Source organism: bacterium (genome assembly GCA_024226335.1).
Classification (GTDB): Bacteria; Myxococcota_A; UBA9160; order SZUA-336; family SZUA-336; genus JAAELY01.
Genome location: JAAELY010000249.1, coordinates 1 through 57671 on the forward strand (window position 1 = coordinate 1; position 57671 = coordinate 57671).

The 57671-nt window shown below is 61.5% G+C and carries 43 protein-coding genes (1 of these 43 running past the window's edge); 17 read left to right on the forward strand and 26 right to left on the reverse strand.

The features are described 5' to 3' along the window. Positions 1-194: 194 nt before the first annotated feature. The 3 genes from GY725_12560 to GY725_12570 are packed head-to-tail and all read left to right on the forward strand — an operon-like array spanning position 195 to position 5244. Positions 195-2057: a thiamine pyrophosphate-binding protein gene (locus GY725_12560; protein ID MCP4005017.1), complete on the forward strand. Its 1863-nt coding sequence runs from the start codon at positions 195-197 to the stop codon at positions 2055-2057. A 27-nt stretch (positions 2058-2084) separates the two neighbouring features. Further along, entirely contained in the window at positions 2085-3521 is a 1437-nt protein-coding gene (locus GY725_12565) for an NAD-dependent succinate-semialdehyde dehydrogenase (GenBank protein MCP4005018.1), read from the forward strand. A gap of 1 nt (position 3522) precedes the next feature. Next, entirely contained in the window at positions 3523-5244 is a 1722-nt protein-coding gene (locus tag GY725_12570) for a dihydroxy-acid dehydratase (GenBank protein ID MCP4005019.1), read from the forward strand. An 86-nt stretch (positions 5245-5330) separates the two neighbouring features. On the opposite strand, the gene GY725_12575 is transcribed toward GY725_12570, so the two are convergent. Together GY725_12575 and GY725_12580 are read right to left on the reverse strand one after the other, a co-directional pair. Next, complete coding sequence (locus GY725_12575; GenBank protein MCP4005020.1) at positions 5331-5642, reverse strand: hypothetical protein; 312 nt, start codon at positions 5640-5642, stop codon at positions 5331-5333. Positions 5643-5746: 104 nt separating this feature from the next. Further along, positions 5747-7390, reverse strand: coding sequence for a glycosyltransferase (locus GY725_12580; protein MCP4005021.1), 1644 nt, complete (start codon positions 7388-7390; stop codon positions 5747-5749). A gap of 232 nt (positions 7391-7622) precedes the next feature. On the opposite strand from GY725_12580, the gene GY725_12585 reads away from it, so the two are divergent. Together GY725_12585 and GY725_12590 are read left to right on the forward strand one after the other, a co-directional pair. Next, positions 7623-9110 carry a glutamate--cysteine ligase gene (locus tag GY725_12585; protein MCP4005022.1) on the forward strand — a complete coding sequence of 496 codons (1488 nt, stop codon included), beginning with the start codon at positions 7623-7625 and terminating at the stop codon, positions 9108-9110. Beyond that, positions 9092-10111, forward strand: coding sequence for a hypothetical protein (locus GY725_12590; GenBank protein ID MCP4005023.1), 1020 nt, complete (start codon positions 9092-9094; stop codon positions 10109-10111). Before GY725_12585 ends, GY725_12590 begins: the two co-directional genes overlap by 19 nt. Before the next feature lies 1 nt (position 10112). Here the strand turns inward: GY725_12590 and cpaF are convergent, their stop codons facing one another. Beyond that, positions 10113-11804 carry a Flp pilus assembly complex ATPase component gene (gene cpaF, locus GY725_12595; GenBank protein MCP4005024.1) on the reverse strand — a complete coding sequence of 564 codons (1692 nt, stop codon included), beginning with the start codon at positions 11802-11804 and terminating at the stop codon, positions 10113-10115. A 172-nt stretch (positions 11805-11976) separates the two neighbouring features. Here cpaF and GY725_12600 point away from each other — a divergent pair, with 172 nt between their 5' ends. Further along, on the forward strand, positions 11977-12936 hold the full coding sequence (locus GY725_12600; protein MCP4005025.1) for an enoyl-[acyl-carrier-protein] reductase FabK: 960 nt from the start codon (positions 11977-11979) through the stop codon (positions 12934-12936). 23 nt (positions 12937-12959) lie between these two features. Here the strand turns inward: GY725_12600 and GY725_12605 are convergent, their stop codons facing one another. Next, positions 12960-13568: a TetR/AcrR family transcriptional regulator gene (locus tag GY725_12605; GenBank protein ID MCP4005026.1), complete on the reverse strand. Its 609-nt coding sequence runs from the start codon at positions 13566-13568 to the stop codon at positions 12960-12962. 235 nt (positions 13569-13803) lie between these two features. Here GY725_12605 and GY725_12610 point away from each other — a divergent pair, with 235 nt between their 5' ends. Next, the gene (locus GY725_12610; GenBank protein MCP4005027.1) at positions 13804-14478 is read left to right on the forward strand and encodes a sterol desaturase family protein; all 675 of its coding nucleotides are present in this window, start codon (positions 13804-13806) and stop codon (positions 14476-14478) included. A 33-nt stretch (positions 14479-14511) separates the two neighbouring features. On the opposite strand, the gene GY725_12615 is transcribed toward GY725_12610, so the two are convergent. The 3 genes from GY725_12615 to norR are packed head-to-tail and all read right to left on the reverse strand — an operon-like array spanning position 14512 to position 17264. Next, complete coding sequence (locus tag GY725_12615; GenBank protein MCP4005028.1) at positions 14512-15270, reverse strand: enoyl-CoA hydratase/isomerase family protein; 759 nt, start codon at positions 15268-15270, stop codon at positions 14512-14514. A 14-nt stretch (positions 15271-15284) separates the two neighbouring features. Continuing rightward, the gene (locus tag GY725_12620) at positions 15285-15617 is read right to left on the reverse strand and encodes a hypothetical protein (protein ID MCP4005029.1); all 333 of its coding nucleotides are present in this window, start codon (positions 15615-15617) and stop codon (positions 15285-15287) included. 12 nt (positions 15618-15629) lie between these two features. Further along, a complete protein-coding gene (gene norR, locus GY725_12625) occupies positions 15630-17264 on the reverse strand; it encodes a nitric oxide reductase transcriptional regulator NorR (protein ID MCP4005030.1) in 1635 nt (544 codons plus the stop codon). 160 nt (positions 17265-17424) lie between these two features. Here norR and GY725_12630 point away from each other — a divergent pair, with 160 nt between their 5' ends. Genes GY725_12630 through GY725_12640 form a run of 3 tightly spaced genes read left to right on the forward strand, consistent with a single transcriptional unit; the run spans position 17425 to position 24799 of the window. Then, positions 17425-19776 (forward strand): nitric-oxide reductase large subunit, encoded by a 2352-nt coding sequence (locus GY725_12630; GenBank protein ID MCP4005031.1) that lies wholly within the window; start codon positions 17425-17427, stop codon positions 19774-19776. Positions 19777-19810: 34 nt separating this feature from the next. Then, positions 19811-23272 carry an aminotransferase class V-fold PLP-dependent enzyme gene (locus tag GY725_12635; protein ID MCP4005032.1) on the forward strand — a complete coding sequence of 1154 codons (3462 nt, stop codon included), beginning with the start codon at positions 19811-19813 and terminating at the stop codon, positions 23270-23272. 9 nt (positions 23273-23281) lie between these two features. Next, complete coding sequence (locus GY725_12640; GenBank protein MCP4005033.1) at positions 23282-24799, forward strand: arylsulfatase; 1518 nt, start codon at positions 23282-23284, stop codon at positions 24797-24799. Between the two features lie 27 nt (positions 24800-24826). Here the strand turns inward: GY725_12640 and GY725_12645 are convergent, their stop codons facing one another. The 9 genes from GY725_12645 to GY725_12685 form a co-directional block, all read right to left on the reverse strand. Then, positions 24827-25327, reverse strand: a complete 501-nt coding sequence (locus tag GY725_12645; GenBank protein MCP4005034.1) for a CBS domain-containing protein — start codon at positions 25325-25327, stop codon at positions 24827-24829. A gap of 66 nt (positions 25328-25393) precedes the next feature. Continuing rightward, the gene (locus GY725_12650) at positions 25394-26407 is read right to left on the reverse strand and encodes a hypothetical protein (protein MCP4005035.1); all 1014 of its coding nucleotides are present in this window, start codon (positions 26405-26407) and stop codon (positions 25394-25396) included. After that, positions 26404-28092 carry a hypothetical protein gene (locus GY725_12655; GenBank protein MCP4005036.1) on the reverse strand — a complete coding sequence of 563 codons (1689 nt, stop codon included), beginning with the start codon at positions 28090-28092 and terminating at the stop codon, positions 26404-26406. The genes GY725_12650 and GY725_12655 overlap by 4 nt, the downstream gene beginning before the upstream one ends. Positions 28093-28105: 13 nt before the next feature. After that, complete coding sequence (locus GY725_12660) at positions 28106-29155, reverse strand: 6-bladed beta-propeller (GenBank protein MCP4005037.1); 1050 nt, start codon at positions 29153-29155, stop codon at positions 28106-28108. A gap of 2 nt (positions 29156-29157) precedes the next feature. Beyond that, the gene (locus GY725_12665) at positions 29158-31152 is read right to left on the reverse strand and encodes a hypothetical protein (protein MCP4005038.1); all 1995 of its coding nucleotides are present in this window, start codon (positions 31150-31152) and stop codon (positions 29158-29160) included. After that, entirely contained in the window at positions 31149-31961 is an 813-nt protein-coding gene (locus GY725_12670; protein MCP4005039.1) for a hypothetical protein, read from the reverse strand. Before GY725_12670 ends, GY725_12665 begins: the two co-directional genes overlap by 4 nt. 4 nt (positions 31962-31965) lie before the next feature. Next, complete coding sequence (locus tag GY725_12675; GenBank protein ID MCP4005040.1) at positions 31966-33063, reverse strand: hypothetical protein; 1098 nt, start codon at positions 33061-33063, stop codon at positions 31966-31968. After that, positions 33060-33902 carry a hypothetical protein gene (locus GY725_12680; protein ID MCP4005041.1) on the reverse strand — a complete coding sequence of 281 codons (843 nt, stop codon included), beginning with the start codon at positions 33900-33902 and terminating at the stop codon, positions 33060-33062. Before GY725_12680 ends, GY725_12675 begins: the two co-directional genes overlap by 4 nt. A gap of 300 nt (positions 33903-34202) precedes the next feature. Then, on the reverse strand, positions 34203-35042 hold the full coding sequence (locus GY725_12685) for a hypothetical protein (GenBank protein MCP4005042.1): 840 nt from the start codon (positions 35040-35042) through the stop codon (positions 34203-34205). A gap of 563 nt (positions 35043-35605) precedes the next feature. Between GY725_12685 and GY725_12690 the strand changes: the two genes are divergently transcribed. Then, on the forward strand, positions 35606-37096 hold the full coding sequence (locus GY725_12690) for a hypothetical protein (protein ID MCP4005043.1): 1491 nt from the start codon (positions 35606-35608) through the stop codon (positions 37094-37096). A 959-nt stretch (positions 37097-38055) separates the two neighbouring features. On the opposite strand, the gene GY725_12695 is transcribed toward GY725_12690, so the two are convergent. The 10 genes from GY725_12695 to GY725_12740 all read right to left on the reverse strand — a co-directional run bounded on the left by GY725_12695 (position 38056) and on the right by GY725_12740 (position 51056). Next, positions 38056-41199: an efflux RND transporter permease subunit gene (locus GY725_12695; GenBank protein MCP4005044.1), complete on the reverse strand. Its 3144-nt coding sequence runs from the start codon at positions 41197-41199 to the stop codon at positions 38056-38058. Beyond that, the gene (locus tag GY725_12700) at positions 41196-42293 is read right to left on the reverse strand and encodes an efflux RND transporter periplasmic adaptor subunit (GenBank protein ID MCP4005045.1); all 1098 of its coding nucleotides are present in this window, start codon (positions 42291-42293) and stop codon (positions 41196-41198) included. The genes GY725_12695 and GY725_12700 overlap by 4 nt, the downstream gene beginning before the upstream one ends. Before the next feature lie 154 nt (positions 42294-42447). After that, positions 42448-43431 carry a ferritin-like domain-containing protein gene (locus tag GY725_12705; protein ID MCP4005046.1) on the reverse strand — a complete coding sequence of 328 codons (984 nt, stop codon included), beginning with the start codon at positions 43429-43431 and terminating at the stop codon, positions 42448-42450. Between the two features lie 146 nt (positions 43432-43577). Further along, positions 43578-45413 (reverse strand): DUF4445 domain-containing protein, encoded by a 1836-nt coding sequence (locus GY725_12710; protein MCP4005047.1) that lies wholly within the window; start codon positions 45411-45413, stop codon positions 43578-43580. Then, positions 45410-46120: a hypothetical protein gene (locus tag GY725_12715; GenBank protein MCP4005048.1), complete on the reverse strand. Its 711-nt coding sequence runs from the start codon at positions 46118-46120 to the stop codon at positions 45410-45412. Before GY725_12715 ends, GY725_12710 begins: the two co-directional genes overlap by 4 nt. A gap of 65 nt (positions 46121-46185) precedes the next feature. Then, positions 46186-47436 (reverse strand): hypothetical protein, encoded by a 1251-nt coding sequence (locus GY725_12720; protein ID MCP4005049.1) that lies wholly within the window; start codon positions 47434-47436, stop codon positions 46186-46188. Next, complete coding sequence (locus GY725_12725) at positions 47433-48086, reverse strand: methionine synthase (GenBank protein MCP4005050.1); 654 nt, start codon at positions 48084-48086, stop codon at positions 47433-47435. Before GY725_12725 ends, GY725_12720 begins: the two co-directional genes overlap by 4 nt. Before the next feature lie 145 nt (positions 48087-48231). Further along, on the reverse strand, positions 48232-49371 hold the full coding sequence (locus GY725_12730; GenBank protein ID MCP4005051.1) for a hypothetical protein: 1140 nt from the start codon (positions 49369-49371) through the stop codon (positions 48232-48234). A gap of 62 nt (positions 49372-49433) precedes the next feature. After that, a complete protein-coding gene (locus GY725_12735; GenBank protein ID MCP4005052.1) occupies positions 49434-50303 on the reverse strand; it encodes a methionine synthase in 870 nt (289 codons plus the stop codon). A 6-nt stretch (positions 50304-50309) separates the two neighbouring features. Continuing rightward, positions 50310-51056 (reverse strand): cobalamin-binding protein, encoded by a 747-nt coding sequence (locus GY725_12740; GenBank protein MCP4005053.1) that lies wholly within the window; start codon positions 51054-51056, stop codon positions 50310-50312. A 41-nt stretch (positions 51057-51097) separates the two neighbouring features. Here GY725_12740 and GY725_12745 point away from each other — a divergent pair, with 41 nt between their 5' ends. The 6 genes from GY725_12745 to GY725_12770 all read left to right on the forward strand — a co-directional run. Next, complete coding sequence (locus GY725_12745; GenBank protein MCP4005054.1) at positions 51098-52213, forward strand: NAD(P)/FAD-dependent oxidoreductase; 1116 nt, start codon at positions 51098-51100, stop codon at positions 52211-52213. Positions 52214-52271: 58 nt separating this feature from the next. Beyond that, complete coding sequence (hisD, locus tag GY725_12750; protein ID MCP4005055.1) at positions 52272-53576, forward strand: histidinol dehydrogenase; 1305 nt, start codon at positions 52272-52274, stop codon at positions 53574-53576. A 28-nt stretch (positions 53577-53604) separates the two neighbouring features. Beyond that, positions 53605-53934 carry an SDR family NAD(P)-dependent oxidoreductase gene (locus GY725_12755; protein ID MCP4005056.1) on the forward strand — a complete coding sequence of 110 codons (330 nt, stop codon included), beginning with the start codon at positions 53605-53607 and terminating at the stop codon, positions 53932-53934. A 52-nt stretch (positions 53935-53986) separates the two neighbouring features. Continuing rightward, a complete protein-coding gene (locus tag GY725_12760; GenBank protein ID MCP4005057.1) occupies positions 53987-55219 on the forward strand; it encodes a pyridoxal-phosphate dependent enzyme in 1233 nt (410 codons plus the stop codon). Between the two features lie 56 nt (positions 55220-55275). Then, entirely contained in the window at positions 55276-57012 is a 1737-nt protein-coding gene (locus GY725_12765; GenBank protein ID MCP4005058.1) for an MBL fold metallo-hydrolase, read from the forward strand. Between the two features lie 103 nt (positions 57013-57115). Then, on the forward strand, positions 57116-57671 hold the 5' portion of the coding sequence (locus GY725_12770; GenBank protein ID MCP4005059.1) for a metal-dependent hydrolase. Its footprint extends 287 nt past the window's final position; only the first 556 of its 843 coding nucleotides appear in the window; the start codon lies at positions 57116-57118; the stop codon falls past the right edge of the window.

The window sequence follows — 57671 nt, forward strand, 5'->3', positions numbered from 1 at the left end:
ACGCAGGCCTTGGAGCAGGACATTCGTACCTATCTCGACAGGCACAACGCAGCGCCAAAGCCGTTCATCTGGACCAAGAGCGCCGAGCAGATCCTCGACAGCATCCGTCGCTTCTGTTCCCGAGTCCTCCAGGTCCACGCCCGGAAGCATTAGAGATGGAACTTCTGAAACAGGACACTAGAGTTCGCGTGATCATGGAAGCACGAGCCCGTTCCATTCGAACTCACGGTAGCTTCGAAGCAGCCCTGGCGGCCTCGGCGCTGCCCGACCGCGCGGATGTGTCCGTCGTCGAAGCGCTGTTCCTGGGTCTGTTGCGCCAGGGGGTCACGAAATACCTCGGGATCCTCGGCCACGGCAATACCGCCTTTGCAGAGGTGCTGCGCGTATACCAGGAGCAGGGCGTCGTGCGCCTGTTCCAGTTCCGCAACGAGGTCGCGATGGCTCACGCCGCCACGGCGCTGCGCTGGCATTACGGCGAGACGCCGGCGCTGCTCACCTCCATCGGGCCCGGCGCGTTGCAAGCGCTGGCCGGTTCGCTCACCGCCGCCTCCAACGGCGTCGGCGTCTGGCACATCTACGGTGACGAGACGACGCACGGGGAGGGCTACAACATGCAGCAGATCCCCAAGCGCGAACAGCATCTGTTTGGCCGTCTCACGGGAGTGATGGGGGAGTCCTTCAGCCTCTACGATGGCGGGTCGATTCGCGAGTGCCTGCGGCGCGGTGCTGCGCGCGTCGGCCACCCCTTCCGTCCCGGTCCCTTCTACGTGCAGCTTCCCTTGAACGTGCAGCCCCAGCGAATTCCCGATTTCAATCTGGCGGCATTGCCCGTATGCCCCGAGCCCGATCGCATCGCTCCCAGTGATCGCGAAACCTACGGGGCCGCGCTGGAACTGATCCGCCGACACCGGCGTATCGTGGTGAAACTGGGCGGCGGCGCGCGGGCATTTCCCCGGGCGATCGACTCGCTACTGGAGGCGACCGGTGCGGTCGCCGCCCTGTCCCCGGGTGCGCTCGGGGTCTTGCCAGATGCCCATCCGCGCAATATGCACGTCGGGGGTAGCAAGGGATCGCTCAGCGGAAATCATGCGATGGCCGGTGCCGATCTCGTGATCGTCGTCGGCTCCCGCGCGGTGTGCCAGGCAGATTGTTCCGGGACCGGCTTCGAAAACGCTCAGGCCGTGATCAACATCAATGGCGATCGCGACGATGCCAACCACTACAACCAGACCGTGGCTCTGGTGGGATCCATCGACGCCGTCATCGAAGGGCTATTGCGGGCCTTGGCCGAGGCCGGGGGGCGCGAGGCACCGGATGTGACACCCTGGCTCGAGGAGTGTTTCGAACAGAAGACACGCTGGCTCGAACTCCGCAAACAACGCTGCACCGCGCCTCCGATTCACGACGAAGTCTGGGGCAGAGCGGTTCTGACGCAGCCCGCGGCCATTGCACAAGTGGACGCTTTCGCGCGTCGGGTTTCGGCGGTCAAGTACTTCGACGCCGGTGACGTTCAGGCAAACGGCTTCCAGATTGTTGCGGACGATCGACCCGACGAAACGTTCACCGACACGGGTGCTTCGTACATGGGCTTCGCAGCCAGCGCATTGCTCGCCTCGGCGATGGCCGATCGCGCCCGTTACAGCATTGCGATCGTGGGAGACGGTTCCTTCATGATGAATCCCCAGATTCTGATCGACGCGGTCGAGCACGGTCTTCGGGCGGCCATCGTCCTACTGGACAATCGGCGCATGGCAGCCATTTCCGGCCTGCAGATCGATCAATACGGCCGCGACTTCGCTACCTGCGACAGCGTGGAGGTCGACTATGCAGCGATGGCCGCATCCGTGACCGGGGTAAAAGGGTTATTCGCAGGCTACGACGCACAAGGACTTGGCGCCGCGCTCGAAACGGCCCACGATCATATGGGTCTCTCGCTGATTCACGTTCCCGTCTACTGGGGCGACGATCCGCGTGGCGGTATGGGAGTGTACGGGCGCTGGAACGTGGGAGACTGGTGCGAAGACGTGCAACGGCGCTATCACTCACAGACGCTGTAGCGCCGCGGGAGAGAGCGAGGCAACGAGATGGATCGAGAACAGGGACTCTTCATCGCAGGCAAGTTCTGCGCTGCAGCCGAAGGCGCCAGCCTGCCAGTGCTGGATCCCGCCACGGAAGAGGAGATTGGATCGGTCGCGGTTGCGACCCCTGCCGATCTCGACGCGGCCCTGGCCGCTGCCGAGCAGGGTTTTGATATCTGGTGCCGGGTGCCTGCGCTCGAGCGCAGCGCCTGTCTGCGCCGTATTGCCGCGGGTATTCGCGACGATGTCGATCAGATCGCCCGCCAGATCACGCTCGAAGTGGGCAAACCCCTGGCGGAGGCGCGAGCCGAGGTCAACGCGGCAGCTGACCAGTTTGACTGGAACGCGGAAGAGGCGCGGCGCATCTACGGACAGGTGATTGGCGGTCGGGATGCCTCCGCTCGCTACGAGGTGCGCTGGGCACCGCTGGGCGTAGTGGCGGCTTTCACTGCCTGGAACTTCCCAATACTGTTGGCGGCCCGAAAACTCTCCGCAGCCCTGGCCGCCGGATGTAGTGTGGTCCTCAAGCCATCGGAAGAGGCGCCGGGAGGCGGCTACGCGATTGCGCGCATTGCGCACGCCGCCGGTCTACCGGCGGGCGTACTCAATGTGGTGACGGGGCAGCCCGCAGATATCTCGTCGCATCTTCTCTCGTCGTCGCAGGTGCGCAAGCTCACCTTCACGGGTTCGGTTCCGGTCGGCAAGCTGTTGATGCAACAGGCCGCCCAGGATCTCGCGAAAGTTTCCCTCGAGCTAGGCGGGCACGGACCGGTGTTGGTTCTGGAGGACGCCGATCCCGAAGCGGCCGCGCAGGCCTGCGCGCGAGCCAAGTACCGAAACGCCGGCCAGGTCTGTGTGAGTCCCAGCCGCATATTCGTGCATCGCTCCATCGCGGTTCCTTTCCGAAACGCCTTTGTGACCGTGGCCGATTCTCTGCGCGTGGGAAGCGGACTCGATCCCGAAGTGGAGATGGGACCGTTGGCCAATCCGCGACGCCTGGAGATGGCGCGCGTTCTGGTGGAAGACGCGCTCGCCAAGGGAGCGAAGCTTCTGGCCGGCGGAGGGCGACCCGCCAATCAGCCGCGGGGCTACTTCTTCTCCCCCACGGTACTCGCGGAAGTTCCGTCACAGGCGCGAATTCTGCACGAAGAGCCCTTCATTCCGGTGGCGCCGATCCTCGAGTTCGAGGATTTCGACGACGTACTGGAGCGCGCCAACTCGCTGCCCTTCGGCCTGGCGGCCTATGTCTTTACGAACGATCTGCGCGCCGCCGAGAGGGCTGCGGACGGACTCGAAGTCGGCATGGTGGGAATCAACGATTTCGCGCTGGCGGCCGCCGAAGCTCCCTTCGGTGGCATCAAGCAGAGCGGGATGGGTCGCGAGAGTGGTGCTCTGGGCATCCGCGAATTCCTCGAATCGAAAACCATCAAGACGGTCTTCTGAGGTGGGGAAGAAGATCGGGCTGGCGCAGAGCCTTACCAGCTACGGCGATGCCGACTTCGCACTCTACCTGCGTCGTTCGTTTGCGCGTTCGATGGGCTACTCGAGCCAGATGCTCGAGCGTCCGGTGATCGGCATTGCGGATACGGCGAGTGACCTCAACAGCTGCCACCGTCACTTTCCCGAACTCATCGAAGCGACTCGACGCGGCGTGCTGGCCGCCGGTGGTCTGCCGCTGAGGTTCCCGACGATCTCTCTGGGAGAGATCTTCCTGAGTCCCACGAGCATGTTGTTCCGCAATCAGATGGCGATGGACTGCGAGGAGATGATTCGCGCACAACCGATGGATGCCGTGGTGCTACTCGGGGGCTGTGACAAGACTGTTCCCGCGCAGTTGATGGGCGCGCTTTCCGCAGACCGTCCGGCAGTTCAGGTAGTGGCGGGTCCGATGCTCAGTTCGCTGTATCGCGGTGAACGCATCGGTGCGTGCACCGATTGCCGGCGTTTCTGGAGCCGCTATCGCGCCGGTGAGATCGATCAGAAGGAGATCGAACGCGTCGAGGAAGGACTGGTGACGACGGCCGGAACCTGTGCGGTGATGGGTACCGCGAGCAGCATGGCCATCATCGCCGAGACGCTGGGCATGATGCTGCCCGGTACGGCTGCGATTCCCGCCGTGCACGCGGACCGATTGCGTGCCGCCGAGGCTTCGGGCGCTCTCGCGGTTGAACTGACCCGAGTCGGACGTACACCCCGGCAGATCATCACGGCCGAGGCCATCGAGAACGCGTTACGCGTATTGCTGGCCATCGGAGGTTCCACCAACGCCGTATTGCACCTGACTGCGATCGCGGGCCGGGCGGGAATCGATCTGGATCTGCGGGATCTGAATGCACTTTCGGACACGACGCCCGTTCTCGTCGATCTGAAACCCAGTGGCCAGCACTACATGGAAGGCTTCTTCGCGGCCGGTGGCGTCGGTGCGCTCTTGCGCGAACTTCGCCCGCTGCTCAACCTGGACTGCCTGACCCTTACCGGTGAGACCCTGGGCGAGCGCCTGCCCGATCGCGAGGCCTATGTCGACCACAAGATCATCCGCCCGCTTTCGGATCCCGTTCAGGAGCGCGGCGGCCTGGTCGCACTCTTCGGTTCGCTGGCACCGCGTGGTGCGCTGATGAAGCGCTCTGCTGCCGACCCGAAACTCCTCGAACACGAAGGCCGGGCCGTTGTCTTCAACTCGCTCGAAGATCTTTCCGAGCGCATCGATCTTCCCGACCTCGATGTCGAAGCGAATGACATCCTGGTGCTACAAAACGCCGGTCCCACCAGTCCCGATGCCATGCCCGAGGCCGGTTATCTGCCGATTCCCGCCAAACTCGCGCGTGCAGGGGTGCGCGATATGCTGCGCATCTCGGACGCGCGTATGAGCGGGACTGCGTACGGAAGTGTCGTGCTGCATGTGACGCCCGATGCGGCCAGCGGCGGTCCGCTGGGTGCCGTGCGAACTGGAGACCGCATCCGCGTGAGCGTGGCGGAGCGAAAGCTCGAGCTACTGGTTCCCGTGGAAGAACTGGCCCGCCGACCGCGAGCGAGTTTCGAGACGCCATCCCGAGGCTACGCCCGTCTGCATCGCGAACAGGTGCTACAGGCGGATCGAGGCTGCGACCTCGATTTCCTGCGTCACACTCCGGTGCACGGACCGAAGCTCAGGGAAGATGCGGACTGAACGGTCTGGGGAATTCCTCAGCCGGTCCACCGCACGCGGTGCCCCGAGCACGGGGCGCACCGCGTGCGGTGTAGTCCGGTCCGCGTTCAGGATCCGCGGACGATCGTGCAGAACTTGCCGATAACACCGAGGAGGTTCTCGGTGCGGTGATCGACGGATGCGATCTTGGTGATTCCGCCGTTCTTGGCCGCGGCCTGGATGCTGGCATCCCCGCGCGCGACCAACCCCAGAATCGACTCGGCGCAGGCCGTGCCTTCCTTCTTGCCCACGCTGGAGCCCGCATCGATCGGGCCCTTGACGTCTGTGAACAAGACACCGACGGCCGGGCTAGCGACCGCCATACAACCGGTCAGAAACATCAGTGCTGCGAATACTGTGAACGTGGCTCGTAGTTTCATCTCTCCCCCTGGAATTGGCTTTGTGCATGCGCGATAGCACGCGGGGATACAAGCAACGATAGTTGCTCGGCTTTTGCAACCCCCTCCCCACTCCAGGTGCGCAGCTACACTTCAGGGAGCCGAGCGGAAAATTCCGATCTCCCTGAATTTCGGACCGCCATATTGGCGCGAGCGCGGAGTGCGGCCGATTCCGCGGGCTTGAAGATCTTTCCGAAGGCGCGCGCGGCCCCGCACAGACTCGCGGGGTCGTCCGCTCCTCTGCGCAACGCCTCGGCGAACCACTCGGAGGCCAGCGGCCAGGAGCCCGACTCGGAGTAGGCGAAACCCAGACGAAGTGGAACTCCGAAACCGTCTCCTTCTCGCCAGGCGCGCACCCACCAGTCGGATCCGTTGAAGGGCATGAAACCGGCCTCGAAGCGGGAGGCATTGGGTTCGATGGCACCGAATCCTAGAGCGTGCAGCCAGTCGCCCATCGCGAGCCACAGTTCTGGCCCCGTGCCTCTCGCAAGCGCACGCTCAACGCGCGCTGCTTCATCGTGGGCTTCATCGCCTCGCTCCAGCGCGACTCGCAAGGTTCGACGGGCTAGTTCATCCTGCCCCACTCCCCAGAGAATATCGGCCAGCTGGCACAGGACCCGCGGCTCGGAAGGCAACTGCCCGGCCGCTTCACTGAGTTGCTGGAGCGCCGGTGCTGCTTCTCCGCAAAGTGCGGAAACGAGGCCGCGCAACCAGCGCGTTTCGTTAGTTCCGGCGCCCGCCGCTAGCGCGGTGTCGAGCCAGCTTGCCGCAAGAGCCAGGTGATTCCGCTCAGCCTGGGGCCAGCGTTGCGCAAAGTGAAACGCGGCCGCACCCGCGTGCGCGCAACGCCGCGGTACGTCGCGCGTCAGCTTTCGACCGATCAACGGGGCTGCGAGTTCGAGCAGCTTCTCGGCTCGTATTGCTCTCGTATGGGCCCGCAATATCTCCTGCCGCCCGTTCAAGGCGATGCGCTCACAGGCTTCGGGGTGGTCGAGTGCGTGGCGGACAGTGGGGAGTAGCGTTTCAGGAGTAAACGTGATCAGGTGTTCGCCGTCTTGAAACAACTGAGGCAAGCCATTCGCGGTGGCTTCGGTCAACAGTGGACGCCCAGAAGCCATCGCTTCGAAGACGCGGAAGTTCAATCCGTCAAAGAAGTACTCGTTTACCACGAGCTGGCAGCGTGCGTAGTGCTGCGCCGTTTCCGGCAGGGAGAGCCGATGTTCGATCTGCCCGGGTTCGGTGCCATCGCCAGCGATCGAGATATTCCAATGGCGATCGAGCAACTCCAGCATCGCCTGACGCCGCGGACGCTGGTCTATGACGCCGACGAAGCCCAGATCGAAATCATGCGGTCGCTTGAGTTCCGGAAACTCACTCTCGCGCACGCCGTAAGGCAGCCAGTGAGCGTGGATGCCCTCTTCGTTCAGGCGCCCGACGGAATTGAAGAAGTCGACGCATACCAGATCGAAGAGTTTGAGCCAGTGGCGCAACCAGAAGTGATTGAAGGCCGAGTCGTAGACGACTGCGACCAGTGGCCACGGGCACGCTGAAAGACCGTCGGGAAGCGGTCGCGGTCCAAACAGTTCGACGATCACCAGATCGGGTTCGAAACCCGCGGCGGCGACCGCTTCATTCAAGTGCCCCACACCGGGCGCAGCTTCGTACGTCTGGACTCCCAGCGCCCGGATCTCGGGGCCGACCATCGGGGAGTTCACGAGCAATGCCTTCACGGATCTTCACCTGATGGATTCGTCTGGATGCTAGGTTCTGGCCGGCGCAGGCTCCAGAAGAACCGGTCCGTCCGGTTCCGGATGTGCCGACCTCTGCCCTGCCAGTGACATCACCGCCACGCGTCGGGCAGTCCCCAAACGGTCGCGGATGCTCGCGCGTCCGGGCTGGAGGTGCCATCATAGGGGTGTTCATTCCGTCACCTGCCACAGGCAAACCGAGATCGACACCAGTATGGGTCTGCCGATTCAGCGCGAGAACTTCGAAGACGCAGACTACGCTGCTTTTTCCCAGCGGCTGTCCGAGAGCCTGGCTGTGCTCGAAGAACTTCTCGGACAGACCGGCTTTGGAGAAGGTGCGCATTCGCTCGGGGCGGAATTGGAGGTGTCGATCATCGACGCCGCGGCGCGCGCATTGCCATTGGAACGGCGCGAGTTTCCGTCGAGCCTCGACGAGCACATCAGTCTCGAATTGGATCGCTTCAATCTGGAGTACAACCTGGCACCGGTCGGTCTGACGGGTGCGCCTTTTTCTGCTCTGGGGAACCAGTTGGCGCTGGCCAGTCAGATCCTGGATCAGACCGCGGGGGAGCGGGGCGGGCGTGTGGCCGCCATCGGTATCCTTCCCACGCTTCAGCTAGCGGATCTGAAAGCGCACGCGATGACCGATCTGCCGCGCTATCGGGCCCTGGCCGCGGCATTGCGGCGCCTGCGCGCCGGACCGTTTCGAATCGATATCGATGGTCCCGAGCCGCTGACACACGAATGTGAATCCGTCGTACTCGAAGGGGCGGGAACATCGTTTCAGATTCATCTCCGCGTTCCCCCCGACAAGTTCGCCGACTTCTACAACGCAGCTCAGCTCAGCACGCCCATCGCGCTGGCAGTCTCGGCGAACTCGCCCATTTTTCTGGAACGGCGGCTCTGGCATGAGACGCGGATCGCGCTGTTCAAGCAGTCGATCGACAGTCGGCCCCGGGGCAACTCGGAGTGGACCTCCCCCGCTCGGGTTTCGTTCGGCCACGGCTGGTTGCGACGCGGTGCACAGGAACTCTTCGAAGAGGCGGTTGCGTTGTTTCCGCCGCTCTTGCCAGTCATGAGTGACGAGGATCCCCGAGAGGCATTGAAGCGCGGACAGCTGCCCGAACTCGAGGAACTCCGCCTCCACCAGGGAACTGTCTGGCGCTGGAATCGCGCGATTTTCGATCCCGGCAGCGGGGGTCATCTGCGCATCGAGTTGCGCGCGCTTCCCTCCGGGCCCACACCGCTCGACATGGCGGCCAATGCCGCATTCCTGGTCGGACTCATCTTCGGGTTGGCATCCGAGATCGATCACCTGACCACCCGGCTACCCTTTGCGCTGGCGGAGTACAGCTTCTATCGCGCAGCGCAGGATGGCCTCGATGCCGCGTTGCTCTGGCCATCGGAGGAGCCACCGGGACCGCGTGAAGTTCCGGCCGTGCAACTCGCGCAAGAGCTGCTCCCCGTCGCCGAAGCGGGCCTGGCGAAGGCGGGGATCGACAGCAGCGAAGCTTCCAAGATGCTGTCGATCATCGAAGCCCGGTTGCGCGCAAGACTCACTCCCGCCAGCTGGCAGCTCGATATTCTTTCGCAACTCGAAAAGCGCGTACCTCGGACCCAGGCCCTTGCACAGCTTCTCGAGATCTACCTGGCCAACGCACAGACGGGTTCGCCGATTCACGAGTGGGATTCAACGCCTTGATCCACCTGGAACTCGACGAGAAACGGCGTCGTGAGCTACCGGCTTCGCCCACCGCCTGGCTCGACACTTTGCCCGGCTCCGTTCACCTGTCGATTCCCGGTCGGGATCGAACACGCTCGCGCGCCTGGGTCACCCTTTTGCACGGCAACGAACCTTCGGGAACCCGTGGACTTCACGCCTGGCTCCTCTCTGGCTCGACCCCCGCCGTGGATTTGCACGCGTTTGTCGTTTCGATCGAAGCCGCGCGGCGCGACGGTCCATTCGGTCATCGCATGCTCCCGGGAGAACCCGATCTCAATCGTTGTTTTGGCAACCCGACAAAGAACGTGCTCGCGCTTGCGCTGCTTCGGGAGCTTCGCAGCCTCCGTCCCGAAGCCGTGGTGGATATCCACAATACCTCCGGACCCAGCCCCGCGTACGGGATCACGACCCGGACCGAGTCGCAGAACTTCGCACTGACGGCGCGATTCTCCGAACGTTTGATTCTCACCGATATTCGCCTGGACTCTTTGATGGAGGCCATCGAAGACGAATTTCCAATCGTGACCATCGAATGCGGCGGCGCAAACGATCCCGCTGCTCACCAGGTTGCGCTTGCGGGCCTGGAAGCCTTTGCGAGCGAACCGCATATCCTCGAGATCGGAAGTCGCACTTCCCCACAACTCCTGAAACACCCCGTCCGCGTGGAAATCCAGGAAGACGCGAGTCTGGCTTTTGGCGAGCACGCGCGGCCCGATACCGATCTCACTCTCAAGAGCGACATGGCTCGACACAATTTCGACCCGGTCGCTCCCGGCGAAGTACTGGGTTGGCTCGGGAATCGCGGACTCGCTGTTCTACGCGCCCAATCGACCGACGAGCGCGATCTGGTGCACGATCTGTTCAAGGCGCACTCCGACTGTCTGACAGTTGCCGTGCCGCTCGATCTCCTGATGGTCACCACCGATGAAGATGCGGCGAAGAGCGATTGCCTCTTCTACGCCGTTCCGCCCGGCGACTGAGCTAGTCCCAACTGTCGGGGGCGAGTTGCTCCAGCGGAATCGAGTGCGGAAGATCGTTGAAGCGAATCAGGCCCTGACTGACCAGTTCGAGAGCGTGGTCTCGCATGGGCTGTAGACCGGCTTTCGTCGCAGCTGTGCGGATCTCGTCCAGCGGAAGATGGTGAGAGATGGCGACGCGTAGATCGCGCGAAGTGGGCAGGTACTCGGCGACCGCGATGCGCCCCATGGAGCCGCGTTGGCGGCAGTGCTGGCAACCCGTGCCGTGCTCCAGGCGAAGATCGGCGGGCGCAGTCGTCGGAAATACCGTCGACAAGAGATCGGGATCCGCGGATTCTTGCTCCCTGCAGTTTGGGCAGATGCGCTTTACCAGGCGCTGGGAGAAGACGGCTAGGAGTTCGGCGGCGATCGAATTCGGATGCATTCCGAGATCGTACAGTCGCTGAACCGCATCCACGCTGTCACTCGCGTGAAGCGTCGAGAGAACGAGGTGTCCGGTCTGCGACGCCCGCAGGGCTTCCAGAGCGGTTTCTGTATCGCGAATCTCACCGACGAAGATCACATCGGGATCATGGCGAACGAAAGAGCGAACGGAGTCGGCAAAGCCGTAGCCGATTCCGGCGTTCACCTGGGTTTGGTGAACGTTTTCGATTCTGTATTCGATCGGATCCTCTACGGTCAGCACCTTGCGGCTGATCTGGTGTGCCAGGTGCTGGAGGCCGGCGTAGAGAGTCGTACTCTTGCCACAACCCGTCGGGCCCACGACGAGCACCAGGCCCGAGGGGTTCTGCAGGGTTCGTCGATAGATCGCTTCCAGCTCGGTCGACCAGCCCAGAGATCGGATCGAGAATAGCTCCCGATCCTGAGGCAGCAGACGGATGGCAACTCCTTCGCCGTCGAGCGAGGGCAGGATCTGCACACGCAAGTCGAAGCTCTGTCCTCCGATCTGCGTCGCCGTGCGTCCACCCTGCGGTAGGCGGCGTTCGGTGATGTCGAGCCGGGCCCGCACTTTCAAGACGTTGACGATGGCGAGAGCGTCGCTGGGGGTCAGTGCGTAGTGGTCCACGTCGTGAAGATCGCCGTCGATCCGGAGACGCAATCGCACGCGGTCTCCGTGGCGTTCCAGGTGGATGTCACTCGCCCGGCTGCCAGCGGCGTCGAGTAAAAGGGCGTCCAGGATCGCCGCATGTCGTGCCTCGAGCAGTACATCCTCGCCCAGGAGGTCGACGTCTTGATCGCGGGTGTCGGGACACGGAAGCCCTGAGAGCTGTCCGAGTTCGACCGCCCAGCGCAGGCGCCGGAAGTCCACTGGCGTAACCAGACAGAGTTCGACCCGTTCGACATCGAAGGAATCGATCAGGTCGAGAACTCGCGGTTCCGGATCCGGACTTGCGACCAGGAGTACGTCCGCAACGCGCGCAATGGGCAGGACCCGTTTCCGTTCTTGAAAGCGCGAAGGGACGGATCGTGCGACCGCGGCGTCGAGTTTTTCAAAGAGTTCGTCCGCATCGTAGAGGTGCAGACCGTAAACCTGTGCAACCAGGCGGTAGAGTTCGGGCGGATCGAGTTGACCATCACTGGCCAACACCTCGCCGATGCTGCATTTCCGCCTTGTCGCTTCGTCCTCTGCAGCAGCGAGTTCGCTTTCCTTCCACGCGTGTTCCGCGAGAAGTCGTTCACGCAATTGGTCGATCATCGTGCTCCCTCTACTCTTCCCCTTCCTCTCCTATCGGTTGAATCGCGTCTGCGCAGTAGGCCAATCCTGTCTCGAATCGTCCAAACTCGCTCGACCTGACGGCCGCAAGCTCCGTCCCCAGTTTTGCTTTGAACTGTCTTATCCTGGCAGCGAACCCCGAGAAGGAGCCCCCATGACCGGAATTCGCACACCTCTGACCGAACTTCTGGGTATCGAACACCCCGTCTGCCTGGGGCCGATGGGATTGATCTCCACGCCGCCGATGGTGGCAGCTGTTTCTGAAGCGGGTGGCATCGGCATCATGGGTACGGCCATGCTCGATTCCGAGAAATTGCGCGAAGCGATCCGCCAGACTCGCGCGCTCACCGACAAGCCCTTCGGCATCAGCCTCATGGCGGCCATGCCCACCTCGGCAGATCTTGCGAAGGTGGCGATCGAGGAGCGATTGCCTTTCGTGACGACGAGTGCGGGCTCGCCCAAGCGCCTGGCACCGGTTCTTCGCGACGCCGGAATCGAGAACTACCACGTGGTTCCGAACGTGGCGATGGCTCTCAAGGCCAAGGCCGCTGGTTGTTCGGGGATCATCGCCGAAGGTAGTGAGGGCGCTTCTTTCAAGAGTCCCGACGAGATCTCCACGCTGGTCCTGATTCCGCAGGTCGCTGACGCGACGGGTCTGCCGGTGATCGGCGCAGGAGGGATCGGGGATGGTCGTGGTCTGGCCGCTGCGCTCTGCCTCGGAGCGATTGGAGTCCAGATGGGCACGCGTTTCATCGCCACCGAGGAATCGCCCATCCACGAAAACTACAAACAGACACTCCTGCAACTGGCCGAGACCGATACTCTGATGGTCGGACGCAAGAGCGGTCCCTTGCGCGTGGCCCGCAACGCGTGCTCAAACGAGATGGCGGAGTTCGAGAAGACCACCGACGACGTCGCGCAGTTGAGGTCGACGATCGGCTACCACCGATTCCCCGAAGCCGCTCTCAAGGGAGAAGTGGACAAGGGACTGGTCGTGGCCGGTCAGGTCGTGGGCATGATCAAGGACATTCCCCCGGTGAAGCAGCTGATTTCGCGCATCGTCGCAGAAGCTGCCGAATCACTCGGGCGCAGCAGCGGGTTCGTCCGCGACTGACCGACGGCCGGGCCTGTGCAGCGTCAGTTTTCGTCGCGGAGTTCGCGGTTCAGCAGGCGTTTGAGAATATCGACGTCCCGCGCCAGTGAATCTGCGCTGTCGCCCGATAGGAGCAGAAGACTCGCCAGTCCGGAGAGCGTTGCCAGCGCGTAGCGCGCCATGAGTACGTGGTGCCTTCGCGAAACCGCTGCGTCGTGAAAGATCTCGAGCCAGGTTTCGTTCCACTCCTTTGCCAGGATGGCGGACCAGGTCGGCGTTTCCTTGTCTTCTTCCCGGGCGCGAAAGTGCAACAGGATCTCGTGGGTGGTCCGGTAGTCGGCACTGCAAAAGTGCTCCCACGCACGGTCGACGAAGAGCGACACTCGCTTGTCCAGGGAACCCTTTCGCGGGACGCTTTCGACCCGGCTCACGAAGCGATTGAAAGAGTCTTCGAGAACGGCGGTGAGCATGCCGTCTTTGCCCCCGAAGTGGTGCTGGACCGCGCCCCAGGTGACCCCGGCCCGACGGGCGATCTCGGCCGCGGTCGTACGTGTGAACCCGACCTCGACCACACTCTGGCTCACCGCTCCGAGGATCGCCGCGCGGGTCTCTGCGCTGCGCTCGGCGTGCGAGCGGGGCCTGGATTCCGGCATGGGAAGCTTGATTCGGCGCGTTGAGCCGGTCATCCGGCGAAATTACGCGATATTTGCATTGTGCACAATAGGTAAAATGGATTATGCTGGGCTTCGTCGAGGCGGTCGCGGGAAGGAGAGGCGGAAGCCAGATCCTCCAAGAGAGGCTTTCTCCCGTGTATTCGCTGCCTCGATGAGCGGACTCGCCGTAGCGCCGTCGCCTCTCCCGGCGCGCGAGCGGCCGTAGGAGATCGACATGGAACTCTTCATCATCCTGGTCGTCGGTTACACCGCTTCCTATGTCACGTTCGGCACGCTCAAACGCGTGTTCAAGACCGAGGCGATGAAGAGCTATGTCATCAGCGCCGATCCCGAACGAGGCGTCGACTCGGCCACTCTGCACCGCTCGGTAAAACTGAACTCGATGGTTTCGTCGGGCTTCATGATCGGGTGCTGTCTCGTCTTCTCCAGCTTCCTCATCTACACCTCCGAGGTAGCGCTCTGGCGCATACCGTTGGAGATCGCCGTCGTGATCGTCATCTACGACTTCATCTACTACGCAGTACACCGCTATCCGTTTCACGAGTGGAAGATGCTGCGCGAGGTTCACGCGGTTCACCACCAGACCCGACATCCGCGCGGAGTCGATAGCCTGCTCCTGCATCCGGCCGAGACTTGCATCGGCCTGGGCGCATTCCTGATCTCCGTTGCTCTCATCGGAGGGGTTCACTACCTCAGTTTTGCGGTGCTCTTCATCGGCTACACCACGCTCAACGTGATCAACCACGCCGGTTTGAATTTCCAGCGCTTTCCCCTTCGGATCATGGGATGGCTGGCCGTCAAGCACGACAAGCACCACCGCCGGGATTTCGCCGGGAACTACGCTTTCCTCACCACTATTCCCGACACACTCTTCGGCACGGCAGAGTAGGCGCGCAAGCCGCGTACAGACCGGTGGGTTGGACTAGCGGGGCGCCTTAAGCAGAGAGTCCGAGGCGTCGACGGACTTATCGCTCACCCATGAATCGAGCATGGGATCCGATTGCTCGGCATTGAGTATCTCGATCTCGGCCAGCGCTTTCGCCCGGAACTGCTGCTTGATGCGCGCGTAACCGTCGGCGGGCATGCTCGCCAGGTCTCGGGCGATCTCGATTCCGCGATCGAGTACTGCCTCGGGCGCCTGTAGTTCGTCCAGAAAACCGCGTGCCACGGCTTCATCCGGGCCGTAGTTCTTGGCGTAGAGCGTCGTGTAGCGCACGTCTGGCGGCGAGAGTTCGGCTTGAACGACCACTGCCGGCACCGCCGGAAACGGGATGCCAACCCGCGCTTCGGTAAGACCGAACTGATGGTTGCCCGTCGGTCCGATCCGATAGTCGGCAGTCAGGGCCAGGACAAAGGCGCCCGCGATCGCGTGGCCGTTCACGGCTGCGACGACGGGGAGCGGGCAGCCGTAGAGCGAACCGATCAAGCGGTTCAGGATCTCCAGGAATTCCCTCTGCTCTTCGGGCGAGTAGTTGGGGACGAGTCGAAGGTCGAGGCCGCCGGAGAAGAAGTTCCCGGTTCCCGTGATCACCAGAGCCTTCGGGTTCTTCTTCAGGACCTGGTCATAGGCCTTCGCGAAATTCCGCGCGAACCCGAGTGAGAATGCGTTGGCCGGCGGACGGTTCATGCGGACGATGTCGATGCCGTCTCGCTGCTCGAGAGAGAGATCCTCGAGTTTCACTTCTGATTCCCCTGCTAGATGGTCTGATAAATGTAGAAGAGCCGGGCGCTGGCCAGCACGAGCAGAACGAGTTTGATGAGGGCGCTGGCTCGGTCGGCCCGCTGAATCCCGTCCGCATCCGAACTTCCCAGCAATTTCCGTACGAAGAACGGGGTGAGGACCCATGCGATCGGATAGGCCACGATCACCTGATAGCCCATCTGTCGCACCGGATCGTACGCATCCTCATTCCCGGGATTGTTGATGATCCAGATGAGGATGGCGGGAATGCAGAGAGCGGCTGCAATCGCCGTTGTGATGGACACTAGTTTGAGGACCAACTCGACCTCCAGTTCAGATCCGGTCACCCCAATCCTACCTCAAGTCGGCTTCGAACTACTCCCTGTGCCGGTTTCTCGGTGCAAGCCCAGGCGTTTGGCCAATTGATGCAAATTGCTCCGTTGCATGCCCAGCGTTCGTGCGGCCGCAGCCCAGTTCCCCTCGCAGTGCTCGACGGCCGACCGGATCACCTCGCGCTGGAAGTCTTCCACGGCTTTGCGCAGCGACCGCTCTCCGAGCTGGGAGAACTCGAAAGGCCGTTCCGGGGGCGCACTGCTTCCGGCGCTACGCTCGCTGGCCCCGGTCTCTTGAAAACCCGGCGCGAGTAGAGCTCCCGGCTCGATGTTCCCGGCCTGGATGATGACGGAATCGCCGCGCGGGATGTGCGCGGAAGCGTGGAGTACCGCGCGCGTGATGGAGTTCTGGAGTTCGCGAACATTGCCCGGCCAGCCCAAGGAGGTCAGGCGATCGACTGCCGCGGGTTCCAGACGCACCGGCCCCAGTCCGAGTCTTCGACGGTCTTCGTCGCAGAAGGCACCGGCCAGCGCGGGGATGTCTTCGCGTCGTTGACGCAAGGGAGGCACTTCGATGCGATACACGTTCAAGCGGTGGAAGAGATCGGCCCGAAAACGACCGGCTTCGACTTCGACGGCCAGATCGCGATTGGTGGCGGCGACGATTCTCACGTCTACGTGCAAGCTGCGATCACTGCCCACACGCTGGATCTCGCCTTCCTGCAGCGCGCGCAAGAGCTTGGGCTGTAGGCCGAGGGGAAGCTCTCCGATCTCGTCCAGGAACAGCGTTCCTCCGTCGGCGACTTCGAATTTTCCGGCGCGCGTGCCTTCGGCACCTGTAAAGGCGCCGCGTACGTGACCGAAGAGTTCGCTCTCGGCCACCGTCTCCGGCAAGGCTGCGCAGTTCACGTAGATAAGCGGTTCTTCCGCACGAGTCGATCCAGCGTGTAGCGAACGCGCGACCAGTTCCTTGCCCACACCGGTTTCGCCTGCGATCAAGACCGTGAAGTCGGAGCGCGCCACCAGGGCGATCTCCTCGCGCAGGTGGGTCATCACCGGGCTGCTTCCGATCAGCAAACCGCCGCGCCTCTGGTGTGCTTCGCGCAGGAGATCGTGGGCCACCAGGCCGTGTCGGGCGGCCGTGTGTTCCAGGGTTTCGATCAGGTTGCTGGTGCGCATGGCGGCACCGGCCAACGCTCCCAACGCCGCGAGAAAACTCGGGTCGAAACGATCGAAGGCGTTGGCCTCCAGCGCGTCGATGCTGAGCACGCCGATGAGTTCGCCCTCGGCCCAGAGCGGACAGCCCAGGCAGGCGTGGATTTCGTTGAGTGCGTGCGGGTCACTCTCCAGCAGTCCGTCGAACGGATCGGGCAGGGGGCTGTCTGGCGGAAAGAGTCGCGGCGCCAACTCCTTGCAGATGATGTCGAGGCGCGGGTGATCCCGGCGCCGGAAACGTCGGCCCATAGCATCGGGAACCAGGCCGTGGGCCTCCAGCGGGATCAGTTCCTCACCGTCGAGGCGCATCAGCACGGCGGCATCGCAGGGCAGGACGCGGCGGATCGAAGCGACCAGGCGCCGGTAGCGGTCCTCGGCAGTCAGAGACGCATTCAAATCGAGGGCAATCGAGAGGAGTAGATCGAAAGGAGCTGTTGTCTGATTCATAACAAGTTATGAATATAGCAACGTTTCAGAAGTTATCAAAACAACAACGATTTCTGTAAGTAGTTGAAATATAAAGGTTTTGATCTTGGCCCGAGGATTGCTCTACGTCGGGGAGTCACTCCGTCAGCGAGGGACGCAAATCGAACTTGGAGCTTTTGACATGAAGACGGATCGACGACTCTGGATCGCCCTGGTCCTGGTGCTGATCGGCACCTTTTCAATCCTGGGTTTCTACGGGCGCGAGATCTACCGCCAGGCGCCCCCCATTCCCGATCGGGTCGTGACCGAATGGGGACGCGTGCTCATGACTCGCGACGACATCCTGACCGGTCAACAGGTCTGGCAGAGCATCGGCGGTCAGCAGGTCGGTTCCATCTGGGGACACGGCGCCTACCAGGCTCCCGACTGGTCGGCGGATTGGCTTCACCGCGAAGCGACGAAGCTGCTGCAGATCTGGAGCGCGCGCGATCACTTCATTGCGTTGTCCGAATTGTCTGCGCAGGATCGCGCCGCACTCGAGGCTCGCCTGCGCAGCGAGATGCGCAGCAATACCTACGACACTGAAACCGGAAGCGTCGTCGTGAGTGAGGATCGCGCGGCTGCGATGGCCGACACCGGTCTTCACTACAGCTCGTTGTTCGGTGGCGACCCGGCGCTGCGCGATCTGCGAGACGACTACGCGATGCTCGAGACCAGCGTGGTCGACTCGGAAAAGCTGCGCCAGCTCAACGCGTTCTTCTTCTGGACCTCGTGGGCCTGTACGACTGAACGACCCGGCCTCGAAACCACCTATACCAATAACTGGCCTCACGAACCGCTGGTGGGGAATCGACCTTCCAGTGCCAACATCTTGTGGTCGTTGCTCAGCATCGCCGCCTTGCTGGCAGGCGCAGGCGGACTGGTCGCCTACCATGCGGCGCGTAGACACGACGAGAGCAGTGAAGAACGCGCACCACTCGAAGACCCCCTGGAGGGCCTCGAGCTCACACCGTCCATGCGCGCCACGGCCAAGTACTGCGGTCTGGTGATCCTGCTCTTCGTCGTGCAGGTTCTCCTGGGTGCGCTGACGGCTCACTACACGGTCGAAGGTCGAGAGTTCTTCGGTCTGCCTCTGGGCGAAATTCTGCCGTACTCCGTTACGCGGACCTGGCACCTACAGACGGCTCTGTTCTGGATTGCTACTGCGTTTCTGACGGCCGGGCTGTTTCTGGCGCCAGCGATCGGGGGACGGGAGCCGCGCCATCAACGCCTGGGCGTGAACGTGCTCTTCGGTGCGTTGTTAGTGGTCGTCGGTGGTTCGATGGCGGGGGAATGGCTCGCGGTACAGCAGTGGCTCGACCTCGATCTGAGCTTCTGGTTCGGGCATCAAGGCTATGAGTACGTCGAACTGGGTCGCGTATGGCAGATCGGCCTTTTCGTCGGACTGATGCTCTGGCTGGTATTGATGTTGCGTGCACTCTGGCCAGCGCTCGTCCGCCAGACGGAGCACCGACAGATCACTCTTCTGTTCGCGGGTTCGGCCGCCGCCATCGGACTCTTCTACGGTGCGGGTTTCTTCTACGGTGCGCGCACACATCTGACCGTGATGGAGTACTGGCGTTGGTGGGTAGTCCATCTCTGGGTCGAAGGTTTCATGGAAGTCTTTGCCACGGCAGCCATAGCCATCCTGTTTTCCAGGCTGGGTTTGATCGGAGCTCGCAGTGCCGCACGCGCCGTGTTGTTTTCGACTAGCATCTTCCTCGTGGGTGGTATCCCCGGAACTTTCCATCACCTGTACTTCAGCGGCACGCCCATCACCATCATGGCCATCGGCGCCTGTTTCAGCGCTCTCGAGGTGGTTCCCCTGGTGATGGTGGGTTTTGAGGCATTGGAAACCCTGCGCTCGCAAGAGCGCGCGAGTTGGATGGAGCGCTATCGCTGGCCCATCCGTTTCTTCGTGGGCGTCAGTTTCTGGAATCTGATCGGTGCCGGGGTGTTCGGCTTCCTGATCAATCCGCCGATCGCGCTCTACTACATGCAGGGACTCAACACCACACCAGTTCACGCACATACCGCCCTTTTCGGCGTCTATGGCCTGCTCGCCCTGGGGCTGGTACTGGTCGTGCTGCGCCGCCTGATGCCCGTAGGTGAGTGGCGCGAGGGACCTCTGGCCTTCGCCTTCTGGAGCATGAACATCGGACTCGGGCTGATGGTGTGCCTGAGTCTGCTGCCGATCGGATTGATTCAGACATACGCTTCGATCGAAACCGGTCTGTGGTTCGCGCGCAGCGCGGAATTCATGCAGCAACCATTCATCCAGAACCTGCGCTGGATGCGCATGCTGGGCGACACGGTCTTCCTGGCCGGTGTAGGTAGTCTGGCGTGGTTCGTTCTGGGGTTGCGCACGGGCTGGTCCTATCAGCCGGGCTCCCGCCAGGTGCAGACGAAACCCGAGAACCGGGCCGGCATCTCAGCTGAACCGATCTGGGTATACTCGGGCGTACAACCGGCCCGCGTTCAACCCTCTAAATGACCGTGCGGAGAGAGTCGCAGTTTTGCACCAACCCATCGCCAAGAAGACGGCCTCGTCCTCCGCCAGCGAAGGAAGCGGGGCGGCGACCTGGCAGCGCGGAATCTGCGGCATCTGTCCGGCGGGGTGCTGGGTAGAGTTGGCTCTAGAAAAGGGTCGGATCGTCGATATTCGCCCCGATGAGAGCAGTCCCCTCGGCATGATCTGTCGACGGGGCGAACACGCCTCCGAGATTGTCTACTCGGAGCACCGACTCCAGTACCCCCAGGTGCGCAGCGGATCCGGACCGGGAGCGCCTTTGGAGAGGACCAGCTGGGATCACGCCTACGAGGTGATCGCCGAGAATCTCGAGCGCATCAAACGAGAATCGGGACCGGAAGCCGTCGGAATCTACACGGGGCGCGGCTCCTTCGAACACTCGCTGTGCGACATGTTTCAGCCCGAAGGGGTCGCCGTCAGTTCCGCTTCCAGTGTGCTTTTTCCGTTCGGATCACCCAATACGATGGGTGTCGGCGCTATCTGTTATGTCTCGTTTGCGATGATGGCGCCCCATCTGACCATGGGCCGCATGCTGGTCAATACGTTTTCCGACATCGAGAACGCGGAACTGCTCGTGGTCTGGGGGGCGAATCCGGCCACCGACTCGCCCCCACTCGATATGCGGCGACTCGAAGCGGCCGTCCAGCGCGGAGCCGAAGTCGTCGTCATCGATCCTCGGCGAAGCGAAACGGCTCGGCGTTGCGACGCCCAGTGGATCCCCATCCGACCTGGAACCGACGGCGCACTGGCGCTGAGCCTGATCAGCGTGATGATCGACGAAGAACTCCTCGACGAAGATTTCGCCGAGGACTGGTGTAGCGGCTTCGACGAACTCGAGACTTACGTTCAGCATTTCTCGCCGGAGGTTGCTGCGAGCATCACGAGTGTGCCCGCCGAGGAGATTCGCAAGCTCGCCCGTCGGATTGCGCAGGCCGGTTCCGCCTGTCCCGTCATGTATTCCGGATTGGAGTATTCCAATAGTGGCTTGCAGGCGATTCGAGCCGTGCTCACGGTGTTTGCTCTTGCGGGCCATCTAGATGTTCCCGGTGGAATCGGTCTGGCGATGGCGGACACGCATTTCCCCATCAATCGCTCGACCAATCTGCCCAATCCCGACTTCGATCGGGCGATCGGTAGCGAGAAGTTCCCGCTCTACAGTCGCTACAGGCAGGAACCGCACGCCAATCAACTGATCCGCTCGATACTGGACGAGGAGCCCTACAAGATTCGAGGCTTGATCGTGCACGGGTCGTCGCTGCTGACTTCCTGGCCTCAGACGTCGCTGTGGCGCGAGGCGTTATCGAAGCTGGATTTCCTGGTCTGCATCGATCGCCAGATGACGGCCGATGCGGCCTACGCGGACGTCGTGCTTCCGGCGGCCACCATGTTCGAATGCGATTCGTACATGACGTACGGTCCGCTGTTCCGCCTGCGCGAAAAGATCATCGAACCGCTGGGCGAGAGCCGAAGCGACTATCACATCATGGCCGGACTGGCGGAGAGCCTGGGTTACGGACATCTCTATCCGCAGACCGAGAAGGAGATGATCCGCCATGTCCTGAAAGATTCGGGTTTCACTCTGAAGGATGTCCGCGCTGCGGGCGGATCGGTCAAGATCCAGTCTCCGCTCATGGAGTACCGCAAATGGGAGAAGGGCGGTCTGCGGGCGGATGGAAAACCCGGCTTCGAGACTCCGAGCGGAAAGTTCGAAATCGCCTCCAGCATCCTGGAAGACTACGGTTACGAACCGCTGCCCCGATACACCGAACCCGTGGAAGGGCCACTCGCTGCGCCCGAACTCGCGAAAGAGTTTCCTCTGGTGTTCAACTCCGGTGCGCGTCCGCAAACCGACTTTCGTTCGCAGCATCACGGGATCAAGGGATTGCTGGACGACCGTCCCGAACCGACCGTCGATCTTCATCCCGAAGATGCCGGGGATCGCGGCATCGAGGACGGCGATCTCGTCGAGGTGAAGACTCCCCGAGGAGCGGTTCCGTTTCGCGCCAGGGTGACGGAAGACCTCATCAAGGGCAGCATCGAGGCCAATCAGGGCGGCGGCGGGCCGGTGGGGCCGCGCGCATGGCAGGAATGGAACGTCAATGAACTGACGGATCACGCCAATATCGATCCGATCACCGGGTTCCCCGTCTACAAAGCCCTGCTCTGCGACGTGTTGAAGCTCGAGGATGGAACGGAGTTGACGCGTCGGCCGGTGACGGCAACGGCTCGGAGCGCGAATGCGGAAACGGTCCGGCGCACCGAGTCGACCCGACGCACCGAGTCGACCCGCCCGACAGGTCCGACGCGGCGCAGCTATCTCGACAATGCCGCGACGACTCCCGTGGCGGATTTGGTGCGGCAGGCGGTCTTCGAACATCTCGATTGCACCGGCGGCAACCCGTCGAGCATTCACGGACTGGGACGCGAAGCGCGCGAAGCCGTGGAGCAAGCTCGTCGGCAGGTGGCCAGACTGCTCAATGCGCGTCCGCGACGCGTGATCTTCACAGGGGGCGGCTCCGAAGCCAATAACATGGCGATCAAGGGCGTTGCTCTGACCCGACCCCGCGGAAGTCACATCATCACCTCGGCCGTGGAACATCCCGCCGTTCTTCAGTCCTGCGCGTTTCTGGAAAGATCCGGCTACTCGGTAACCCGGCTCGGCGTCGACGAGTTCGGACGGGTCGATCCGGCCCAGCTCAGAGATTCGCTTCGCGACGAGACGATTCTGGTATCGATCATGCTCGCGAATAACGAAGTCGGTACTATTCAGCCGATCGCGGAACTCTGCGCGCTCAGCCGCGCTGCCGGTACGGTGTTTCATTGCGATGCGGTACAGGCCGTAGGCAAGATCGCGGTCGACGTCGAGGATCTCGACGTCGATCTGCTTTCGATCAGCGCTCACAAGTTCCACGGTCCGAAGGGAGTCGGCGCGTTGTTCGTTCGCAGGGGAATCGAATTGGAACCCCTGGTTCACGGCGGCAAGCAGGAGCAACGGCTGCGGGCGGGAACGGAAAACGTTCCGGGAATCGTCGGCATGGGGGAAGCCGCGGCCCTGGCGCACGCCGACTTGAAGCACGCGGAGCGCATGAGAGGTCTACGCGATCGGCTCGAAGCGGGAATTCGCGATCTGGTTCCCGAAGCCGAACTCAATGGCCATCCCAGCTTCCGCGTTCCCGGCATCCTGAACCTGACTCTACCGGGCCTTCGCGGTGAATCGGTCGTGGTTGCGATGGACCAGCACGGCATATCCCTCTCTTCCGGTTCGGCCTGCAAGTCCGGCTCTCCGGATCCCACACACGTGCTCATCGCCATGGGCAAATCGGAAGCCGATGCCCATTGTTCGGTGAGACTGTCGCTTTCCCACGCCACGACCGATCGAGACATCGACGATACGATCGCAGCTCTGGGCCAGGTTCTCGAAGAGATGGCCAATACGGTACGCTTCCTGCCCTGCAAATAGGGAAGTACTGTGAGCAAGCCCGCGCGAAGACCCTTCCGGACTTCATTCCTCTGTCTGATGATCGCGATTGCGCCCGGCGTTCCGAGCCTTGCGAGCGCATCGTCTGGAAATGAACGGCCTCCCAATGTACTGCTGATCGTCGCCGACGATCTCGGCTGGAAGGACGTCGGTTACCACGACAGCGAGATCCGGACGCCGAACATCGATCGCATTGCGAGGCAAGGTCTCGAACTCGATCGCATGTACGTACAACCCGCTTGCAGTCCGACCCGAGCGGCCCTGATGACAGGCAAGTCGCCTCTGCGCCTCGGCGTGGTGCAACCGATCTCGAAGCACTCTCCCCACGGTCTTCCAATCGAAGAGACACTACTACCCGAGTACTTCCGCCGCGCGGGTTATCAAACACTCATGTCGGGCAAGTGGCATCTCGGTCATCACGAGAAGCGCTATCTGCCGCACAATCGCGGTTTCGATCAATACTATGGACACGTAACGGGCGGTATCGGTTACTGGGATCACAATCACGGCGGGCGTCACGACTGGCAGCGCAACGGCAAGACCGTTCGTGAGCAGGGTTATTCCACGACCCTCATCACCGATGAAGGCGTGCGCTTGCTCGAGCAGCGCGACCGGACGAAGCCGATATTCCTGTACGTCGCCTACAACGCACCGCATCTGCCAAACGAAGCTCCGGATGAAACGGTCGCAGAGTACTCCGAGATCGAAGATCCACTCCGGCGCATTCACGCCGCAATGGTCGATGAACTCGATACCTCGATCGGTCGCCTGCTATCTGCACTCGATGCCGAAGGCCTGCGCGAGAACACCATCATCTGGTTCGTGAGCGACAACGGGGGCCTCAATATCCACGCAAGCCCGGAGCCCATGGTCAATCTGGTCGCAAATCTGGTTTCAATATTCGGCCGGCCGCTTCCGGGATCGCTCGAGTTCCTGAGGCATAACATCCAGGATGGGGCGAGTGACAACGCGCCATTGCGCGGCGGAAAGATGTCGATTTTCGAGGGCGGCACCCGGGTTCCCGGCGCCATCTGGTGGCCCGGCCATCTCGAAGGTGGAAGTAGCGCGGCCTTCGTCAGCGCTTCCGACATTCTGCCCACACTGCTCGATGCTGCGGGTCTGGCCAATGGGATTCCCGAGGATCTCGACGGTGAGTCGCGCTGGGAAGTCCTTCGGGATCCCACGCAGAGCGAAGAGCATCCCGACTACGTTGCCACGTCCCCGGCCGGTACGGCTATCTACCGAGGTCCGTGGAAACTCGTCAAACCCAGTAGCCCGATGCCTTTCAGCGATCCGCCCGCCGCGCTCTATCGCATCTGGGATGACCCGACAGAAACGAACGACCTCGCAGCCGCTCACCCGGAACAGGTCGAGGAACTCGCCGCTGCACTGGAAGCCTGGCCGCGCGGTCCGTCGGTGCACGGCTCGATGCTCAAGGTCATCTGGGATCCCGATAGCTTCGGTGGCGAGGAACTGCACGAGCAACCCTGGGCGGAAGCGGCCAAGTAGCCCGGTGCCCAGCCGGATGACTCCCCATCAGACGGCTCGATAACGGCCCTCGGCAATCAGGCGAGTCAGATCCAGGCTCGTGAGAATGCCGACCAGACGACCTTCGTCGACGATCGGTAGGCGATGGAAGCCCGCGGTTGCCATCTGCTTGGCTGCGGCCTCGACGGTGTCGTCCGGCCGAGCGACGCAGACGTCTCGAATCATCACGTCCCTCACCTTCATACCTTCCAGACGCTCACCCACGCGGGATCCCACTTCCTTAGCCCAGTTCTTCTCGCTGAGGCTCTGCCCGTGTTCTCCGGCAACCTCCATGTTCTGGTCGGCGAGTTGTTCAGCGTAGGTGTGCTCATAACCCAGTGCTCGAACGATATCGGAGCGACAGGCTATTCCGATCAACTTTCCATCTTCGACGACCGGAAAACCTCCGATCCGGTTTTCGATCAAGCCACGCTCGAGCCCGAACACTGTCTCCGACGGAGATACGGTTATGGGTTTGCTCTGCATTACGTCTCTTACGAGAATGCTCATTGCGAACTCCTTCGGTCGCTGGACTGTGATCTTATCCTGAATCGGGAGGTGGAGTTGGCCGGGTCTTCAGTCTGCGAGTGTAGGCACGAGAATCTCGATGTTGGCCTTGGCGCGAAGGTCTGCAAGCCACGTTTCTAGCAACTCGCGATCTCGCGTTCTTTTCAGGTTGCCGCGCAGCTTCTCTTTGATTTCCCGGAATTCCATCGGGTGGGAGGGGATGAGGTTCTCCACCTTCAGGAGGTGAACGCCGCGGAAAGTCCGAATGGGTTGCGACAACCCGGCCTCCGAGAGCGACCAGATCGCCGCATCGAGTTCTTCTTCCAGTTGATTCGGGTGGACGAGACCGAGTAGTCCCCCCTTATCCTTCTCATCTTTCGAGGCCTCCGAGATCTCAGCCACCAGCGACTCGAATGATTCACCCGCAATGATGCGTGCCCGGGCGTCAGCGAGGCGATCGATAGTTCCCTGCCAGACCTCTGGATTGCGTCCCAGCGGAGGTACGCGAATGAAGATGCGACGTACATTGGCCTGGGCGGGCATGACCAGTACAGCGCGGTTCTCGTCGTAGTAGCGGCGCATGCTCTCGTCATCCACGGCCGGTGCTGCATCCAGCAGTCGCTCCTCGACTTTCGAAGTAAGCTGTCGGCGTCGCAGAGCGGCGCGCACGTCGTCGCGTGTGAATCCAGAGGCTGTCAGGCGTGCTTCGAAGGCCTTTTCGTTCGGATAGCGTGCGATCACGCCTCGTAGCGCATGCTGCAGTTCGTCGTCGCTCACGGCTATACCACGTTGTTCGGCATCCTGGAATTTCAATTCCACATCGATCAGTGTCTTCAGAGACGCGCGTTCGAGTTCTAGCCGCCTGGCGGCATCAACGCTGCCGTGAAAACTGGCTCCAGGCATGCGTCGCGAAAGCTCCGCCTGAAGTTCGCGTCCGCGGATCTCGGCGCCGTTTACGCGACAGATGACGGCGTCGATTGCGTTGTGTGGTATGGCGTCCGTAGCATGCACAGGGGTTGCGACCGACACCAGCGCACACAACACCAGGCCAGACAGCCGGAGTAGTGGGGAGGTGTAGCTCATGGACCGTAGGACTCCGGGCTGTGGTCCTCGCCGTGGCACTGCAAGTAGCACTGCCCCGCGTTGTCTCCCAGGTCTTCGAATTCAAGGCGGCCCGTATTCGGATCTGCAGACACAATCGACAGATCGAAGTTGATCAAGTGAGAGTTGTTGGACGGAGTTCCGTCGCTCACACCATGGGGATCGTGGCAGGCACTGCACGGCGCGTCCTCTTCTTCAAAGTGCTTCTTGTGTTTATCGAAACTGATGTCTGAGCGTAGACTCGATTCGCTATGGCATTTGAAGCACAGGTCATACAAGCTGGGGTCGTAGGGCACCCCGTCAATCGTATTGTACTGTCGCTCTAGGATGTGCTCGAAAACCGATCCATGTGGACCCGCGGGTCCACTGCCTCCGGCACCGGGTCCGCGATCGCTCGCATGGCAATCACTGCAGTAGATCAGACTCGTCTCGGTATACGGCGACAAGAGACTCGGCACGTTCGGATTCTTGCCCATGCCCTCGACCGGGTGATACGAAGCGTTGCTAAGATCGAACTGCAGGCGCTTGTTCACTTCGAGAAGCTGACGATTGATCGGCGGATCACTCATCGGTGAGTCACCATGGCATTTGAAACAAACCTCGTATTCGTAGGTTGCAGGTGAGACTGCGGAACCGTTGCGGTCTACACCGCTCGCCCGGCCAAGGGTAGGACTTGCGAGCGGGGCCGCATGGGCCGCATCTTCGCTCGTGCTATGAGGTTCGTGACAATCGCTGCACTCCACGTGCTCTGAAAGACCAAAGGTCGGGTCCTCATTGGGTGTGTGCACGTCAGTCGTCAGTTCCACCGGATGATGGAAGGCGGCGGAGATATCGCTCTGGATATCGGTTGCCGCCAGAGTTCCGTCGTGACACACTAGACAGTTGTCTTCCTCTTGAGCGTGGTTGAGGATCCAGGCCGTGCTTCCCGCGGAGTGCGGAGAATGGCAGTTCTGACAGGCATTCTCCGCCAAGGTTGTGAAGTCTGTGTGCGGCCAGGGATCGGTTCCACTGCCATTCCAGGTCGCGAGCGAGGTGGAATGCGACGAAGGAGCCCAGTCCGGTTTTTCGTGGCACTCGAGACACAGTTTCGAACCGATCATTGGCGCGACCAGGAAATTTCCAAAACCTTCGTTATGTGGATCGTGGCATGAAGTGCACTGGAGCTGTCCCCGAGGGTCCACCGTCACACTGCCCATCAATTCACTTGGGTCGACCAGATCCGCCCGCTGCGCCGCCAACGCGGAGTCGTAGTCAAATGAGATGGGATGGTCGTCGCGAAGATCGCTGTCTACAAGACTGCCGCCGGACGGCATGAAACGCACTCCGCCAACGAAACCGATTTCCTCGGGTTGACTGACCAGGTTTCCCAGAGCGACCGTGCCGTCGTGGCAGGACAGGCAGAGCTTGCTCGCTCCCGTTGGCTGGTCGACCGTCGCCAGTAGTGTCGCGCTCTGGTAGGGAAGATACGTCTCCGTGGAATCCTGACGGTTCCACAACATCGAGGATGAGCGTGAACTGTGGTGGGGTGTATGGCAGAAAATGCACAGGCGCCCCTCCGACTCGGCCTGGATCGGACCGGGACCGGTGGTCGACAGGTTGTGTTTCGTCGCAGTGATTCCGGCCCGTCCCGAAAGCGAAACGAGTAATGCCAGTGCGAGCACCGACACACCGAGCATCCATCTACTGGCCGAGGTATTCAAAGACTTGTACCCGTCGGTTGTACGCGTCGGCGACGTAGATGCGATTACCGTTGGAAACGCAAAGACCGGCCGGAAGCCAGAATTGCCCTGGGCCAGCGCCCGAAGCACCGAAGCCCAATAGCACAGGGCCGGTTCGGTCGAAGATCTGCACGTTGTCGAACAAGGAATCCACGACGTAGACGTGACCGTCCCGATCGACTGCGACACCTTTGGGCTTGGAGAAGCTCCCGGGCGTATCCCCGAGTTCGCCGAGCACAGTGAGTGGCTGTCCTTCTGGAGAAAGAATCTGCACGCGGAAGTTCAGCGTATCGGTCACGAGCAGACGGCTTTTCGAATCGATTGCCAGGTGCGTGGGGAAATTGAACTCACCAGGCTGGCTGCCACGGCCACCGAATGATGTGACCACCTTTCCTTCGGTGTCCAGGGCAACGAGCAGGTGCCTCGCCGTATCTACGACCCAAAGTATTTGGTTATGGACGTCGAACGCAATTCCGGTCGGACGCACGAGCGCGCCGTCGGCGGTCCAGTCCCCCAGAGTTTCTCCGTTGCGGTCGTAGCGACGGATCCGCGCCCGCGCCGAGTCGGTCACGTAGGCGACGCCGTCGGCATCATGAGTGACGGCGATCGGTGAGATGAGACGATCTGACTCTTCCGTATTCAACGCGCGATAGCGCTGCCGTGCCGTATCGAAAATGTGCACCAGGCCCGCACCCGGGTCGGCAACCCACAACCGCCCGCGTCCATCTACTGCCACGCCGTGCGGCCGGACCATGCGAGGTTCGATTGCGCCCGACAACCAGTCCCAGAAGCGGCGCAGTGCACTCGGATGGATGCCCAGGTCGGCGGGCGTGCGGATCTGTGCCGCGAAGCGGATCCGAGCCGTCTCGGGACCCGAAGGCCAGACAATCTCGGGCACACCGACCGCGGGTTCGCGCTCGGCCGACGGCGTCGCGCAGCCAAACAGAAATCCCGCGCACAAAGGCGCGATGACTCTCGACAAAAAGTGCCCGCGAAGCAATGCCCCGGCCATGGTCAGAACGGTCTCGAAACCCGGAAAAGCAGGCGGTTGAATCGATCCTTGCTGTCTTGCCTGCTGCCCGAGGTTGCTTGAGTATCGACCTGGAAGTAGCGGTGCTCCAGCGACAGGTGCAATCGTCCATAGCGGTAGGTAAACGACAGCGTGGAGCCGATCGTCTCGGTGTCTTCCTCTTCTTGTTCCACCAGTCGGCCAAGCAGGCGCAAGCGAGCAAGGATCCGTCCGGGCAAGACTGTTGTGATTGTCGCTCCTGCGTGAGTCGTGTCGGTATCGCGATTCACCTCTTCGAGGCTCTCGTGACTGAACGTGCCATAGAGTGAAAATGTCGAGCGCCTTCCCAGGCGAAAGTTCAGGAACTGGCTCAAGCTGTAGCGATCTCGAGGCGTCAGGCCATGCCGTTCTCGGCGATACTTGAAACGCGTTCGGCTGATACCGTACCGGAACTCTACAGTTCCGTTCTGCACATCAGAATCATTGAACGAGTTCTGCTCTTCCACACCGGAAATCAACCGCTGGCTGGTTCGTGCATCGGACACTTCGATGTACAGATGATCCAGTAGGTCGAGGCTGATGCTCGATGTGGTCGTCTGGCCGCTGAATTTTCGAGAACTCAGGGTCTGGAAATCGTAGTCGACCTCGATAGTGCTGGCTAACGGCGGAACAGCGGGGTCGAGGTTGCTGCCGGGGATCACACGCAAGCCAGTCTGGCTTCCAACGGGCACGACTTCGTAATCGATGCCCTCGATAAATGAGAACAGAGTCGTAGGATCGGTTACGACGATCGAATCGACTGCGACAAAGGTCTTGTTGAGGATGATCAGCTGACCGATCAACACGTTCTGCGTCTCGTCCAGGACTGTGAGACTACCTTCTTCCTGGTCCTCGTCCTGATAGCTCATGTCCGGTGAGAATCGAAGACCCAGGCGTCCCCACGGAATCTTCTTGTTGTAGTCGAAATCGAGTCTCCCGTAGGCTGACCACACTTGGCCCAGGTCGAAGTCCGAGAACGTGCCGCCCGTGCTGACGGTCGTTCTCAAAGAGTCGAAGAGTTGGTGTGAGAGCCCCGCCGAAGCGGCGTGGGACGTGGCAGATGTCGAGTTGTCCTGGTAGTTCAGCGTGTAGTTGTAGCGGGAGCTCAGTTTCGCTCCGTGGGACAGGCGGATCTGTTCAGTCAGGTAGAGTGCCCGACTGTCCACGTCGCTGCTGTTTTCGGTCCAGACCAGATTGCTCGAGAACAGACCTTTGTCGAGCGTTCGGTCGTGAGAGGCCTGGAGGGTGTGCCTCCGGCGACTCGCAGACGAGATGCCGGACCGCGTCTCTTGCTCTTCTGCATCGAAGTTGAAGACACTGCGTGTACGGTCTGTCTCGTTTCGCAGGCTCAAGCGAAACAAATCCCGTTCGCGCTTTGTATTACTCGAAATCCCGCTGGAGTCGATCTCGTTATGGGTCAAGCTGACCTGGGTGGGCAGCTTGAAATCACCGAGCGCGAACTCGCGGAAGTTCACACTGGTCCCGTAACGAAGCGCATCGACGATTTGTTGTGGTGCGAGCGGGGTGTCGAGTTCCGAGCGCTCCTTGTCTGCAAAGAGAGTAACTGGATAGGGTTTCTCGGGCAGGAAAGTGCCCGAGAGATTGAAGCCCAGGTCCATCCGGTCGGTGTCTTGCGAGCTTCCGGCGGGTTCGGTGTCCGAACTCGCCTGCTCGAACTCCAGGCGGAAAATTCCGGAGATATCAGAGAAGGCGGGATGGTAGACCCAGCCGTCGAAGCCCAGCTTCAATTCTTCGATCATGGACAATCGCTTGTTTTCCGAGCCCGTTCCTTCGTCGATCTCGCGCTTGTCGTTGTCCCAGCGGACTTCACCCGCGAGTTCACCGGACCACTCCTCGAATTCGAACAATGGCCGGCTCTGCCGTTGCGCCTGGGCGCTGGAAGAAAACAGCGCGCCAAGCGTGAGCAGGAGGACGAGCGGCAGCGAAAGTCGTCGAGTCACTGCACCTTACCCCGGTCTCCGCGTACCTCAGCCTGCACCGTATTGGAGGTAGCGGGTTGTCTTCTGAGAAAGAAGTGATCCGGTCCGCCGTGTGGGTCATGACAGTGGGTGCACTGCGCCGTGACGCGGAGTGTCGGTGCATCCTCTGTCCGATCGTCCTCCTTTGTTGGCGGCCATGCGTCATTGGGATCCGATGGCCGATGCTCGGCCGTGAACGCAAGCAGGTCTTCTCGCAGATGGCATTGTCCACAGAGTTGGGCAGACGGTTCGGCACGGAGGAGTGCCGGATAAGGCGAGGTATGCGATTGGTGGCAGGCCACGCACCAGCCGCCGGCCACTGGACCGTGGATCGACATGCCCTGGTTGCGGGAGTGCGCGGGGGAGTACTCGCTGTGACAGTGGGTGCACAGTTCGTCGACGGGCATGCGCAAACGCCCTCCTTCAGCCAGGGCGGCCTGTGCCTGTGCGCTCGAGGCGCCGCCGCCACGCGGACCTCTCCAGCCGGAGGAAGCGCCCAGATCGTGACAGCGCGCGCATTCTTCGGCGGCATAGGGACCGTGACTAAACTCGCGAAAGGTCTTCGTGCGAGTTCTGGCCTGGAGTTCTTCTTCCTTTTGAGCCTCGATCTCGGACGCAGCGTCGGCAATCTGTTGCGCACGAGCTTCGGGGCTGACGTAAGGCGGCACGCCATCGAAGAGGAACTCGAGCCATTCGTGTCGATGCGGCGCGCTGCAGCTTACCGTCACCGCGGACAATACCAGGACGGCCGCCAGCGGCACTACTTCTAGCGTTGCCCTGCCGGTCAGCATCCGGCTACTCCTCGTCTTCGTCCGGCAACGCGAATTCATCGTAGCGCGATGGATCCCTTGGTTCGACGAAACCGTAGACCCCGATCTTGTTGGGACCGTAGTTGTTTGCAACCAGGACCACGTATTTGAGTACGAAACCCGGATCTACAAAGGACTCGAAGTGCGGTACGAGGTCGGCGCTGACAAAGACGTCTGCCGGTAGGTACATGCTTCCCGGTCCCATGCCTGATCCGCCGAACGCGAGCAGTACCTGTGTATTCTCCGTATCCCAGATCTGCACGTTTTCGAAAGCCCCATCGGACACATATAGATGGCCCTCGTTATCGACGGCCGTGCCGCGTGGGCGCGCGAATGTTCCGGGACCATCCCCCAGAAAGCCGAATTCGTGAACGAACTCGCCGTCGACGTCAAACTCCTGGATGCGGAAGTTGATCGCATCCGTCACGAACAGATGTCCTCGCTCGTCGATGCTGAGGCTAGTAGGGACGTTGAACTCACCTGTGCGTTCGCCAAATTCTCCGATGGTGCGTTCCCTGGCCTTGGTCCGACGATCCAGAACTTCGACGCGGTGCTTCATACGATTGACCACGTAGACGAAGTCCTCGTCCACCGCCACGCCGGTTGGACGAAGCTTCTCAGGGTTTCCGTAAGAACGCACGAAGGCGTCTTCGCGGTCGAATTGGACGACCTGCTTGCGCACCGAGTCTGCAATGAACTTATTGCCCTGTGCATCGATGGCGATGGCCACGGGCGAGCGGAGCTGGCCTTCGGCCTTTGCGCCCGGAAGCGGGTCGAAGACCTTGTTCTTCAGGTCCAGTCGCAGCACCGTACCCCAACCCGGATCCGCTACGTAGATCACCCCGTCGAATGCGGCGACGGCGGTTGGCTTGCGCATGCGCCGCGAACTCCCCTGCTCGCCGACCAGGAACCTCATGAACATGCTTGGAGCGCCTTCAACGTCATCGGCACCGGCAAACTGCGTCAGAAACTGGATGCGAGGTCGTTGAGGTGGAGCCGGATAGAAAAGTGAGTCCTGGTCGAAATCCGGGGTGGCGCATCCTGCCAACAGGAACCCGACAACCGCGAGCGCCGTGAACCTCATTGAGCGATGGCTTCCGAAGGCCGCTTGAGGATCCGCATACGCGAGGGGATGGCCCGTTCGCGGTCGTACTCGGCTGGAATATGGCACGAGGTCGTACAGTTTCCACCGCCCGGCGTTGCCGAAAAATGCAATGTCAGGGTCTCCTGACCAAAGGGCATGTTCTTCCGCATCAGCGCTGGTCCGGAGGAACGATGCGGTTCGTGGCAGAGTCCACAAGAGCGCCCGCGCCCGTCCGAAGCGACTACGTGCCGGTAGTGAAGGTTGTCCTCTCCATTGCGAAAGCGAGTTGTCTGCGTCGTGGGTTGCGTCTCGACGAGTTCCCGTGAATGGCAGGTGCCGTAACACGCCGAGAAGGCACTGTGCTCGTACGGTGTTGTGTAGGGGCCTGCTGGCAGGGAACCACGCAAGAGGGCTTTGTCTCCGACCGCGTGCGCCGGATGGCAGGGCGTGCAGCGGTCTTCCGTCAGTGGGCCATGTTCGAATGACCGCGTGTCATTCGCCGGCCGCGCAAAGCCTGTATGACAGGTCGCGCAACCGGTCCGTTCCGGGCCAAGCAATGCCGCCTGTGTGGTTCCGCCGTGAGGGTCGTGACATCTGAGGCAGGGATCCTCGTCTCCCTGGGAGGGATCTACGTGGAATGGAGGCAGCGGCTGATGACACGAGGCACAGCTGCGCCCGCCACTCGCTGAAACAAGGGCCCGTACGCCCGTTCCCTCGTGGTACGTGGGTACGGGAACGTCGCTCGCATCAAATGCATGACACGCAACGCAGCGTCCCTTCGCTACAGGAGTGTGGCGAACAGGAAGCTGCTGCAATTCGTTGTGACAGCCGCTTCGCATACAGTTCACTACTTCCTGGCCCGCTCCGTTCTGCGCATCTGCTACGGTCAATCCAGGTCCGAGGACCAACGTCGCGAAGGCCAGCTTCGCGAGGATCGGAGACGGAAGCATGCGAGCGAACCGGAATACCAGCAGTTCTGCTACTCGAACGATGATGGCTCCTCCGCACCAGTATACACGGGTACCATCGAGAGAAGCGCCGAAAACAAAGGACCCGACCCCGGGTAGTTCCGAGGTCGGGTCCGGTTTCATGTTTCACGCAGATTGAGTCGCCAGCAAGGTGACTCGGTGTCGCCTCAGCTACTTGTCGTGGCAGGTCAGGCAGAGAGCGCTGGCGCCTGCCCCGACTCCCGCTTTCGTGCTCTCACGAAGCAGGTGCGTACCGGAAACCGCATCCTTGTCATGGACATCGTGGCAGGTCGAGCACTCGACGCGGCCATTGTCCAGGACGTCGGCGATGGTACCGCCACCTAGTGGCGTGGTGTCTGGCTTCATGCCCTTGGCCGCACCACCAGCATCCGCGTAGGCGATCGAGATCGGATGGTTGTTTGTCATGCTGGATGCGCCGTAGTCCGCGCAGTTTCCGTTGGTGAGACAATCACCCACGTTCGTCGTCGCTCCACCGATTACGAATCCAGCGCTGTATTGATCGCTCAATACTTGCAGGGCTCCGCCGTAGTCGACGTTCGGGAAGTCGGCTGCGACCTTCCCATCGTACTGGTTGATCCCCGTGACGCCGTCGTGGCAGCCCAGGCAGAGCTTCGACACGCCCAGCGGCTCCGTTGCAGGGGTGGCATCCATGTAATCGATCATGGATGCATCCGTTCCATACATCTGCCAGGTTGTCTTGGTGGTCACTTCATGGTTCCACAAGATACCCTGATTGCCGTAGCGCACCTTCCCATGATCATGGGGTACGTGGCACGTACGACAGATTTCCTTGCGCTTGAGATTCCACGGAATAGCTCCGGTAATCTCGGAAACGGTGGCTCCGCCTTGGTCGACGTCATCGGTGAAGTCGTGAGGACTCCCCTGAATTCCACCTCCCGTTCCGTTGGCAAAGGCAAGATGAGACCCGCCTCCAACCAACAGGATCATTGCCAAACCCGCAATGACTAAAGAATTTTTTTGTGTAGTCATGGCTTCCTAGCCCTCCTTCCGGTCATCCTCGCTCCAGCGCTGCACTACGGAAATTCCGCCCATTGCAGTTTACGCGTTGACAGGTGCTTGGAGCAAGCGGCGTGCCGCTCCAGAGTTGTCTCTTCCAGAGCTTCCGCACAAACGCGAATGTGAGCTAACTCCCCGAAGTAGTTGAAATTGGTTGGATCAACGGGCCTCGAGACCCATCCGGAGTGAGCGAAAGAATGAGAATTTCCGAATCATCCCACCGACAGATGTGGCGTTTCTGGACACCGAGCATGGAAGCGGGAAACTGGAAACGGGCCAAAAGCTCAGTATGGGCGTATTGCGGGATCACAGCACCATTGCAAGCGGGGCCGCCTCTTCTGTCGACCTCGACGTGTCGTTTCAGCGCCATCCTGGAGCTGGGCACAGGCCTTGCTCTCGTGCTGCTATAGAGTCAATTCACTCGAATGGGTCCTTTTTCGGCATTCGGAGCTGGACAGGACGACGCTGTGCGACAAACAAGCTGAAGCATATTGACTCACTTCAAAGACAGCTGTGACTTTTTCCGACACGAGAAAATGAGAGAATCGGCCTTCATGCACATCGGAACTCCAGAAGCAGGAGCACAGGGCAGCCGCGTCACAGTTCCAGCGGGCGGCGGTCGGAACAGCCTCAACCCGCGGATTATTCGTGCGCTATGGACCGGCTCCTTTGCCATCTGGTCATTGCTAGCGGTTCCTCTGAGCGCGGAAGTGCCAGAACAGCTCAATCCCGATGCCGCATGCGCCAGCGCGGCCTGCCACGGGTTCATCGAGCAGGCGCCACATCGTCACTGGGCGGAGTTCTCTGGCCCTGAGGCCTGCCGGGAATGCCATTCGTCGGACGACCCACGCAAACACGTCTTCGAGACAGACGACTCAGAGGAGAGCTGTTTCGGCTGCCATTCGGAATTGGGCGAGAGGATGGGTGCTGCGAAAACCGTGCATGAAGCAGCGGAGGATGGCGGCTGTCTGGATTGTCACGATCCGCATGCAGGGGAAACTGCGGCGTTATTGAACGACGACGTCAAGGACGACAATCTCCAGGATCTGTGTTTCGGCTGCCACGACGAGGATATCGTCGAAGGCGAGTACAAACACGGACCCGTCGACGCAGGTGCATGTACGCAGTGCCACGATCCGCATGCCTCGTCCCGAGCCAAGCTGCTTCGCCACAAAGGAATGGCATTGTGCGAGAGCTGTCACGAAGAGATTGCCGATCTGGTCAAGAGTTCGGAGCACGTTCACGATCCGGCGCGGGATGACTGTATCGATTGTCACAACCCGCATAGCAGTAACCATCCAGTGATGCTGATTGCCGAGAAGCAGAAGATATGTGCTGAATGCCACGCAGACATCGTCAACGGTGCAAACAATGCGAGCGTGGATCATGCTCCCGTGAAGACGCGTGATGAATGTCTGAGTTGCCACTCGCCGCATGCGTCCGACCATGCGGCCGTCTTGACGAAACCCGAGCGGGACCTGTGCCTGGGTTGCCACGACAAGCGTGTGGAGTCTGGTGACGACGTGCTCACCAACATTTTGCGTCGGCTCGAGGAGCACTCGGCCTGGCACGAACCGATCCGGAAGGATGGTTGTACAGCCTGCCATGACCCTCATGGGAATGGTGAATTTCGGCTGTTGAAGAAGCGCTTCCCTGAGCGCTTCTACAGCCCCTTCCGGGTCAGGAACTACGGACTGTGTTTTTCGTGTCATGAATCGAATCTGGTCACGAGTCGGCGCACCCGAAGTGCCACCGCGTTCCGCGATGGAGACCGCAACCTGCATTTCGTGCACGTCAATAAGAAGCAACGCGGTCGCACCTGCCGTGCATGTCACGATCTGCATGCCGGCGACGGTGAGGCGATGATCTCGGAGACGATCCAGTTCGGAGGCTGGCAGATGCCGCTGCACTACGAATCGACTTCGAACGGTGGCTCCTGCCAGCCCGGCTGTCACGAAGCCGAGGCCTACGAACGCAGCAAAGAGAAATCGGTCAATTCCGATGCTCTCCCCGGAACTGTTCGTTAGCTGAACTGTTGCACATCTTCTGCACGTAGTATGCGCATGCATCTACGGCGCAGTTCTGCCGCAAACTAATGTCGTTCTCCAGAGCCGCCGATGTCGCACGCAGCGCCGCGGCAATAGATCGGGATTTTCGTTGATCGAGCCCAGCGCGAAGCAACTCGTGTTGAGAGGCTCGGCGGATGCGCAGAATCCATGCTCTGATTTCGTTCAATGTTGTAGCGAGCCTATGCCTGCCACTTCATCTTGCGTGGGCCACAGGTGCGGAAGGTATCGCGGGCAGCGTGCACGACTTCACCCGCGCGCGATCCATAGGTAGGGACGAGATATCAAACCCGCATCTTCGCAGTGGTGGGCTCGATCGGGCTTGCGGGGCCTGCCACGGGCCTTCCGACGCGCCGCAAGAGCAGCGGCCGTCCCTGGCCAAGCCCCCCTGGGGTAGCGGGCTGACTGCTCGAGTACGTTTCGAATCGTATGCCGAGCCCGTCAACCGAGGTAGCTGGCAGCTTCGTACTGGAAATGATGCGCCGGCTGGTGTTTCGAAGCTCTGCTTGAGCTGTCATGATGGGGTCGTCGCGCGGAATAGCCTTCTCGGCCAATCGAACGAGAACGGGGATGCCTCCAATAGCAGGTCTGCACGAGCCAGCGCATCGGGTGATTCGGGGCTCGCGAAGCGCCACCCGATCTCAGTCGAATCCACGGACCGATCCGCGAATGCCGGGCAGGGACCGTCTTCCAAGCCCCACCCAAGACGGATCGAGTGCTCCACATGTCACGATGTGCACGAGCGGGGCGCCAGGCCCGGTCCGGTTGCAGCAAGGAAATCCCTACAGGTTCCCGCTTCGATGGACCTGGCAGGCAACGACGCCAACGGTGATGCAGCATGCGTCGCCTGCCATAGCAAGTAGACGAGCCTCGGCTTTTCGGCGGTGAATTTCGACGCAGAGCGTTTCAGCTTCTTCGCATTACTCCGAGTGACGCACCGCGGAAACGGCCAGTTCCGGCACTTCCGCACTCGGATGCCTGTTCTTGGGTCCGACTGCAGGCAGGTTTGCTCTCGGGCTTTCGATCAGGGAGTAGAGCACAGGGACCACGAAGAGGGTGAGGGCCGAGGCCAGGAGCAATCCCGAGATGATCGTGACTCCGAGGGGTACCCAGAACTCTCCACCCGAAGTCAGATTCAGTGTGAGCGGGAGCAGGCCGGCGATCGTAGTAAAGGTCGTGAGCAACACGGGTCGCAGACGTTCCGACGAAGCGAAGCGCAGAGCGTCATTCAGGATCATCCCAGCTCTGCGCTTGCGATTGATGGCATCGACCATGACGATTCCGTCGTTTACGACAATGCCTGTAAGCGACACGATGCCAATGAAGACCATGAAGCTGAACGGTGTGCCCGTGATGAGAAGTCCGAGAGTCACGCCTACTACCGAGAGCGGAACACCGAGCAGTACGATGAAAGGCTGCCGGAGCGAGTTGAACTGTACGGCGATCACGATGTAGATCAGAAGCAATCCCCACTTCAGAGCCTGCCACAAGCTCGTGTAGGACCGGTCGCGTTCCTCAGTTTCGCCACCGAACTCGAGAGCGATATCACCGGGTAGCGTCATTGCTGCCAATGCCTCACGCGCCGTCGTTTCCAACAGGACCGTGGAGAATCCTTCGACAGCGTCGGCCCGCACGGTCACCGTGCGACGGCCATTGTGGCGGAAGATCGCGTTCTGGCCGAAGTCGAGCCAGATCCTCGCGATCTCGCCCAGCGGGACGAGCCGTCCATCTGCTGCGCGCAGAGGAAGTTCACCAACCTGATCCATAGTGTGCGGTGTGGTGTCAGGTGCACGCAGGCGCAGGTCGACGCGTTCGTCGCCCATCCACATACGACCGACATCTACGCCGTGAAAGGAGGTAAGCAGGGCATTCGAGACTTGCTCAGGCAAGATACCGAAGCGCGCGGAAGCGCGGGCCCGATCCAGGTCCACACGAATCTCGGGCCGTGTGCGGTCGTAATCCATGCGCACGTCGGTCGCTCCAGGAAGGCTGCTCAGGCGCCGCTCGATACGCTCTGCGGCATTGGCTACTTGCTCGAGCGATTCACCTTTCACGCGGATTGCGAGCGCGGCCCCAACCGGCGGGCCTCCCTCGAGTTCCTGGAGGTCGATCTCTACCCCTGCGTAGACTTCCAATTGTCTGCGCAACTTCGCCACTAGCGTACTCTGGTCAAACTCACGCTCCGATCCCGGTACGAGTTCTACGTCGATCTTGCCGTACTCCGGTCCAACCCTGGCCCCATCTCGTCCTTCAGACGAAAGAGCGCCCGTGTCGCCCGTGGTCAGGACCCAATGCTTCACTTCGGACATTTCGCGTAGGTGTTCACCGATCAACTGTCCGACGTGATCTGTCTCGGCGAGTGGGGTACCCAGCGGAAGTGCATAGTTGACGATGAAACGCGCCTGATCGCTGGCCGGCAAGAAGATCGAGTCGATCACATTCGTGATGTACAGGGTACCTGCGCCCAGAAAGGCGATCGTTGCGGTGGCCAGAATCGATACTCGCATCCGCAGTGCACGCATGAGGGCACGCTCGTAGACAGGGCGGATCCGTTCGAAGTCGGGTGACCATGTGAACTTGCGCGTGCGGCTCGTGCGTTCGCTAGGACGAAGCTGAGCGGCTACCGCCGGCAGCAGAAGATGGTCGACGAAAACCGAGCCGATCAGTGCAAAGGCTACGACCTTTGGCATTACAGACATGAACTGGCCCATGACTCCGACCATCAGCAGCATCGGCAGGAATGCGGCCACGGTCGTAAGGTCCGCTGAGATCACGGGCATGCCGACTTTTCCAATTCCCGTCTTGGCAGCCTCGACCGACGTCGCACCTGCCTCCGCCTCGGCGTAGATCGCTTCTCCCACGATGATCGCCCCATCGACTACGAGCCCCAGTACCAGGATCAACGAGAACAGCGCGATATTGCTGATCTCCATGTCAAACAAGTACAAGCCCACGAACGTGACCAGAACCGAAATTGGCAATACGCTGCCCACTAGCAAGGCGCGACGCACTCCGAAAACCGTGAAGAGCACGAGCACCACGAGCACCAGACCGATCGCTCCACTCGTGCCAAGCTGACGGATCATCCGAGCGATCTCATCTGATGCGTCAGAGTGCGTTTCAATTTGTATTCCGGGTGGCAGAGAGGAGCGCACTCGTGTGATCATGGCCTCGAGCTGTTCGACGGTCTCCATGGTGTTCACGTCGGGCCGTCTGCGCACGATCAGGGTCACACTGGGTTCGCCATCGAGCCATGCTCCCGACGTCCGCCTTACGTGACCCACCTCTACACGCGCGACGTCCCGCAGATGCAGGCTTCCTGCACCATTGGCCAGGACGACGATAGAGCGGATCTCTTCCAATGAGTGGAACTCGCCCGTAGTGCGGATCAAATGGCTCGAGCCGCGGCCTCGTAGTTCGCCCGAAGGTCGTCCACTGCTCTGACGGCCGATGGCGGCTACCAGATCCTGTAGGGTCAGGCCATGCTGCGTGAGTGAGGGAGGATCAGCGAGGATCCACACCTCGCGCTCGAGCCCGCCGAAAACGTCAACGCGGCTCACTCCCGCAACGGTTTCCAGGTCGGGCGCCAGGTCCTCGGCAATCTCTCGAAGCCTGTACTGGTCACCACCTCCGTGTAGCGTGAAGAACACGATCGGTAGATCATCGAAACTGATCTCGCGCACGATCGGTGCGTCAGCATCGTCGGGAAACTCCGACTCCACCAGACTGGTTTCATCGCGGACGGAGCGCAGACTCTCCTTCATGTCGGCACGATCCTCGAACTCCAGGATGTGCGTCGATACACCATCGCTCGCGATCGAGGTGAGATGGCGTAGGTCAGCGAGTGTTCCGAGCTGTTCGTCTAGATCGACGGTGATCTCCGCTTCGACCTCCTCGGGCGAAGCTCCGACATAGGGCACGTAGACCACCGAGAACGGAATCTGCACCTCAGGTGCTCGATTGACAGGCAGCTCTGAAAGGCACCAGATTCCCAACAGCGAGACCAGCACGGCTGCAAGGTAGATCGGGAGTGGTCTCCCTATCGTCTTCTGAAAGATCTTCAAGGGCCCATTACCACGGGCCGTGCGATCCGCGAATCTGGGCCCGTACCCCGTAAAACGGAATCGTCGATGTGAACGGCGACATCATCGTCGAGATCGTGTTGTCCCCGAACGACGAGTGCATCGCTAGGGGTGGCGCCGGTGAGTACCAGTCGGTCGCCATGCAGCCAGGCCTCCTCGACGGTTTTCTCTCTCGCGCGACCATCCTGCACGAAGAACACTACCCGCTGTCCCGAGCGCGCGACTGAAGTTTCGAGCGGAATCGACAACGCATCTTCTACCTCACGAGATACGATGCGTGCACGTGCGCTCATGCCGGGTTTGAGATGCCCCTCGGGATTGGGGATCAGGATCTCCACAGCGAAAAGCACGCTGCCTTCGGCTGCTGCGGGTGCGATGGCGTGCACGAGGCCGCTGAAGCCGGAATCGCGAAGCGACGGGACGCTGATCTCGACACGGGCTCCGGGCATGACGTCGCCGATCTGATGTCCAGGCACACCGACTTCGATCTTCAGCAGATCGAAGTTCAGGAGTCGGGCAACCACTTTGCCAGGAACCACGACCTCACCTGGATCTACGCGCACATCGGCGATGATGCCCGCGAAACGCGCTTCGAGGTGCCGACGATCGAGCCTTTCCTGAACCAGGTCGAGTTCCGTCCGGCGAAGCTTTGCCGCAGTGGCCGCGGATTCCAGCGTGCTGGCGCTAGTCGCCTGAGCTTTGCGCAATCCACGCAGGCGTGCGAAGTCGCGCTGTGCATCGGCAAGCCGGAGCTGTGCACGTTCGACCTCGGCTACCTCGAGTTCGGTGTCGAGCTGGGCGATCTTGTCGCCCTCATTCACTTGCACGCCCTCGCCCAGGATGCGCGCAACGCGTCCGGCGACTTCGAAGCTGAGCGGGAGGCTTGCTGCCGCTTCGAGGATCCCGACTTTCACCGGAAGCGTGATCGTCTGCTTCGCGCGGGTGAGTTCCCGAACGGCTACCAGAACCGTGCGATCAGGTTCAGCTCCGGCTGGAAGTGCAGCGACCACCAGAACGGTCAGAAAACCGAGGCGGGTCCAGATTCCCGAAAGCAGTCCGCAATCCGGCGTCGACACGGCACCCTCCTCGCGTATGAGGCGATACCGTGTGATCGAGCAAGGCTTGTGCCGACTCGCGATCGATGAGGCGCCGTTTCGGATCCCGGCCGCCCCGAGTCCGGGACATTAGGTCCCAGACATGGGTCAGCTCGGCACCTGGGTCTGCAGACGACTAGACGTCGAAGCCCAGTTCGCGGTATCCGGGAGCGACCCGATCGGTCACGAGACCGACTCGCTGGAGCTGCGGGACCACGTGGTCATCGAACATTCGAGGTCCGGTATTGGCGAACTCGGGATCGTTGGCTTTTTCCCCGATCTCCTGCATCGCCGCGTCGTAGTCGATGCCTACCTCGGTATACACCGCCTGCCGCGACGACAGGATGCCGCCACCCTTGGAGTCCGCCGCGCCTCCGCCACCAGTGGTGAGCATGCGAACCGCTCCCAACGCAAAATCTTCCACGCGCTCGCGATCGGGATCCGACATGCGCGGGAGTTCTTCCTTCATGTAGATCAGACCGTAGGAGACGTGGCGTGCCTCGTCCTGTGCGGTCAGTTCGACCACGTTGCGCAGCAGATCGTCGCGTGTGTTTTCCTTCATCGACTTGAATGTGCCCATCGCCAGGCTCTCGGTGATGACCTGCATTCCCACGCACTTCATCTGCCAGAGATCGGCCTCGAGGATCGCGTTGAGGACTGCGTGTAGCGAAGGTTCGATGGTATAGACCTGGTCGAGTCGCGTGATGTAGCGGTGAAACACCTCGACGTGCCGAGCTTCGTCGACGACCTGGGTGGCGGCGTAGAGTTTTCCGTCGATGTCCGGGACGGCCTCGACGAGCTGTCCGCAGCAGAGCAGTGCACCCTGCTCACCGTGCAGAAACTGGGAAAGCGTCCAGGCGGAGCGCCGCGCTGCAAACTGCTCGCGCGCCTCGTTCGAGAGCGCCTTGACGAAGTCGTAGCGGGGGAAGCGTTCCCCGCTCGGGTCCAGGATGTCCCCGACTCCCTCCTTGTTGATCTCGAGATCCCACGGGATGTCCACCGCCGCGTTCCACTGTTCCTTCTTCGCCTTCTCGTAGAGGTCGCGAAGAGCATTTACATTGGTTTCGTAGTCGAACTTCCAGTGTGTCTTGAGAGTTGTGACGATGGATTCGAGTGACATGGAGGATTCCGTCCGAGTTGGGCCGCGAGGGCTCGTTGGGGTGGACCGCGATCTTGTCCGGCCGGGCTCCACTCTAGCATCTGCGCCGTAGTGGACAAGAATGTCCACTACTCCGGGCCCTCTACGCGCTGGATCGGAGCCTCTGATCAGACCGGTCGGCTGAAGCCGATGTGCTCGATGTAGCTGGTTTGGAAGGCGGGATTTCCGGCCAGTTCCAGATAGCGGCAGCGACGGGCGATGGCGGCCGCGGCATCGCGTTGTTGGCGCGACAGAAGAGCCAGTCGCGCGCCATCCCCGGCGGCGTTTCCTACCTGGGCGAAGCGCTGGAAGGGCAGGGGTGGCAGCATTCCGATTGCCTGAGCGCTGCTCAGGTCGATGTAGTTGCCAAAAGCTCCTGCGACCACCACCTGCTCGAGTTCGCGCTCGACGTGACCGGTGTCTTTGAGGAGCAGGTCCGTCGCTGCTCGGATCGCCGCCTTCGCCAGTTGTACTGCGCGCACGTCTTCCTGCGTGAAGACGATCTCGGGCCCCGAGTCGCTCTCGCGCACGAGCACGAACTCCCTTCGATGGCCGCGGTTTCGCACGCGCGGGTGGCCTTCCTGAATTCGCCCCCGTTCATTCATTACGCCGGTCAGGAAGAGTTGTGCGACGGCGTCGAGCACGCCGGATCCGCAGATTCCCACCGGTGGCGCGTCCTCGATCGTATCGACGCGCACCTCGTCGCCTAGCAAACGAATCCGCTCGACGGCGCCGACTGCGGCGCGCATTCCACACGCGATATGGGCACCTTCGAAAGCGGGACCCGATGGACAGGACAGACTCGTGATGGAATCGCCCTCGATCAGCGAAATCTCCGTATTGGTTCCAATGTCCATCGCCAGACAAAGCCGTGCTTCGAGCCCGGGAAGCGTGGCCAGAAGTGTGGCCACGTGGTCGCCGCCCACAAAGGCCGCGATATTGGGAAGCAGGTGGACGCGAGTGCCCGCGGCCAGAACGAGACCGAGGTCGCGCGCCCTGACGTCGATCGCATCGCTGAGAGCCGGTATGAACGGTGCCGTGGCCAGAGGCTCGACCGGTAGACCGAGTAGCAGGTGGTGCATCATGGTGTTGCCGACCACGACTGCGTCGACGATCTGCTCGCTCGAGGCCGCGCCGAGCGAACAGAGCCTGGCGAGCAGTTCACCGAGGGCCTCGACCGCGAGTCCCTGAAGTTCCTGCGCTCCCTTCTTGTCGCTGCGCACGAGGGCGGCGTAGCTGATCAGATCGCCCCCGTGGCGAGTTTGAGGGTTCTCGATTCCAGCAGAGGCCAGGGTTTCTCCGCTCTCGAGGTCCGAGAGGCAAGCCGAGATATTCGTGGTTCCCAGGTCGATGGCGAGACCCAGAGCGGGTCGACCCACTGGACCGGTCGCGATCAGCTCACCTCGACGGACGAAGGCGTCCAGACGTCCGCCGTTCTTGCGAAACTCGTCGGGAAACTCGCGAATCGCATCCAGATCGATTTGCTCGCACCCGCCGGGTCGCGCGATTGCGAGTGCGTCGAGCAGTCGCTGGTCGTCCGCGCGTACGTCGTCCAGCGAGGCTGGAGGAAGCTCGATTGTGACGCGCTCGATGACCGACTCGGGTTCGACGTGAGTCTCGCGTCCGTCCACGAGCGTACGCATGGGCGCAGCGGTAGAGCGCGGCGGGAGCCAGACCGTACAGTCCCCGATCGGGTCGACCAGACAGGCGCGGCGCCAGCCTTCGGCGAGGCGGCGCGCCGAGAACGCCTGCTGATCGGCGGGGGAAGGCTCCGGAACCGGGCCATCGACGAATTGCACCACGCAGGCGGCGCAACGCCCCTGTCCGCCACAACTACTGGCGATGCGCACGCGGTGGCGGCGTGCGCAATCGAGCAGGTTCTCGTCCGTCTTGCAATGGCCTTCCCGATCGGCCGGTGTGAAGCGGACGCGGAACCCCGAGGTTTCGGATTCAGGCTCGCTCACGCGACAACGGGTTCAGGGTCGATGGTTCGCAAGCGACAGGTGTCGCGGGAAGAGCACAGCTCGCAAGCCTGGGCATGGGTCCACTTCGGCAATCCTTGCCCCAGACCGATCAACATGGACAGGGATTTCACCGGAGCCAGCATGCAAGCACTGGTGAGTTCGACGCCAATTCGTTCTGCGCCCGCGACTTCTACGACGACCCTCTGTTCGGAAAGATCGACGTCGTTTTGACCCGGGCTCAATACACCGCTGGTGTCGAAACCGCGCTCGCTCGCCCATTCCGCGATGCTCTTCGGGAGGTGGTCGGCGAGTTTGCCAATGGCCAGATTGCCGACCTCGCCCAGGATGAAGGCTTCGACTTCGCGCCCGCTCGCAAACCATTCGCGTGTCGTCGTGTCCAGCGCCGGGCCGATGCTACCGACGGCCATCACGAGTTCTTCGGCCTTGCCCAATAGTCGCACGGCGCCCTCGGCCCGGGTCAGTTCCGCTCCCCCGTCGAGTCGGATGCGGGCGCCCGACGCCTCGAGCACTTTGCGCGATTCCCAGACGACCGCCGGTTGCAGGAGTTCCCGTTCCACCACTTCGGACAGAACCTGCGGAAGCAGTGCGCGAATGCGCGGATGCAGACCGCCCTTCGAGTGCAGTGTGCGCAGGCGGCGCAGTTCGACCAGCGAGATCTCGATCGAAACTTCGCTCACGACCGGCACGGCGGTTCTCTCTCTTCATCGAAATCCAGCGTTCGCCTCGTGGACTGGAAAACCCTCACGATCGACTATCCGGACGCACCGTAGCTTCTGACGGTGTCGCGCATGGCAAACACGTTCTCGATGCGCGCGTCATCGGGGATGCCGATCGCACCGTCGACGATCAACCCACCGCCCTGCGCGCAGCCATCGATCAGCCACTTGCAGTAGTCGGCGACTTCGGTCGGTTTGCCGACGGTCAACAGGGAGGCCGGGACGAAGCCACGCAGACACACGGTGTCGCCGAGCGAGGCCTTTGCCTTGAGCGGATCCGTGCGTTCGAAGTGGTAGATGATCTTTCCCGGCGGGACGTCCCCGATCACTTCGAGGCGGGAGTCGCAGACTCCTTCCCAGAGCACCAGCGGGGTCAAATCAGCTTCGATCAAGTCGAGCATGAGGTCGCGCAATCCCGGCCAGTAGAACTTCTCGAACTGTTTGCCCGACATGAATCCGTCGAGTCCCCAGTGCAGCGGAATGAATACGGTCCTGGAGGGAAGCATCGTAGCGCGGCCGATCGTACCCGGCGTTATGATCCGCCTGGCTTTGTCGATGGCGGCGAGCATCTTCTCTTCGTGGCGGAACATGTCCAGCATCGCACCGCGCGAGCCACGCATATAGTCGGCGATGTAGTCATAGGGCGCCATCGTGAACCCGCCGAAAGTCGTGGGGAAGCCGAGATCGGCCATCTCTTTCACGAGCGGGATCGCCGAGCCGAGCATACCCGTCACTTCCCGGCCCGCGCTCGCCAGTTGCTCGAAGGTCTGTGCCATCTCGGGTGTCGCAAACCCCGAAGTCGCGTGCGCCAGTCCGAAGTAGGGCGAGGCGGGAAAGTCTGGAAAGTTTGCGAAACCCTCGAACGCGCCGGCGACTCGCGGCAGGTACTTCCTGAGAAAGAAGCCGGTGGGATCGAAGAGGAACTCGTCGTACTCCTCTGCCGCCATGTACTCGCGGTCGAGGAACTGGAAGGTGGAGTCCGGACCTACACCGTGACCGGGCCACTGCAGCATGCGGAAGTCCAGCTTTTCAAACGCTGGGCCCATGCTCACAGTCGGTTGCATGAACGAGAATGCATCGGGTTCGAGGTCGAGCACGGCCTTGCGAACTGCGGCGTTGTAACGCGAGTGTTCGTACATCGCCTCCTGGCAGGTCATCTCGGCGTAACGCGCCGGCCAGAAGTGCCAGATGGTCGAAAAGGGAACTTGATCCGGTTCGCGCAACTCGACAGCATCCTGGATGCGCTGCGAGCGTTCGTCGAATTGCTTCGCGGCGGAATCGCTCATGTGTTCGACTCCGCCGTCCACTGTCGACACAGCGTGACGGCGTTCATCGCATTCGCACCGAAAGAATCCGCACCCGTGTAGCGCAGGATCGTCTCGTCGACCTGGCCCCCGCCGATCATGATCTTGACGGCGTCGCGCTGCCCCGCCTTTTCGATCTCATCGATGGTGTTCTTCATCGAGTCGAATGACAGAGTCAAAAATCCGCTCAGCGCCACGACGTCGGGGGATTCGCTCTGGATGGCCTCGATGAAGCGATCCGGCGGCACGTCCACGCCCAGGTCGCAGACTTCGAATTCGTTTACGTCGAGCATGAAGCCGACGATGTTCTTGCCGATGTCGTGGATGTCCCCGTGCACCGTGCCGAGTACGACCTTTCCCAGTGGTTCACCCGAGATCACTGCATCTCCCGAGATGCGTGGCTTTACCACGGCGGTAATCTGACTCAGGATCTCTCCGGCCATCACCAGTTCCGGAATGAAGAATTCGCCTTCTTCGAAATTCCGGCCGACGATGTCCATCGCTTCCTTGCACTTGCGCAAGATGTCGAGTGGTTGGCCACCCGCGTCGAGTTGAGCGGTCGCCAGTTCGACGGCTTCGACCTCGCGCATTCCGACGATGGCATCGATCAGGCTCCGCTCTTCATTGCTCAAGACAGCTACTCCACGAGTTGGTTGATCGCTGCCTCGGCCTACCATAAACGCCGAATCAGCCCATCGGGATTGTACCGCGGTCGGAATTTCTCGGGGTAAAATCTGGAATTTCGGCCTGTAGAGGATCGGCCAGCCCGACCCAGGCTCAGGCGAAATAGCTGCGCAGGGTTTCAGTAACGGCGCGGATCACCGGCATGGGTGTGTTCTTCGGCAGCGCGTCGCCGCTTCCGAGGATGAACTTGTGGAAGCTTCCGGCCTCTTCCTCGATTCCGCTCAAGAGATCGCGAACGTAGACGCTCATCTCTTGCGGTGAGAGACCCGTAAAAGCCGTCGCGTCGATGCCGCCCACGAGCACTTTGTCTTTGGCCCAGCCCGCCTTGGCCTTGCCGAAGTCGACATCGCCGGTAGGAGAGGGTGCGACGTCGATGAAGCCGTCTTGATTGGCGTTGCAGAGCTGCCCGGAAAAACCAGTCAAGCGGCCACACATATGCGTGAGGTACGTCTTGCCTGCACCTCGACAGATCTCTGCGTAATCATTGCAGTGGCGCTGGTCGAAGCGCTCGTAGTTTTTCGGAGACGTGAGTGTGGTGGAGAGGTTTTCGTAGCTGATCACGACCTCGGCCTTGCTCTCGGCGAGGATCTGATAGGCCTTCAGATTGAGTTCGTGCATCATCTCGAAGCATTGCTCGACCGTGTCCGGATCGTCGGCGAGCGCGTAGGTCATCTTCTCCAGGCCCATTTCATTGTTGATGAAATGTTCCATCGGGCTATTGGGACCCGAAGTCGTCGCGAGTCCGTCATCGCCCAGGCGCTCGACGGTCTGGTTGAAGTACTCGGGATCGGGGGACAGGATCGCGGTCTCCAGCCCGTACATATAGATCTTGATGTCCTCCAGCGTCTGGAGTTTGCGCTTGGTAAACCAGGGCACGAACGGAGACTCGGGTGTCCATTTGAACTCTTCGACCAGCGTGCCCAGCTTGGTTTCGTGGGTCGAACGAAACGATCCATCGGCCTGGCGATCGATCTGTGAATCCACGCGGGGGTTTTTCTGCGAACTGGTCTTGGCTCCGGATACGGGCGGCGTGGCCGCGTGAATCATCACGTGCCGCAGCATGGCGTCAGAACCGACTTCCTTGTGGAGTTCCCGCTCATCGAGCTTCCCGTCTTCGGGCAGAGAAGACAAAAAGTAGTTGTCGACACAGGGCGACCAGGGAATGCGATCGACTGGATCTCCCCGAAACGTCGCCAGCAGGCGCTCGCGCGAGCTCATGGTTTCCGTGCTCACGTCACTTCTCCTCTCGCGATCCGGTCCGAATCCGTGCACCCCGACAAGCGCAACGCGAGTTTTCAGGCATCGATGCGCGCCCGGAGTGTCTCGATGAAAGCGGGACTCGTCCCGCAACAGCCGCCGATGAAGCTCGCGCCTGCTTCGACGAGATCGCCCAGGTGCGATGCAAACTGCTCGGGAGTGGTGTTGTAGACCACCTGGCCCGCTTCGAGCGTGGGCAAGCCGGCATTCGCCTTGATCCAGATGGGTCGGTCGGTTGCAGAGGCGAGTCGCGCGCAGATCGGGATATAGCCTTCGATGCCGTTGCCGCAGTTCGCGCCGATCACGTCGGCGCCCGCTTTCGTCAGGGACTCGGCGGCCTGCTCGGGCTTGACTCCCATCATGGTGCGATCCTTGTTTTTCCCGGAGTCGTACACCATGCACGCCACCACCGGCAGGCCGGTCGCGCGCGCCGCATCGATCGCGAATCCGGCCTCATCGAGGTCGGTCATGGTTTCGATGACGATCGCGTCCGCGCCACCGGCCGCCAGAGCTTGCGCCTGTTGTTCGAAGGCCGCGCGCAGGGCCGCTTCGGTCACCTGTCCATTGATCAACAGCTTGCCGCTCGGACCGATCGATGCGAACACCCGCGCGCGCGTCCCCGCGGCGCGCTTGGAGATCTCGACCCCCGATCGATTCACCTGCTCGAGCTTCGAGACCTCGGAGTGTTCGGCCAGTGCGATGGCATTGGCGCGAAACGTATTGGTCAAAATGACGTCACTCCCGGCCTCGACGTAGGCACGGGCGACCTGTTCGACGCGATCTGCGTGCTCCAGGTTCCAGAAATCCGGTGATTCGCCCATCGCGAGTCCGCGAGACTGCAATTCGGTGCCCCAGGCACCATCGAGCAACACGGTGCCCTTGGCGAGCAGTTCGTCGATCAGCGTCATCTGAACTCAGACCCCTAACAGTTGAAAGGCGGCGCGAACCGCGGCGGTGGCGTTGTCTGCATAGGCGTCAGCCTTGATCTCGTCGGCGTAGCTCGTCGAGAGTGGGGCGCCGCCCACCAGGACCTTCACCCGATCTCGCAGCCCGGCCGCTTCGAGTCCGTCGACGACCGACTTCATCGACTGCATGGTTACCGTGAGCAGGGCCGAAAGGCCCACGAGATCCGCGTCCTTTTCCTTTGCGGCCGCCACGAACTGCTCGGCCGGGACGTCACTTCCAAGATCGATGACGTCGAAGCCCGCGCCTTCGAACATGGCCGATACCAGGTTCTTGCCGATGTCGTGAAGATCCCCCTGAACGGTGCCGATGACGATGCGGCCTTTGCTCGGGGCGCCGGTCTCTGCGAGTAGAGGGCGGATCAGTTCGAGGGCCGATTTCATGGCACGGGCTGCGAGCAGGAGTTCGGGCACGAAGTACTCTTCTTCCTCGAAGAGTCTCCCCACCTCGTCCATCGCTGGGATCATCGCATCGTCGATCAATGACTGGGGGTCGACGGACGCATCGAGGGCTGCGCGCGTCAGTTCCACCGCCGAGTTCTTGTCTCCGCTGAGTACAGCCTCGTAGAGTTCTGTGTTCTGCGCCACGAGCAAATCTCCGTCGGCCGGCCGGCCGCGAGCATGATAGCGCGAGCCGAAGGGAAAAGGGGGAATGCAGGCGCCGTGTGGCGCGCGTTGAAGAACACTGGACTCAGCCATTAGACTCGTCGCCAGCAATCGAGAAGGGAACTGAAACCGACGTGACTGTAGACAGGGTCGACGCAATCGTTGTCGGAGCCGGGGTCGTCGGGCTCGCGGTAGCCCGGGCTCTCGCACGCATGGGGCGCGATGTGGTGATCCTCGAAGCGGAACGAGACTACGGGTTGCAGACCTCGTCCCGCAATAGCGAAGTGATTCACGCCGGGATCTACTACCCGCAGGGGAGCCTCAAGGCGCGACTTTGCGTCGAGGGCAAGCAGGCGCTCTATCGCTACTGCGAGGCGCGGAATGTTCCACATCGCCGGATCGGCAAGCTGATCGTCGCGACCCGCGATGAGGATATCCCGGTGCTCGAGAGCCTGAAGCTCAGCGCCGCCCGAAACGGGGTCGACGACCTGGAGAGGTTGTCGGGTGAGCAGGCGATGGAACTCGAACCCGCGCTGTACTGCAAAGCGGCGTTGCTGTCGCCGTCCACCGGCATCATCGACAGTCACGGCTTCATGACGGCACTCCTCGCCGACGCTCAAGAAGCCGGTGCGCAACTGTCCGTGAACACGACGTTCGAAGCGGGCCATGCGGACGGTAAAAACCTGCGCGTCCGCAGTGGCGAGATGGAACTCGATTGCGATGTCCTGATCAACGCGGCTGGACTCGGCGCTCAGGAAGTGGCCGGGGCCATCGAAGGACTCGACGCGAGCACGATACCGCGCCGCTATCTGACCAAGGGCAGCTATTTCGTGACTCCGGGCAAGCCCGCATTCACACGCCTGATCTACCCGGTTCCCAATACCGCAAGCCTGGGGATTCACGTCACACTCGACGTGGCCGGCCAGATGCGTTTCGGGCCCGATCAGGAGTGGGTCGAAGAGGTGAGTTATCGGGTCGATGAGGCGAGCGCCGCGAAGTTCGCCGAATCGGTGCTTCGCTACTTCCCCGGGTTGGATGAATCCGCCCTGGTCCCTTCCTACGCCGGAGTTCGTCCCAAGGTTCAGGCTCCCGGCGAGCCGATGGCCGATTTCGCCATCTACGGACCCGAGGTACACGGAATTCCCGGTCTGGTGAATCTCTTCGGTTTCGAGAGCCCGGGTCTTACGGCTGCACTGTCGATTGCACGCGAGGTGCTGAGTAGAATCGGGCTGGATTCGGAACTCGAGTGATTCCATCTGCGCTTCTCGAGCCGCAGCGCTCCCACTCGCACGCAAGAGGAAGATCGCAATGCCCCCTCAGTATCTGAAGAAGGCCCAACGTACGCCGGTGAGCACGGAACAGGAAACTCGTCGCATCGTCAGCGAGATCCTGGCGGAAATCGAGGCCGGAGGCGAAGACAGAGCCCGCAGATACGGCGTCGAACTCGACGGCTGGCGGGGCGACATCCGGATGTCCAGAGAAGCCGTGGAGGCCGCGGCCGAGCAGGTGCCTTCCCAGCTCAAGGACGATCTGCGTTACGCGCACGAGCGCGTGCGCAGTTTTGCCGAGAAACAACTGGCCAGCATCTCGGAATTCGAGACCGAGCTATCGCCGGGGCTCTGGGCGGGTCAGAAGCTGATCCCGATCGAAACGGCTGGATGTTATGTGCCGGGCGGACGCTACGCCCACGTCGCATCGGCAATCATGAGCATCACCACGGCGAAGGTCGCGGGTGTACGCAATATCGTCGCCTGTTCGGCTCCCGGGACGGATCGCGGCGGCATCCACCCCGCCATCCTCTACGCAATGGATCTCGCGGGTGCGGACCACGTCCTTGCACTCGGGGGTGTCCAGGGAGTTGCGGCGCTGGCTTATGGTCTCTTCAGCGGATGTGAAGCCAATATCCTGGTCGGCCCTGGTAACCGCTTCGTCGCCGAAGCCAAGCGCATGCTCTTTGGCCGGACGGGTATCGATCTCTTTGCCGGTCCCACGGAGATACTCATCATCGCAGACGCGAACGCGGATGCGGAAATCGTGGCATGCGACCTGGTCGGTCAGGCAGAGCACGGTTTCGACTCACCGGCCTGGCTGGTTGCAACCGATCGCGGACTGGCTGAGCGAGTCATGGAGAAGATGCAGGTTCTGATTGACGATCTTCCCGAAGCTCAGCAACAGGCGGCCGATGCGGCCTGGCGGGACTTTGGCGAAGTGGTGTTATGCAAAGACGACGAAGAAGCCGCACAGGTCAGTGATGTGTATGCGCCCGAGCATCTGGAAATCCAGACGGACAATCTCGACTGGTATGTGGATCGGTTGCGCAACTACGGCTCGCTCTTCGTCGGTGAGGAAACCACCGTCGCTTTTGGTGACAAGTGTTCCGGGACCAATCACATTCTTCCCACCAAGGGCGCCGGGAACTACACGGGTGGATTATCCGTGCATAAGTTCATCAAGATCGTCACGACACAGCGCATGACCCGCGAAGCCAATCGCGAGGTCGCGGCGGTGACGGCTCGAGTCTCGCGACTGGAGAGGATGGAGGGACACGCGCGCACCGGCGACATCCGCCTGGCCAAGTATTTCCCCGATACGCCTTTCGATCTGGTCCCGTGAGAATATTGGACGTCGGGGGAAGGAAGAAGTGAGCGCAGAGCTATTCGATCTGTCGGGGCAGGTTGCCCTGTGCACCGGCGGCAGTTCCGGAATCGGTCGGCGTATGGCCGGGGCTCGGTCCCGTGCTGGAGCCAATGTGGTCCTGATCGGGCGACGTGCCGAGGCGATTTCGGAAGCGCTCACGGAAATCAACGACTCCGATTCGGGCAAAGCCGCTGGGCTGGTCGCCGATCTGCTCGATCGCGACTGGTTCGAGGAGCGCTCCCTCTGCTCCGGTCCCCGAGCTTTTCAGTACCTGGAGAACGGGAGTGCATCCGCTGCCAAGATTCTCCTGCGCCCCTCATCGAGTCAGGACTGACACAGGCGATGACTGACACGAGCACGAAGCACTCGCCCGCAAGGACCGGAACATGACACTTTCCATCAATCCGCTGATCTCCCGACTGAGATGTTCGCTATCGGGTCGGGAGGTCGACAGCAAAGGCTTTACGTCTCCCGTCGGGCTGTGTTCGTGTTGTCCCGCACCGGGGCGGCCGGTCGAGGTCGAGTACGATCTCGAGCGCGCCGTGCGCGAGAAGCGAATCGTCGGGATGTTCGACCGAACCGCGGACACCGCTCCCCAGGGGATGCTGCGCTACGCCCCATTACTTCCGGTGCACGGGCTCGCGCAAGACTACGCGGCCGACGTCGGAGCCACACCGATCATCCGGCACGACGCACTCAGCCGAGATCTCGGCGTCGACTACTTCATCAAGTGCGAAGGTGGAAACCCGTCGAACAGCTTCAAAGATCGCGGGTTGGTGATCGGCGTCGCGTTTGGAGCCGCGTGTGGTGCGCAGCGTTTCTGTCTGCCAACCCAGGGCAACGCGGGTGTGGCCGCCGCGCTCTTCTGTTCGCGACTGGGCCTGCCACCCGCCATCGTCTATATGCCCGATGGCTATCAGCAGAGCATCTACCAGCGCGCCTGCACGTTCTTCGGCGGTGATGTGCGCTTCGCGGGTGAGAACATCGCTGCGGCCGGTGCGAAGATGCGCGAGGAACTCGCTGCTCCGCTTGCCAGCGGTGAGTACGTGGACCTGTCCACGTTCTTCGAACCGGGCCGCCTGGAGGGCAAGAAGACCATGGGCCTGGAGATTTTTGACCACTTTGGTCCCACCACGCTGCCGGACTGGATCCTCTATCCGACCGGGGGCGGAACTGGACTGGTGGGAATCTGGAAGGCGCTGGCGGAACTCATCGAACTGGGCCTGCTCGACGAGCGCCAGCCATTACCCAGACTGGTTGCCGTGCAATCGGAAGCCTGCGCGCCCGTGGTCCGCTCCTTCGAAAAGGGCCTGGAACAGGTGGAGCCGGTCGAGTCCACCGGTACGGTCGCCGACGGACTGGACGTACCCCGAGCCATCATGGGCCATCGCATGCTCGCCGCTCTGCGCGAGTCGGGTGGCACCGCGATTGCGGTCCTGGAGTCGCACACCGTCGCGGCCTTCGAGGAATACGGACGACGCGGTGTGAGTGCGGGTTTCGAAAGTGCGGCACTACTGGCGGCCCTGCGCAGCATGCGCGTCAGCGGAACGATCGCTGAAGGCGCGCGGGTTCTCCTGCTCCATACTTCCGGGCCGTTTGCCGGGCTTGACCGCGCCTGAAGATCTGGTCTCGACTTTCTCCAACGCCAAGAAACCGAAACGATGAGGTCTATCTGATGCAGCCCGAGATCCTTGACCCACCTGTCGCCCAGGGCTCCAGTAGCGCCGTCGTCGAGGGGCCGAAAGGGGAGATTGCCAACCGTGACCTGATCGAACACTCCAAACGCTTTGTGCCCAGACTCTGGACTGTTACGGAGCGCGTTCACTGCGCGGTGGGCTATGGCCTCGCCAACTCAACCGCCATTCAAGCTCCGGAAGGTCTGGTCATCGTGGATACCGGTGAATCCGTGGAAGAGGCCGGTGACCACGTGGCAGCGGTTCGCGCGATCACTGATCTGCCGACACGGGCCGTGATCTACTCGCATAGCCATTACGTTGACGGCACGACAGCCTGGCTTCGGGAGAACGAGCCCGCGCTTCGCGTGTACGGTCACGAACGCATTCCCGATACTCGCGCCAACATCGCCGGTGAAATCGGACCGGCCTACAATCGACGGGCGTGTCTTCAGTTCGGACTCTTCCTGCCCCAGCAGGGTCCGGATGCCATGCCGAATCACGGGATCGGTCCCTTCTTCTTCAATCCAAATCACTCCAAGCGTACTCCGGGCTTTCTGCCGCTCACCGATCCGATCCGGGGAGAGACCGAGACCGAGATCGCGGGCCTCCGCTTCCATTTCATTCCAGCCGCCGCAGACAGTGAGGACTCGCTGATCATCTGGCTGCCGGATGAAGGCGTGGTGATCAACAACAATATCTGGCCAGCGCTCTTCAACATCTATCCGTTGCGGGGCGAGGCGTATCGCGATCCGCTGCTCCTGGTCGAAGCCATCGACAGAATTCGCAGTTTCGATCCGGAACACCTGGTCGGTGTTCACGGGCCTCCGATTTCGGGTCGAGGTGCGGTGCGCGACGCGCTGCGCGACTACCGCGATGCGATTCAGTTCTTGTGGGATCAGACCGTGCGCGGAATCAACCGCGGTTTCGGCCCCGACGAACTCGCCTGGTCGGTGCGGCTCCCCGCGCATCTGGAGACTTCACCGCTCTGCCGTCAGTTCTACGGAGCTGTTCCCCATCACGTGCGCCAGATCCACACCGGGCTCTTCGGCTGGTATGGCACCGATCCCTGTGATCTGTTTCCTCCTCCACCCCAGGTCGAAGCGCAGCGTATGGTCGTCGGTTTTGGGGGCCGCAATCGGGTTCTGGAACAGGCGCGGAATTCTCTGGAAAATGATGAAGCGTCCTGGGCCGCGCGCCTCGCGAGCTGGCTCGTGCGCATCGACTCGGGGGATGGCGACGCACGCCAGATCGAGGCGACCGCGCTTCGCTCGCTGGCCCAACAGACCACATCGTCCAATGTGCGTTCCGTGTGTCTGACCCGAGCACTCGAACTCGAGGGCACGGTTGATACGAGTTTCCTGAATCAGCGACCGGCTGCCGAGCGTCAGGTTCTGGCCGCGGCCCCGACGCGTTTCGTAAAGGCGCTGCGCGTCCAGCTCGATCCGGAAAAGAGTTCCGCCGTGTCGCAGACGGGGGCCTGGCACTTCAAGGACTCGGAAGTGAACTGCGGTCTCACGGTGCGCGGTGGTGTCGCGGAATTTCTGGAGTCCGCGCCGGAAACTGCGGATTTCGAGCTTCATCTGGAATTACCGCTCTGGGCTCGGCTCTGGTCGGGAAAGCTCTCGCTGGCGGACGCTGTCGCCAGTGGCGAGCTTGTCCTGGTCGGAGAACTCGAGCACGTCGAGGCGTTCTTCGAGCTATTCGATCATGTGAACCTCAGAGGTCCGACTCAGTAGTCGGCTCGACGCCTGGCCCGATCGAGCAGCGGCGAGCGGGGTATCGTCGCGGTATATTATATGCAGCCGCGCCAGTCGTCCGCTCGCGTGAGGAGATCGTCCCATGACCATTCAAGCCTCCTTTCCCGCCGCACATTCTTCCCGGCTGCCCGAAGGTGTGAGCATCCAGCCGCGCAGGTACGAGTTTCAAGACCTGGATCGCGTCCCTCAGTACTGGTTCGCCGGCAACCCGATCATCAGTCATCTGGAGAACGCGTTTTCGATTCTGATCCCGCCGGGTGAGCGTTTCTTCATCCAGTCCGTTCGGAATTTTCAGGACCGCGCCGAGGACCCCGAAGTCAAGGAACTGATCCGAGCTTTCATCCAGCAGGAGGGACTTCACACACGCGCGCATAACGAACTCAATCGTTCGTTTGCGAAGTTCGGTGTCGACGTCGATCGCGAAGTCGCATTCGGAGATCGTATCTTCAACTGGATGGCGCGCCGACTCCCGAGAAAGGTACAACTCGGTGTTACGGTCTTCCTCGAACACCTCACGGCGACCGGCGCCCACGTCCTGTTCATGGAGCCGAAGATCGCGGAATTCATGCACCCGGAAATGCTGCGGTTCTGGCGCTGGCATGCCGCCGAAGAACTCGAACACAAAGCGGTTGCTTTCG

What these genes read in the sequence shown, in the direction of transcription:
- GY725_12560 (MCP4005017.1), top strand. Translation starts at nt 195, where the DNA reads ATGGAAGCACGAGCCCGTTCCATTCGAACTCACGGTAGCTTCGAAGCA.
- GY725_12565 (MCP4005018.1), top strand. Translation starts at nt 2,085, where the DNA reads ATGGATCGAGAACAGGGACTCTTCATCGCAGGCAAGTTCTGCGCTGCA.
- GY725_12575 (MCP4005020.1), bottom strand. Translation starts at nt 5,642, where the DNA reads ATGAAACTACGAGCCACGTTCACAGTATTCGCAGCACTGATGTTTCTG.
- GY725_12585 (MCP4005022.1), top strand. Translation starts at nt 7,623, where the DNA reads ATGGGTCTGCCGATTCAGCGCGAGAACTTCGAAGACGCAGACTACGCT.
- cpaF (MCP4005024.1), bottom strand. Translation starts at nt 11,804, where the DNA reads ATGATCGACCAATTGCGTGAACGACTTCTCGCGGAACACGCGTGGAAG.
- GY725_12600 (MCP4005025.1), top strand. Translation starts at nt 11,977, where the DNA reads ATGACCGGAATTCGCACACCTCTGACCGAACTTCTGGGTATCGAACAC.
- GY725_12605 (MCP4005026.1), bottom strand. Translation starts at nt 13,568, where the DNA reads ATGCCGGAATCCAGGCCCCGCTCGCACGCCGAGCGCAGCGCAGAGACC.
- GY725_12610 (MCP4005027.1), top strand. Translation starts at nt 13,804, where the DNA reads ATGGAACTCTTCATCATCCTGGTCGTCGGTTACACCGCTTCCTATGTC.
- norR (MCP4005030.1), bottom strand. Translation starts at nt 17,264, where the DNA reads ATGAATCAGACAACAGCTCCTTTCGATCTACTCCTCTCGATTGCCCTC.
- GY725_12630 (MCP4005031.1), top strand. Translation starts at nt 17,425, where the DNA reads ATGAAGACGGATCGACGACTCTGGATCGCCCTGGTCCTGGTGCTGATC.
- GY725_12645 (MCP4005034.1), bottom strand. Translation starts at nt 25,327, where the DNA reads ATGAGCATTCTCGTAAGAGACGTAATGCAGAGCAAACCCATAACCGTA.
- GY725_12650 (MCP4005035.1), bottom strand. Translation starts at nt 26,407, where the DNA reads ATGAGCTACACCTCCCCACTACTCCGGCTGTCTGGCCTGGTGTTGTGT.
- GY725_12660 (MCP4005037.1), bottom strand. Translation starts at nt 29,155, where the DNA reads ATGGCCGGGGCATTGCTTCGCGGGCACTTTTTGTCGAGAGTCATCGCG.
- GY725_12670 (MCP4005039.1), bottom strand. Translation starts at nt 31,961, where the DNA reads ATGCTGACCGGCAGGGCAACGCTAGAAGTAGTGCCGCTGGCGGCCGTC.
- GY725_12675 (MCP4005040.1), bottom strand. Translation starts at nt 33,063, where the DNA reads ATGAGGTTCACGGCGCTCGCGGTTGTCGGGTTCCTGTTGGCAGGATGC.
- GY725_12680 (MCP4005041.1), bottom strand. Translation starts at nt 33,902, where the DNA reads ATGCGAAGCGGCTGTCACAACGAATTGCAGCAGCTTCCTGTTCGCCAC.
- GY725_12685 (MCP4005042.1), bottom strand. Translation starts at nt 35,042, where the DNA reads ATGACTACACAAAAAAATTCTTTAGTCATTGCGGGTTTGGCAATGATC.
- GY725_12690 (MCP4005043.1), top strand. Translation starts at nt 35,606, where the DNA reads ATGAGAGAATCGGCCTTCATGCACATCGGAACTCCAGAAGCAGGAGCA.
- GY725_12705 (MCP4005046.1), bottom strand. Translation starts at nt 43,431, where the DNA reads ATGTCACTCGAATCCATCGTCACAACTCTCAAGACACACTGGAAGTTC.
- GY725_12720 (MCP4005049.1), bottom strand. Translation starts at nt 47,436, where the DNA reads ATGAGCGATTCCGCCGCGAAGCAATTCGACGAACGCTCGCAGCGCATC.
- GY725_12735 (MCP4005052.1), bottom strand. Translation starts at nt 50,303, where the DNA reads ATGACGCTGATCGACGAACTGCTCGCCAAGGGCACCGTGTTGCTCGAT.
- GY725_12740 (MCP4005053.1), bottom strand. Translation starts at nt 51,056, where the DNA reads ATGGCTGAGTCCAGTGTTCTTCAACGCGCGCCACACGGCGCCTGCATT.
- hisD (MCP4005055.1), top strand. Translation starts at nt 52,272, where the DNA reads ATGCCCCCTCAGTATCTGAAGAAGGCCCAACGTACGCCGGTGAGCACG.
- GY725_12760 (MCP4005057.1), top strand. Translation starts at nt 53,987, where the DNA reads ATGACACTTTCCATCAATCCGCTGATCTCCCGACTGAGATGTTCGCTA.
- GY725_12765 (MCP4005058.1), top strand. Translation starts at nt 55,276, where the DNA reads ATGCAGCCCGAGATCCTTGACCCACCTGTCGCCCAGGGCTCCAGTAGC.